The following is a 57,671-nucleotide window of genomic DNA, read 5'->3' on the forward strand; positions in this document are numbered from 1 at the left end:
CCCCCACCCGGCGCTTCGCGCCGACCTCCCCCGCAAGCGGGAGAGGTAAAGCGCGTCTGCGGCAAAACTCATCTAACCAAAAATCATCATGCTCTAGACCGCGCGGTGGCACACCGCCTCGACCTTGTTGCCGTCGGGATCGCGTAGGAAGGCGCCGTAGTAGGTGGCATGATAGTGGCGCAGGCCGGGTGGCCCGTCATCGGTGCCGCCGGCGGCGATGCCGGCGCGCCAGAACGCGTCCACCTCGCTTCGCGATTTTGCCTTGAAGCACCAGTGGCGGCTGGAGGCCTCGTCCGGCTTCGCGCCCCTGTAGATCGCGATGTACACGCGATCCGGATGCTCGGCGTCGGCCCGCTCGCCATAACCGAGCCAGCGGTCGCTGCGGCCGACCTTTACGACGCCTAGCGCCTGCATGATCGCGTCGTAGAAGCGCTCGGCGGCGGCGAGGTCGGAAACCGTGATGGAGACGTGGTCCAGCATCGATCAGGCCCTCGATGATGACGGAATTATCTCCACCGTCATTGCAATGACGTGCGGTTGGCGCGCTACGATGCCATCTTCAACCGTTCCAGCGCTTCCTGCAGCTTTGCCTTGCGCGCGACCGCCGCCTCGCGCTTTTCCTTTTCCTCTTCGACGATCTCCTCGGGCGCATTGGCCACGAATTTCTCGTTGCCGAGCTTGGCGTCGACGCGCTTGATGTCGGCGTCGGCCTTGACGATTTCCTTGTCGAGCCGGGCCTTTTCGGCCGACAGATCGATCACGCCCTTGAGCGGCAGAGCGACAACCTCGCCACGCACGAGCAACTGAACGGCGCCTTCCGGCGGGCGGTCGGCAAACGTGATCTCGGCCAGCCGCGCCAGCCGCTTGACGATGTCGTTCCAGCGCTGCGCGCGCTCCTTTGTCTCCTCGGACGCACCCGACAGCACCAACGGGATCAACGTAGCCGGCGCGATGTTCATTTCCGAACGTACCGAACGGATGGCGGTGACGAGATCGACCACCCAGCCGATTTCGGCCTCGGCGGCCGGATCGCTGAAATCGCCGGCATCGAGCGCGACCATGGCCGGCGCCATCACTGGATCGCCGGGCCCTGCCATCGCCATCGCGGCGATCTGCTCGGCGGTAACCGAACTGACCTTGCGCGGCCATTCCGCCAACACCAGCAGGCCGTCGCGCTTGGCCGTAACCGCCCAGAGCTCCTCGGTGATGAAGGGCATGAACGGATGCAGCAATTTGAGAATCTCATCGCGCGCCCAGGCGATCATGGCACGGGTCTCGGTTTTCGCCGCGCCCTCCTCGCCCATCAGCACCGGCTTTGCGAGTTCGAGATACCAGTCGCAATAGACGTTCCAGACGAAGCGATAGATCGCATTCGCCGCATCGTTGAAGCGATAGCCCTCGATCGCCTCGGTGACCTCCCGCGTGGCGCGCGAAGTCTCATGCGCGATCCAGCGGTTCAGCGTCTCCCTGGCATTCACAGGATCGAAGCCGTCCGGCTTCTCGCAACCGTTCATTTCGGCAAAGCGGCAGGCGTTCCAGAGCTTGGTCGCGAAATTGCGATTGGTTTCGACCAGTTGCGGCGAGAGCTTGATGTCGTGGTTAAGGGCCGCCCCGCGCGCCAGCGCAAAGCGCAGCGCGTCCGCGCCGAAATCGTCGATGACGCCGAGCGGATCGATGACGTTGCCTTTCGACTTCGACATCTTCGCGCCCTTCTCGTCGCGAACCAGGCGATGGATGTAGACCGTCGAGAACGGCGCGTCCTTCATGAAATGGATGCCCATCATCATCATCCGGGCGACCCAGAAGAAGATGATATCCCATCCCGTGACGAGTACATTGGTCGGGTAATAGCGCTTCACTTCCGGCGTTTCGTCGGGCCAGCCGAGCGTCGAGAACGGCCACAGCCCTGATGAAAACCAGGTGTCGAGCACGTCCTCGTCACGCGTGATGAAGCCCTCGCGCTTGGCGGGATCCTGCGCCATCTCGCGGCCCTGCTCCGGCGTGATGACTTCCTGCTCGACGTAGTAGCCGAGTGCTTTGCCGACGGCTTCGTCTTCGGTCTCGGCGACGAACACCTTGCCGTCAGGCCCGTACCAGGCCGGGATCTGGTGGCCCCACCAAAGCTGGCGCGAGATGCACCAGGGCTGGATGTTTTCCATCCATTCGAAATAGGTCTTTTCCCAGTTCTTCGGCACGAAGCTGGTCGCGCCCGAGCGCACGGCCGCGATCGCCGGCTGCGCCATTGTCTTGGCGTCGACATACCACTGGTCGGTCAGATAGGGCTCGATCACCACGCCGGAGCGGTCGCCATGCGGCACCATGTGCGTGTTCGGCTCGATCTTTTCCAGGAAGCCGAAATCTTCCAGCCGCGCCACGATCTTCTTGCGCGCGGCAAAGCGATTGACGTTGTGCAGCTCTTCCGCGAGCATCAGCGCGCCTTCCGGCAAGCTTCGCAGATAGTCCTCATTATCGACGAGGGCCATGCAGCCCTCGCGATCGAACACGTTGATCTGCGGCAGGCCGTGACGCTTGCCGACTTCGAAGTCGTTGAAGTCGTGCGCCGGCGTGATCTTGACCGCGCCTGAACCCTTTTCGGGATCGGCGTAGTCGTCGCCGATGATGGGGATGCGGCGGCCGACCAGCGGCAGGATCACATGCTGCCCGATCAGGTGCCCGATCCGCTCGTTCTCCGGATGAATCGCAACGGCGGTGTCGCCGAGCATCGTCTCGGGACGTGTCGTCGCCACGACGACAAAAGTCGAGGGATCGTCGGGACTGAATGTCTTGCCCTCGATCGGATAGCGCAGATACCAGAGACTTCCCTTGACCTCGACCTGCTGCACCTCGAGATCGGAGATCGCGGTGAGCAGTTTCGGGTCCCAGTTCACCAGCCGCTTGTCTTTGTAGATCAGGCCATCGCGGTAGAGCTCGACGAACACTTTCACGACCGCGCGCGACAGCCCCTCGTCCATCGTAAAACGTTCGCGCGACCAGTCGCAGGAGGCGCCGAGGCGCTTCAACTGATTGACGATGGTGTCGCCGCTCTCCGCCTTCCACTGCCAGACCCGCTCGAGGAATTTGGCGCGGCCGAGGTCGCGGCGACCCGGCTCCTGCCGTTCCATCAATTGCCGCTCGACCACCATCTGGGTCGCGATGCCGGCATGGTCGGTACCCGGCTGCCACAGCACGTCGCGGCCGCGCATGCGCTCGAAGCGGCAGAGAATGTCCTGCAACGTATTGTTCAGCGCGTGGCCCATGTGCAGCGAGCCCGTCACGTTGGGCGGCGGGATCACGATGGTGAACGGCGCGGCATCTTTCCGTTCCGGGCGGCCGGCCTTGAACGCGCCGCTTTCCTCCCAGATCCGTGACATACGGCTTTCGATATCGGCGGGCTGGTAGTTTTTTTCGATCATGGCACTGCAATTGGGGATGTCGGGGCGTTCTCGAGCAATCCGTCGCCGGTCCGCTTAGAGAATACGCATCAAAACAGCGTGGTAGCGCCCGGTTCTGATGTGATCGGCGCCGGGCCGGCCCCTAGAAAGCCGCCACAGCGCCTCAAGTCAACCTGACAACTTAAGTCCCGGGCAGCGAGAAGCCGCGATAACGCCGGTTTGACTGTCCGAATGGGATCGATCCGCTCGGAACTAGCGCCCGGTTCTGATTGAATCAGAACCGGGCGCTAGATTCTTGTTTTGACGCGTTTTCTTGACGCGAACCGGTTCCACTTCGCTGGAAAACGCTCTAGCGCCCGCGCGAAACCCGCTCGATTTCGGCCTTGACGATCCGCTCCACCAATCCCGGCAGATTGTCATCGAGCCAGGATTTCAGCATCGGCCGCAGCATTTCCTTGACCAGATCTTCCAGCGTCCGCGCGTTATTGCTCAGCACGGTATTGGCCAGCGAATTGAAGGCGGATTCGACCGCGGAGACGGTCGAGCGCGACAAGATCGGCTGCTGCGGTGCTTCGAACGGCGGCGGCTCGTGGGCTGGCTGCCGCCCCCTGTGGGACTCGCTGAACTCGATGTCGTCCTCCGGCTCGATCTTGTTGAAGGAGGCTTTCGGCGGCGCCGGATCCGGCAGCGCCATCTCGTCGGTGAGTTCGAACACGTCGGCTTCCGGCTGCGGCGCCGGCCTGATATCGGCCTCGGGCGTTGCCGCATCGAGGCTCGCCAGCATCGCGTCGATGTCGTCCTGGTTGTTGCTGGCGGCCGGTTCAGGAGCGGGCGCAGGCGGCGGCGGGGCCGGCGCGGGCTTCGGAGCAGCCGGCTTGGCGGCAATGGCCGACGGCGGGATGTCCTTCATCACCGGTTTCGGTGGCGGCGCCGCGGCGGCCTCCGGCTTGGCAGGGGCAGGCTTTGCCTCGTCGTCGGCAATGATGCGACGGATCGACGCCAGAATCTCCTCCATCGAGGGCTCTTGGACCTTTGCAGGCTGCGTCATCTCCGACTCCACATCGAAACCATTTTACACCAAAGCCAAGAGGGAATTGCCGGTTCCGGAAATGCAGGCCGGGATTTTCACCGCACAAGCCTGACTTGTCCCCAGATCAAGTCCGCCCGCGGCATCGCCGCGGGAGGTTTGCTCCCCTCAAAACACAACCCGACGCGCGTCCGCGAGATGCAAGGACGCGGGCCGCGAATCGCTCAGCTCGCCCCGGAAACGGTACGTCATGGCCACAAATGATTGCAAGCAAAGCGCCCGGCGCTTCAGGCGCCGGGCGACGATATTCGTCCTGTGTTGCGCGGAGTTGCGCCGGTATCAGCGGCCGTCGGGTGTACGAACGCCGGCCCAGCTATCGCGTACCTGATGATAGTGCACGCTCGGGTCATAAACCGTCGTGGGCAGGTTAAGCACCTGCGGCGACAGACGCCCGATCGTGTTCAGCACGGAGTATGACGCCACCACGCGGTCATGCTGCGCGGTGACGAGCGCGACGCGCGCATTCACCAGCGCCTGCTGGGCGTTCAGCACGTCGAGCGTGGTGCGCTGTCCGGCCTTGGCTTCCTCGCGCACGCCGTTCAGCGCGATTTCCGACGCCTGCACCTGCGCCTGGGCGGAGGCGACTTGCGCCTTGCCGGCGACGAGCTGCCCCCATGCCGTGACCACGTTGGCGCGGGTCTGGTCCCGGGTCTGATCGAGCACGAGACGCTGTTGCGCCGCCGTTTCCTTGGACTGCCGGATCAGCGAATATTCTCCGCCACCCTGATAGATCGGCACCGAGAGCTGCGTGGTCACGGATGCGCCGAACGAGCGGTACTGGATCAGGCTCTGCTCCCAGGACTGCTGCACCGCGGCCTGCAGTGTGACCGTCGGCAACAGCGCGCCTTCGGCTACCTTGACCTGGAGGTAGCTGACGTCGATGCCGAACATCGCCGCGGTGACGTTCGGATTTTGCGTCAGTCCGAGTTCGACGGCCGCCGGCAGCGTCGACGGCAGGAAGCGGTCGACCGGCGAGCCCGGCGCAAGCGCTTGCGGCTCGTTGCCGATGATGCGGCGGAAGTTCGAGCGCGTCGTCGTCAGATTGGCTTCCGCGGTCAGGAGCTGGGTCTTGCCGGCGGCAAGCTGCGCTTCCGACTGCGCCACGTCGGTGCGCGTGACTTCGCCGACATTGAAGCGGTCGCGCGTCTGTTTCAGAGTCTGCTCGAGCACGCGAACGTTGCTCTTCTGCACCTCGACGATCGCCGAATCGCGCAGATAGTCCATGTAGATCGTAGCGGCACTGAGCAACACGGTCTGCTCGAGTGCCCGCAGCGCTTCGCGCGCGCCGGAAACCTGGCTTTCTGCCGCTCTGGTCCTGTTCGCGGTCTGCTGGCCGTTGAATAGCGTCTGCGTGACGGTCCCGCCGATGCTGCGCGGCGGATTTGCGCCGACAATAGGGGTTCTCACGAGCCTGGTTTCGTCACCGCCCTGAGTGCTGAGCGTATCCGTATATTGGTAGCCCGCGCTTGCGGTGACCGAAACCCTGGGACGATAGCCCGACAGCGCCTGCGGCACGTTCTCGTCGGTGACGCGCACCTGCGCGCGCTGCGCGTTGAGCTGCGGATTGTTCTGATAGGCGCGCACCAGCGCAGCCTCGATTGTGTCGGCTAAGACGGGCGTCGGGCCCATGCACACTAATAGAAGGGCCGAAGCCGCGGCCCCGGCAAATGCCTTCACCCCACGCATCCCAAGCAATCCAATCATTTTTGAACGCCCGGCCCATGACCATGATCACACACGATCATTAACCGAACGTCGCTTCACTTGAAGTGAGTCCCGGCTCACCTTATTCCGCAGGTAGCCTGGACGGAACACCCCCGCAAGCAAACCCCGTCGAAACTCTTCACGTGGGGCAATCGGGCCACACTTCTGATTTCGAAGGGGATTTAGCTGGCCGCGGCGGGCAATTATTGGGCGTGGAAAGGGCTGAAAGGCTAGAAAACGAAGGCTAGAAAACGAACGCCGGAACAAGTTCCATGCCGGGCAGTACCGGGGCGACGGCATCGAACAGCGTCCGGTGACCGAAATCGCCGTGCGAACAGGTCACCATGGTGGCCCGCGCGGGCTGCGACTTCGCAAAAACGCCCACCAATCGGCCACCATTCTGCAATTGCCCGTAGAGCCGCTCCGGCACGATCTCAGTTGCGCCGTTCAGCACGATGACATCCCAGGGCGCGTTTGCCGGGTCTCCCTCGGTCGGCGCCGCGGTCCGAACCGTCACGTTTCCACAGCCATTGGCGGCCAGAATCGCCTGTGCCCTCGCCGCCAGCGCCGAATCGCTCTCCGTCGCGGTCACATGGGTAGCGAATCGGGCGATCACGGCGGCGGCGTAGCCGGTGGCGCAACCGACCACGAGGACGCGATCGGTCGCCCTGATCTCGGCGGCCTGCAGCATCTTGGCCAGCACTGCCGGCTTGATCAGGAAGCGCTTGGCCGAGCCCCCTTCGCTGACGTCGAGATCGAGATCCAGGTAGGCCAGCGCCTGCTTGTTTTCGGGAACGAACGCCTCACGCGGCACCACCAGCATGGCATCAAGAATTCGGATATCGGTCACGTCACTCGGACGCACCTGACCATCGACCATTTTCTGGCGCGCGGTCGCAAAACCGGACATAGGCGAAGACCCTGAAAGCATGCGGCGTTGCCGCCGCGGGAGCTGAAACCGGGCCATCTTTGGTACAAGCTCCGGCAAAACGCAACATGCAGGCGGCTGTTGCGAGCCACCGCCGATGCGGAAAAGCCGCTGCTGTCGCCTACTCTATCGGGACGGCTAATCGGGCGATCAGCCGCGCCACCTCATCCAGATGCCCGTCATCATGTTCTTCAACGGCTTGCGCGAGCCGAACCAGACATTCGTCGTCGCTCATGGCGGGAATGTCGCTCGGAACGATTGGAGGTGCCGCACGTGTCAGTTCGGTCACATTGGCTGGCATCGATCAGCTCCCGTGAAATCCGGCACCACGGAGGGTCCGGGCCGATTGAGTCGAATTGGTGGCCCGGTCTAGGGCCCGTATACAGACGCAATTGCCCTGCGCCCGGTTCCGTCCGCCGTCTGCCCGGAGGACGAAAGCGGAGACAAACCGTTGTAGTGCGGCGACTTTCCGGTCCTGCTTCACGCAAATGCGCAGCCTGTGATTTGGTCCTTTGCAAGCCCGAAAGGCTTTGTTATACGCTGCCCGCTCGCGAACCTTTGTTTCGCCTATTCCTCGGTAGCTCAGCGGTAGAGCATTCGACTGTTAATCGAATGGTCGCTGGTTCGAATCCAGCCCGGGGAGCCAGCGGCTTATTTTTCCGTATCCGCCTCCATCCCAAATACCCGACGGCCAGGCGCAGGCGGCGTTTGCGGCCTGCCGTCTCGGTCACGCAGCGGAACCATGATCCAGATCAAGATGGGCGCTCGACAGCCGCCCAAGGAATTCGCACAGTAAGTTGCTCAACCCGTTTTCTTCTGGGCTGGACGCTTCGCGGCTGGGGCGCGCCGCGCTGGTGTGTGCGGTCGGCGACCGCGATCCCCAGCCCCGCCGCCGCTTGCTGTTCGGTGATCTGGAGCATGTCACCAATGAAACGCTGTCGCGCTGCTTTCGCAATCGCCGCCAGCCTGTTCGCACCAGTTGCGCAGGCCAACGATGCCTTGGAAGCCAAGGTGCGGGCCTACGTTCCGGTCGTCTCCCTCGCCAAAGTATGTGACATCAGGATCAATGACGCCACGTTGGATGACCACCGCGCCATGCATGAAGCGGTGAAATCCGACCCGAACGCCAACAAACTTGCCTACCGCCTCCATTATGAAACGCAGACGGCCTACATCAAAGCCCGCGACGGAGGTCAACGGGCCACCTTCTGCAAGGACTTCATCGCAGCCAACAGCCAATACGCCAAGGCGCGCTTCACCGCCGTGGTCGAGGACCACATGAGCGACGTCAGCACTAGTGTGCAGAAAGCGATTGCCCACAACGTCTGCGGTGCGCCCCCCGTCAAGCTGTCCAAGGCCGACTGGAAACCGTACGCGCAAATCAAAAAGATACTTCAGATCGAGCAGAAGTTGGCCAAGGAAAAGGCCGAGACGAACGGCTGGAACGTCGCCGAGGAAACCACGGCGGTCACGGAACAGTTCTGCGCGGCGGTAAAAATCCGATGAGCATCACCGCCGCCAAAGTCCGAGCCCCGCTGATGCGTCTTTGCGCGGCCCCGGTGGTCCCGGGGCCGTGCAATCCAGTGCCTGCTGCCGATGTCCCCGCGCTCCCGTCAACCTGGGCAATGATGATCCTCGGCTTCGACCGCGTCGGGTGCATGGCCTATCGCGGCAGGCGGAGCGGAAGCGCGCTCACTGCTGCCTGATCTCACGCACTGAAACAACGCAAAAGCCGCCCCTGATCCGGGCGGCTTTTGTGTTCATCGACATCCGTGTCGCTCTACCTTGCCGCAATCGCGGCAATGAACAGCGCACAAGCCGCTGTCGATGCGACCGTCCGCACGTGGTTCCAGCGTGTCCAGTCCGTCAGGTAGCGCGCCCACAGCGAGGCGGCCTCCTGGCTTCCAGGATCAGCCGCGGCAAGCGCGTTATTCAGCGGCACGTTGAAGACCATCGTCACGACGAACATGCCGAGCACATAGATCACGCCGCCGGTCAGCATCGCCATCGCGCCGGGCTCGCTCCAACGCAACAGCGCGGTTACCACCAGCGCCGCACTCGCCGCCGTCGTTCCCAGGAAGATCGGTATGAACAGCGACTGCACGATCGTGACGTTGATCGCATTCATCGCCGCGATGCCGGAGGCCTGTCCGATCCGGCCGAGCGCCGTCATGATGAAGGTCGAAAACGCGAAATAAAGGCCGGCGAGCAGACCGCAACCGATGGCGCAAAACCACAGCAGGCCCGTGATCAACATCTGCAGCATGATCATGCCCTCCAGACACCGGTCGCGGCGGTTCGGCGGGTATACTCGGAAAAGTCCCGCGCCGGCCGCCCGAGCGCCTGCTCGACGCCGTGTGCGACAGCCGAATTGCGCCCATCCAGCACGACGGTGAACAGCTCCAACATCAGTTCGATGACGTCCTCCGGCATATGGGGCCGCATGCCGGCCGCAAAATCTTCCGCCGCGATCTGCCGGTATCGGACCGGGCGGCCAGCGGCACCGGCGATCTCGGCGACCGCTTGCGCGAACGTCAGCGCGCGCGGTCCCGTCACCTCGTAGGCCTTGCCGACATGGCGCCGATCCGTCAGCGCCGCGACCGCGACTTCGGCGATGTCGTCGGCATCGACAAACGGTTCAGGCACGGGGCCGGCCGGCAACGCGATTTCGCCGGCGAGCACGCCTTCAAGCAGATGACCCTCGGAAAAATTCTGATCGAACCAGCTTGCGCGCACGATGGTCCAGGGAACGCCGGATTGCTGCAGCGCCGCCTCCGCCCGCTGCGCGCCCGGCTCGCCGCGCCCCGACAGCAATACGACGCGCTCGAGCCCATTTTCGCGCGCCAGCCGGCCCACTTCCGCGATCGCATCAGCGGCACCTTCGACCGCAAGGTCCGGCTGATAGGTGACATAGGCCATCGATACGCCGGCAAACGCGGCCGGCCACGTCTCGGGCCGGGTCCAGTCGAACGGGACAGGTGTCGAACGCGACACCGGCCGTGTCGGGATGCCGCGCGCCTTCAGCAGTGCATCGACGCGCGCGCCGGTCTTGCCCGCGCCGCCGACGATCAGGATCGGGAGTTCTGACATGGATCACTCCTTTTGGAACTTAATACGAGAATATCTCGTATTTGCCAAACCCGATAAACTCTCGTATTCGTAACGTCAAGTCGCTTTTATGTGAGAGGACCGATGGCGAGGCGAAAAGCCGGACAGAAGGTGGTCGCAACGGCTGCGCCTGTGTTGGTGCGGCTGGTCCCGACCCAGCAGCGCAGCCGCAAGCGGTTCGAGAAAATCCTGCAATGCGCCGCAGAGCTGATGGCCGAGAAAGGCAGCGAAGCCTTCCGCATGAGCGACGTCGTCGAACGCAGCGGCGTGCCGTTCGGCTCGCTCTATCAATACTTTCCGGACAAGACGGCGATCATCGGCACGCTCGCGGAACGCTACAACGCGTACGGCCGCGATTGCGTGCTGCGCGATCTCGCCGTGGTCCAGACTACCCGCGATCTGTACCCGGCCCTGTGCCGCATTACCGACAGCTACTATCGGATGTTCATGGAAGTGCCGGTCATGCGCGACATCTGGCAGGCGACGCAGGCCGACCGGGCGCTGCAAAAGCTTGACGAGGAGGACGGCATCTATCTCGCCGGGCTGCTTGGCGACACCCTGCGGCGGATCGCACCCAATGTATCAGCGACTGCGCTGGCCTCGTTTTCCCAACTGATGATGACGCTGATCGCGGCGACCGTCCGCCATGCCATCACGCAGGACACAAAGGAGGCCGCCTGCATCCTCACTTTGTTCAAGCGGATGCTGCCGAAGAATCTAGCGGCGCTGGAGATGTGAGAACGTCGGCGGATGCCGTACCGCCCTGCCCTTACCGCTCGAACACCGCAGCGCAAGCCGGGCTCAGGCTCGCCTTCTGCCGGCGCAGGCATGCGGCGATCTCACGCGCGTTCGGGATCTCGCCGGCACAGAACCGGTAGAGTCGCGCGTGCAGGCCCTGCGCTGTTCAGGCGTGCCTTGCTGGGCATTGGCCGAACCAGTGGCCATCAGCGTAAGCAGGAAGCCGAGCGTCGAAGCCCGACGGGAACGACAGAGAAGAGCCGCACCTCGCGCAAACCTTGCCTTCATGACCCGCGTCTCCCTGGACCATGCCCGCTTTGACAAAAACAGGCGCCGTCCAGCCCAGTACGCGAACTGATTTTTGAAAAATGTGATTGTTCTCACACGCGCCGCTTGTGTGCGTGCCTAGTGTTCGCGCCGGAACTCAACACTTTAGTAACCAGCTTTGCCGCGGCCGGCCAATCGATAAAATTCGAACGGTCCGCTCAATCTGGGAACAAAATACATTTGAGATAATCGCCTCCGGAACCCGGAGAGCGCGATGAGCGAAGTTGAATACGATTTGCTGCTGGAAGCCGTGCAGACAGCAGTTGCGCCAGTCCCGGAGGATGATTTCGTGGTCCAGACCCAGGGCTTTTATCCGTCGCCGCGCGCCGCCAACGACAATGGAGCCTCTTGGCCGCTGGTTCCGTTCCCTGAGGGCTGGTATGCCGCCTGCTGATAGCGGCCGGTCTCCTGCGGCCTCTCATATAATCTAATCGGTCTAAGTCATTGATTATATGAATGGAGGCCACGACCAGAATTGAACTGGTGTACACGGTTTTGCAGACCGTTGCGTAACCACTCCGCCACGTGGCCCCATCGGGCGCACTCATATACGCCCCGCCTCGGATAGGCAACCAAGCAGCGCAATTCATGCCTGCGCTGGTTAGCAAACCGACACTGTTCGAAAAAGGCTGCCGCCTCAACCTCCGGACGGATCGCCTATCCGATTATTCCGCAGTCCCAGCTTGGCGGTCCTGGCGCGGATGCCCCCGACCGTCCGTTTCATTTCCAGCGCGATCGCCCTCGGGGGCTTGCCGCTGCCGATCAGCGAGCGCAGCAGCGCATCGTCTTCCGCCGTCCATTCGGCGCCGCTCAGTTGAAAGCGGTCTTCGCAGCCGGTTTCCTTGGCCGGTGCCGCAAACCGTTCCCAGCCCAGCGTCTCATGGAAAATGACGATAAAGGCGATCCAGAGAACGATAGCCCGCCCCTCGGACAGGGCGGCCGATTTGAGATGTTCCGCGCTGAACGTCGCCGGCCGCAAAGCGTCCAGCGCAAGCCAGATGTCTGAAGCGATCGAATTGACGAAATAGACGTACAGCGACACGAAGGGGCCGGCGGCCATGGCGCCGATGGCTGCGATCAGCCAAAGCGGCAGTTTTCCCTTGGCTCTTTTGCTCACCATTTGGGTGGCGAGGCCGGTCAGGCACCAGGGCACAATGGCGAGCGAGAGAACATAAAGCGTAGCCCCTGCGCCTCCCATGATGGCCGCATGCGGTCCGAGAACGACCGAAAGCATTGCCAGCACAATCGGAACGCCGCAGAAGAAAACGAGATCGATCAAGGCCTGTTTGGACAGGCGCCAATGCGCCACCAGTTCCATCGCGTTGCTCCGCTTGCATCCGACGCGCCAGTCATAGTGCGAGCGACGGAATGGAGCAACGTGTGTCCGCAACATCCAACCTGCCATCTGGCGCGGTCGGGCAACGTCAAACAAATAGATTGTGCGGACGCGGACGGCGTACCGCCGTCGCCGCGCCATCCAGACATCTTCGTTGGCTGGCCGCTATTCCGAATTGCGGCCGGGCTCACGCGCCTCTGTTTGGCGTGAATGCCCGGTTACGCGATTACAACAGCATGCTGATGGCCACGACGATGAACGGCGCGGCCACCAGCAAGACCGGCCACAGCCGGAACATCAGGCGACGAGACTACTACCTGCAATCTTCTTCTTGAGCGTCTCGCAGACGGTGCGGACTTCGGACGTCATCAGGGAACAATCCTCGATCTGCAGGAAGTAGCGCTTGCCTTCCTCGCGATAGTTAGCAGCCAATTCCTTGATCTCGGAAACCATGGCGTGAACGCCGGCCACCATCGCTTCACATCGTTTGGCGGCGTCGGTTAGTTCCGCACCGAGCGCTTCAATCTCCTTCACTGCCGCATCATATTCGCGGACCACAGCTTCGGCCGACAGTTTGCCGACCTGATTGACCCCTTCCTTGTGCTCGACATAGTCGGGCATCGGGCCTTTCGGCAGCGGGTGGTCATCGCTGTGGGGTAGTTCTCGGATAGCGGGCGCTCGCCGGGCATTGTAGATGAGAGTACCGATTTCCCCTTCGATTTCATCAGCGTCAAGCAATGGAGATCGAGTGAGAATTTCTGTGGTCAAAGACATCGACTTTGCTCCAAATGGTTACGCGGAGAGCGGAGAATTTAGCATCGTCAATGGGAATGTCATCCTTGTCCACAGGTCGCTATGTACCCTTGCAGACATTGGAACCGCCGCGTTGGTATCATGGTCATGACGGTTTACGGGGCAACGCTGCACAATTTGAGATACAGCAATCTCGTCGACGCAGCTCTTGCTTGGGTTAGCCGCGCTTACGACGGCGGTAATCCCGCTTCTTCGGCTTCGGTGCAAGTTCCGGCATCTCCGCCTGCACTTCCAGATACCTTGCCAGCATGCGATCGAAGCTGGCGTTGAGTGCCTCCGCGATCTCGGGCCGCTTCTCGAGCCCGGCGAGCAGCAGGCCGGCGGCCTCGATGGTGGATAGGCCGTCGCGGCGCGGCTCCTTGCGGAGTTTGCCGTAACGCGAGGGGCGCTTCGGGCCCAGAATGACCCGCTGGCATTTCAGCATCCACGCGTTGCGCCACCACAGCGCCTTGGCCTGGCTCCATGTGCCGTCCAGCAGCACGATGCCTTCGATGTCGGACAGGATGGCGCGCTGGTGCGGCTCGACCTCGCCCTTGCGGTTGATCGCCACAATCTCGGCATCGGTGTCGAGATCGCTGACCTTGGCCGAGCCGAGATAGAGCACCGCCCAGCGGGAAGGATCGTCGACCTTCCGTCCCAGCGCCTTGGAGAGGCTCGGCCAGGACAGGCCGATTTTGACGACCGCGTCCTTGAAGTGCATCGCCGTCAGCCGCGCGGTTCCGAGCGCCCTGTCCTGCTCCTGCGGATGCTGCAGGATCAGGAGCGAGATCTTGCTCTCGATCGGCTTGACGCTGTCGCAGATGCAGAGCGGCAGCGGCTTGCCGCAATGCGGACAGTCCGGAACGGCCTCCATCGCGGTTCCGGCCTCGGAATTGGATTGGTCTGACATCCGCCCGCTATACGCTTTCCGCAGGCGGTAATCCAACTATTCGGCAGGCGCGGCGATCGCCGCCGGCCGCGATCGCCGCCGCAGCCGGTCGATCAGGAGGTAGATCACCGGCGTCGTGTACAGCGTCAGGATCTGCGACACGACCAATCCGCCGATGATGGTGATGCCGAGCGGCCGGCGCAGCTCGGTGCCGGGGCCGGTGGCGATGACCAGCGGAATGCCGGCGAACAGCGCCGCCAGCGTCGTCATCAGGATCGGCCGGAAGCGGGCGCGGCAGGCCTCGAAGATCGCGTCAGCCGACGACAGGCCGCGGTGGCGCTCGGCATCGAGCGCGAAATCCACCATCATGATGCCGTTCTTCTTGACGATGCCGATCAACAGGATGATGCCAACAAAGGCGATCACGGTCAGCGGCGTATTGGTCACCTGCAGCGCCAGCAGCGCGCCGAGGCCTGCGGACGGCAGGGTCGAGATGATCGTGATCGGATGGGCCAGGCTCTCATAGAGCACGCCAAGCACGATATACATCGCCACCAATGCGCCGAGGATCAGAAGCGGCTGCCGCCCGCTGGTCCTGTCAAAGTCGCCGGCACTGCCGTCGAAGCTGCCGCGGATGCCCTCCGGCATGTGCAGTTCCTCGACCGCGCGCTGGATATTGGAGGTCGCGACCTCCAGCGGCACATCGGGCAGCAGGTTGAACGAAACCGTCGTCGAAGGAAACGATTGCGAGTGGTACACCGCAAGCGGCGACAGGCCGCGCTGGTAGCGCACCACGGCCGATAGCGGCACCTGGGCATCGTTGGCACCTGCCACATAAATCCGCTCCAGATTGGAAGGATCGCTCTGGAATTTCGGGTCGATTTCCAGCACCACCATGTACTGGTTGCGCTGGGTATAGATGATCGAAATCTGGCGCTGGGCGAAGGCGTTGTTCAGGGCGTTGTCGATGTCCTGGATGCTAACGCCGAGGCTCGAGGCGGTCTTGCGGTCGATCACCAGCGACAATTGCAGCCCGCCGGGGTCGCGGTCGCTGGAAATGTCGGTGATGCCCTCTACCGTCTCCATGCGCTTGGCGACCAGCGGCGCCCATTTCTGCAGGAGCTCGAGATTCGCGCTCGACAGCGTGTACTGGTAATCGGAATCGCTTTGCCGGCCACCGGTGCGGAGGTCCTGCGCCGCGAACATGAACAGGCGGATCCCAGCGACCCGATAGAGATTTTTGCGCAGGCGATCGATTACCTGCGCCGTCGACATGTCGGCCCGCTCCTCCGGCGGCTTCAGGCTGATGAACATGGTGCCGCGGTTGGAGCCGCCGCCGCCCGGACCGGCGGGCCCGCCGAGCGAAGAGCCAATGGCGGCGACTGCCGGATCGGCCATCACGATGTCGGCCAGTTGTTGCTGCAGCCCGAGCATTGCCTGGAACGAGGTATCGGGAGATGCGCGTGTCGCGCCAATGACAAGACCGCTGTCGTCGGTCGGGAAGTAGCCTTTCGGCGTCTTGATGTAGAGCACCACCGTCAGCGCAATGGTGGCAAAGAACACGAGCAGGGTCAGGAACGGGAAGCCGAGCACCGCCCGCAGCGTCCAGGTGTAGAAGGAAACGATGCGCGACAGCGTGCCCTCGACCAGCCGGTCGAACCAGGTCGCGCGATCGGAGGTCGCTTCCTTGATATAATGCGCGCAGATCATCGGCGTGATCGTGAGCGACACAACGGTCGACACCACGATGGCAAAGGTCAGCGTCAGCGAGAATTCGCGCAGCAGCCGGCCGACGATCCCGTCCATGAAAATCAGCGGCGTGAAGGCCGCGATCAGCGACAGGCTGATCGACAGCACGGTAAAGCCGATCTGCTTGGCGCCTTCGACCGCCGCCGGATACGGCGCCATGCCGTGTTCGAGGTTGCGGTACATGTTCTCGATCATGACGATGGCGTCGTCGACCACGAAGCCCACCGAGATCGCCAACGCCATCAGCGACAGATTGTCGATCGAGAATCCGGCGAGCCACATCCCGGCGCAGGTTCCGGCCAGGGCCAGCGGCACCGAAACGCCGGCCGCAATGGTCGGCGTCAACCGCCGCAGGAACGCGAACACCACCACCATGACGAGAAATGCCGTCGCCAGCAGCGTGTACTGCATGTCGAGCACGCTGGCGCGGATGGTGCCGGTGCGGTCGACGAGGGTCGAAATCTCCACGCCGCCGGGCAGCCACTGCTTCAGTTCCGGCAGCAGCGCCCTCACCCGATCGACAGTATCGATCACGTTGGCATCGCCCTGCTTGGTGATCTGGATCAGGACCGCCGGCTGCTTGTTGAACCAGGCGATCGAGCGGCTGTTGCGCACGGAATCCTCGACCTCGGCGACATCGGCGAGGCGGACGAAATTGCCGGCGGAGCTCTTGATGATGATGTCGCGGAATTCGGCCGCGGTGCGCATCTGCTTGTTGGTCGAGATCGTCTCGCTCTGGCGGCCGCCGTTGAAGATCCCGACCGGCCCGAGCGGATTGGCATTGATGATCGCGAGCCGCACGTCGTCGGTCGCGATCCCAGCATTCGACAGCGCAACCGGGTTGAGCGCAATCCGAACCGCCGGCTGGTCGGCGCCGGTGACGTTGACTTCGCCAACGCCCGGAACCTGCGAGATGCGCTGCGCAATCACGGTATCGGCGACGTCGTACATCGCACTCGTCGTCAGCGTCTTCGACGTCAGTGCCAGCACGAACACCGGGGCGGCCGCGGGATTGGCTTTGCGAAAGCGTGGCAACGACGGCAGGTCCGTCGGCAGATCCGCTAGTGACGCATTGATCGCGGCTTGCACGTCGCGCGCGGCGCGATCGATGTTGCGGCCGATCGAGAATTGCAATTGGATGCTGGTGGTGCCGAGCGAACTGGTTGAGGTGATCCGGTCAAGGCCCGCGATCTGGCCGAGCCGGCGTTCCAGCGGCGCGGCAACCGTCGCGGCCATCACGGAAGGATCGGCGCCGGGACGCGTGGCGGACACCCGGATCATCGGGAAATCGACATTGGGCACCGAGGAGACCGGCAGAAAAACATAGGCGACCATGCCGACCAGGAAGAGCCCGATCGCCAGCAGCGTGGTGCCCACCGGCCGCCGTATGAAGGGCTCCGAGATCGATGCCATCTACTGCATCCCCTCAGTGGCGCCGGCGACCGGCGGCCCGGTGGGCCCGGGGTCCGGCACCGCCTTCTGAATTTTCCGGTTGAGCCGGTCGAGTGCTAGGTAAATCACCGGTGTCGTATAGAGCGTCAGCAACTGGCTCAGCAGCAAGCCGCCGATGATGGAAATGCCGAGCGGAAAGCGCAATTCTGCGCCGGTGCCGCTTTCGATCGCCAGCGGCAGCGCGCCGAACAGCGCCGCCAGCGTCGTCATCATAATGGGGCGGAAGCGCAACAGGCAGGCCTGTACGATCGCCTCGGAAGGCGACATGCCCTGATGCCGTTCGGCTTCAAGCGCGAAGTCGATCATCATGATCGCGTTCTTCTTGACGATGCCCATCAACAGGATGATGCCAATTAGGCCGATCACCGACAGATCCTGCCCGAACAGCATCAGCGCCAGAATGGCGCCGACGCCGGCGGACGGCAGCGTCGAGAGAATGGTGATCGGGTGAATGTAGCTCTCATAGAGCACGCCAAGCACGATATAGATGGTAACGATCGCCGCCAGAATGAGCCATGGCTGGCCGGCGAGCGACTTGGAGAATTCGGCCGCGTCACCCGCATAGACACCGACGATGCTGCCGGGCATGCCGATTCTGGTCTCGATCTGCTTGGCCGCCTCGACGGCATCGCCCAACGCCTCGCCGGGGGCGAGGTTGAAACTGAGCGAGACCGCCGGAAACTGCGCCAGATGCGAGATCGCCAGCGGCGCGGTGGTGCGGGTCAGCGTCGCCACCGCCGACAGCGGCACCTGGGCGCCGGGCGCGCCGGCGGTCGTGCTCGCAGCTCCCGGGAGATAGAGTTTCGATAGGATCGACGGGTCGCGCTGGTACATCGGCATCGCCTCCAGCACCACGCGATACTGGTTGGCTTGGCCGTAGATCGTCGAAATCTGCCGCTGCGCAAAGGCATCGTTGAGGGTGTCGTTGACCGCCTGCAGGCTGACGCCGAGCTGGCCGGCGCGTTGACGATCGATGTTGAGCGCGGCGCGCAAGCCGCCCTCCTGCGCTTCCGACGAGACATCGCGGAACAGCGGATCCCGGCGCATCTCGGCAATGAGCTTCTGCGACCACAGCGAGACCTGCGCCGCATCGGTGCCGGTCAGCGTGTACTGGTACTGCGAGCGGCTCGACTGGGTCGAGATCTGCACGTCCTGCACAGGCTGGAAATAGATGGTCATGCCGGGAATTTTCGCTGTGCGCTGTTTGAGCCGGTCGACCACCACGGAAATATCATCGTGCCGCTCGCCACGCGGCCTAAGCGTCATCACCAGACGCCCGACATTGGTGGTCGGATTGACCGATCCGGCCCCGATCACGGAGACGACGCCGATCACGTCCGGATCGGCCTGGATCGCGGCCGCCGCCGTCGCCTGGCGGCTTTGCATCTCGGCAAAGGAAACGTCGGGACCGGCCTCGGTCACTGCGACGATCGAGGCGGTATCCTGCAGCGGCAGAAAGCCCTTCGGCGCAATCACGTACATGAAGAGCGTCGCGGCGATGGTGGCGAACGTCACCACAAGGGTCGCGCGCTGGCGCTGCAGCACCCACAGCAGCGTGCGATGGTAGAAAGCGACCATGCGGTCGATGAAGCGGCTGACGGCGGCAAGCCCCGGGACCGTCATCTCTTCCCCGACATGCTTCAATAGTCGCGAACACATCATCGGCGTCAGCGTCAGCGACACGATCGCCGACGTCACGACCGCAATCGTCAGCGTCAGCGCAAATTCGCGGAACATGCGCCCGACCAACCCGGACATGAACAAGAGCGGGATGAAGACCGCGATGAGCGACACCGTCAGCGAGATCACGGTAAAGCCGATTTCGCTGGCACCCTTCAGTGACGCCTCCATCACCGACTCGCCGTTCTCCATGTGGCGGACGATGTTCTCGATCATCACGATGGCGTCGTCGACCACGAATCCGGTGCCGATCGTCAGGGCCATCAGCGACAGATTGTCGAGGCTCAATCCGGAAAAATACATGATGCCGAAGCTTGTGATCAGCGACAGCGGCAGCGCCACCCCCGCGATCAGGGTCGCGCGCAGCGAGCGCAGGAACAGCAACACCACCAACGTGACCAGCACCACGGAAAGGACCAGCGTGAACTGGACGTCCCGCACCGAGGCGCGGATGGTGACGGTGCGGTCGGAGACGATGTTCAGATTGACGCCGGCCGGGATCGCGCGCTGCACCTTGGGTATTTCGTCGCGGATCTGCCTGACGACCTCGATGACGTTGGCGCCGGGTTGGCGCTGGATGTCGATGATCACAGCCGGCGTGCCCTGATACCAGCCGCCGGTGCGATCGTTCTCCAGCCCGTCGACGATGGTGGCGACGTCGCCGATCGTGACAGGTGAGCCATTGCGATAGGCGATGATGATGGGCTTGTAGGCCTCCGCTACCGCGATCTGGTCGTTGGCGGCAATGGTGTAGGCCTGCTGCGCACCGTCGAGCGATCCCTTCGGCCCTGAGACGTTGGCGCCCGCGATGGCGCTACGCAAATCTTCCATCGAGATGCCGTAGGCAGCGAGCCGCGCCAGATCGGCTTGCACCCGCACCGCAGGCTTGAGCCCGCCGAGGATCGCAACGCGCCCGACGCCGGAAATCTGGCTGAGCCGCTGTCCCAGGATCGTATCGGCGATATCGCTCATGGCGCGCAGCGAAATCGTCTCCGACGTCAGCGCCAGTGTCAGGACCGGCGCATCCGCCGGGTTTACCTTGGCGTAGGTCGGCGGATACGGCAGATTCCTTGGCAGGACACCTGCCGCTGCGTTGATGGCCGCCTGCACGTCCTGGGTGGCGCCGTCGATGTCGCGGTTAAGGTCGAACTGCAGCGAAATCTGGCTGACGCCGAACGAACTGGTCGACTGCATCGAGGACAGCGAGGGAATCTGCCCAAGCTGACGCTCCAGCGGCGCCGTGATGAGCGAGGCGACCACGTCGGGGCTGGCACCCGGCAGTTGCGTCGTCACCTGCACGGTCGGGAAATCGACCTGCGGCAGCGCCGATACCGGTAGCGCCCAGTAGCCGAGCGCGCCGCCGATCATCAGCGCGATCCCGAGTAGCGAGGTCGCGATCGGCCGGCGGATGAACGGTTCGGAGACGCTCATGGTTGCGTGCTCACTTTACAAATTAATGTCAGGCGTGCGGCGCATCGATCATGGCTGCGACTTCGCAGCGCCGCCGCGCGCTGGCTCGGCCGGTGCCGGGCCGGTTTGTCCCTTTTGATCGCCCTCGCCGCGCTCGCGCTTGCCGCGGCGCTCGTCATCGTTTGCTTGACCCTCCTTGCCCGAACCTGCCTTGGAGTCTCCCTTGGCATCGGGGCTGCGGCTGCGCTTGCGCGGCGCGAGGTCGGCGGTTGGCGCCCTGTCGTCGGTGCCAACCAAGACCTTGGCGCCGTCGGACAGATTGGCGAAGCCGGTGGTCACCACGCGGTCGGAGATCGAAAGCCCGCTCGCGATAACGGCATCATGTTCGTTCTGCTGCGTCACCACGACCGGCTTTGCGGTCGCGACATTGTCGGGGCCGATCACATAGCTGAATGTCCCAACCGGACCACGTTGCACCGCGGAGCTCGGCACCACGATTGCCTTCTCCAGCGTTTCGACCTTCAGCCGCACATTGACGAACTGTCCGGGCCAGAGCTGGAATTTGGAGTTGGGAAACTCCGCCTTCAGCTTCAGCGTGCCGGTGGTCGGATCGACCTGGTTGTCGATGCCTTTGAGCGTACCGGTGTCGATGACGGTCACGCCGTCATTGCCGAACACGTCCACCGCCAGCACGCCCTTGGCGGCGGCAGCGTTGACCCGCACGATCTGCTGCTGCGGCAGGCTGAACTGCACCGCGATCGGCTGCAGTTGGGTGATGATGACGAGGCCGGTGACGTCGGAGGCGCGGATGATGTTGCCCTGATCGACCTGGCGCAGGCCGGCACGCCCAGACAACGGCGCGATGACCTTGGTATAGCCGAGCATCGCCTTGGCATTGTCGATCGCGGCTTGATCGGCCTGCACTAGCGCTTCCTGCTGGGCGACCACGGCGCGCTGCGTATCGGCCTGCTGCTTGGAGCCGGCATTCGACGCGGCGAGCTGCTGATAGCGCGCCAGATCGAGCTTCTGGTTGGCGAGCAGCGCTTCGTCCTGCGCCTTCTTCGCCACCGCCTGGTCGTACTGTGCCTGGTAGATCACGGGATCGATTTCGGCCAGCACGTCGCCCTGCTTGACGTCCTGACCTTCGACGAAGTTCACCTTGATCAACTTGCCGTCGACCTGGGCGCGCACCGTCACCGTGTTCAGCGCGCGGACCGAGCCCACGGCATCGAGATAGACGGGCACATCCTGCGTGCGGGGCATAGCCGCCAGCACCGGCACCGGGAGATCGGGACGTGCGCCGGGCCCGCCACGGCCGGTCTGCTTCTGCTGAAAGGCGTTCCAGCCGAGGTAGCCGAGGCCGCCGAGGATCAACAGCGTGATCGAAAGCGACACCATCCGCCGGCCAATGCCGCGCACGACGCGCTTGCGCGCCGTCTTCGGGTCGTCCTTCACTTCCGGCTTAAAGAGCATTGACCGGCCTTTCCATCCTGGGCTCCCAGCCGCCCCCCAGCGCCTGATAGAGGCTGACGATTGCCAGCAGCCGGGCCAGTTGAGCCTGCGACAGCGCATCCTCGGCCTGGAACAATGTTAGCTGCGTATTTAGCACGACTACGATGTCGGCGGTCCCGGCCCGTAACTGCTGCTCGGACAATTCAAATGCCCGCCGCGACGACGCCACGACCTCGCGCTGCAGCCGCAGTCTCTCGGTGGTCTGGCGGATCGACATCAGGGCGTTATCGACATCGGCAAAGGCCTGCACCACCGTCTTGCGGTAGGTCTGCAGCAGTTCATCCTGCAGCGCCTTGGTGAGCTCGAAATTGCCGAGAATCCTGCCGCCGTCGAAGATCGGTTGGGTCAGGCTGCCGACCATGCTGAAGAACGCGGCTTGCGGCTGAAACAGCGCCGTCAACGCCGAGCTTTGATAACCGCCCTGCCCCGTCAGTTGAATGCTCGGAAAGAACTGCGCGCGGGCGCTGCCGACATTAGCAGTGGCCGAGGCAAGCTGCGCTTCCTGCCGGCGGATGTCAGGGCGCTGCGTCAGCAACTCGGAAGGCAGGCCCGGTGTGACACGTGGCGCGGCAATCCGATTGAGGGTTCCGCCGGTGACACGCACGGATTCTGGCGGACGCGACACCAAAGTCGCCAGCGCGTTGATGTTCTGGTCGAGCGTCTGCCGCAGCGGCGGCACCAGCGCGCGCTGGTTGGCCACCACGCTTTCCTGTTGCGCGACGTCGAGGTCGGTACCGGTGCCGGCTCTGAAGCGCTCCTTGATCGCGTTCAGGATGCGCTCGGCGCTCGCGATGTTTCGCTGTGCGGTACGAATCCGATCCTGCGCGGCGAGCACTTGGAAATAGGCATTGGCAACCGTCGTCAGCGTGGTCAGCGCGATGACGTCGCGGTCAAAGCGGCGGGCAACCGCAGTCTCCTCCGCCGCCTGGGCGGCGTCGCGGTTCTTGCCCCAGAAATCCAATTCGTAGCTGGCGCTGAGCGAGGCCGAGTAATTGACCACCTCACGGCCGCCAATGGACAGGCCGCTGGCGCTCGAACCGGAGGTGCGGGAATAGCTCTCCGATCCGGTGCCGCTGAGAGTTGGCAGCAGCGCCGCGCCCGCGATTCGTGCCTGCGCATCGGCCTGCTTGAACCGCGCGCTGGCGGCCGCAATATCTAGATTGACGGTCTGCGCCTCTTCCATCAGGCCCGTCAGCTCCCGCGAACGAAATCCGCGCCACCAGTCGAGCGTCGGCGGCGCATCCGCGGCCTTCGAAAGCCGCGCCGCCTTGTAGCCTTCGGGGATGTCGAGCGCAGGGTCGGGAAGGTCCTTGGTCAGGATGCAGCCCGCGGAGCTGGCGACGAGGCCAAGCACGGCAAGCGATCGCGCCAGCCGCTTGCCGCCCGGAATGAGAACAGGCCAACCTTCGATCGCAGCAGTTGCAATTCGCTGGGTCACACCCGTTCTCCACCGGGCAAATCCCGGCCCGGCGCAATATGAGCGCTTCTCCTGTTGGGCTGCGATACGTTCACAGGGGGTGATGCTTCCGTTGGAACCGAACTCCGATATTAGCCTTGCGATCAGCACGCGGACAGCCCCGCGCAGCCTCTCGCCGATCATGCGTTCAGGTGCGTAAAACGGGCGACAATGAGCTCACTTCCCTTTGTTTTGTAGGGCTTGGAACGATATCGGGCTGCCGCAGGACCGCCGAATTCTTACGAAGATTTCATGGGGTTTTTCCCCTGTTCTGACGCCCGATACCGGGTCGTCGCACAGCGGAGCCCCCGGCCTGTGGCCGAATTGAAACTCCAGGAACAGCCGAATCTCGCGCATCGACCGGACACCGTTTCCACGAGACTCGGCCATCGCTTCGGCTATCGCGTGACGAGCCTGCTGGATCGATCTGGACGTGGCCGACTCTGCGTCAACCGCGGCTCCACAGTTTCCAGGAGGCATGCGGGCCGATTCCACGGCAGGCCGCGGCCTTCAATACCGGCTTGGCGAGCGGAAAAATCACCGTTTATACTTCGCCGGCGTTGTCCACCCGTGCCAAGCATTGAAGCAGGGTCGATCGGCCATGCGAAGCCCGGTAAACCGCAATTCGATGGATCGCACATGCCCGAGTTGATTTCGGTCACATCGGAAACTGTAGACGCGACGTTTCCGGAATTGCCCCGCATGGCCCGGCTGGCGCTCGGCTTTGGTTCAAAGCTGCAACGCGGCACGCTCGACGTGACGCTGGCCGACGGCCGCGTGGTCCGGTTGGGCGGCAACGCGCCGGGTCCAGCCGCCGTGATGAAGATTTACGATTACGGCTTTGCCTCGCGGCTCTTGCGCGGCGGCGACATCGGCATCGCGGAAGCCTATCTGTGCGGTGAGTGGGACACGCCCGATCTCACGCAATTTCTCTATCTGTTCTGCGTCAACCAGGACTGGATGCAGACCATGCTGGTCGGCAATCCGCTGACGCGCACCTTCCAAGCCGTCAGGCATTGGCTCAACCGCAACACAAAGCGGCAGGCTCGCCGCAACATCTATGCGCATTACGACATCGGCAACGCCTTCTATTCGGCGTGGCTCGATCCCAGCATGACCTATTCGTCGGCGCTGTTCGAGGACGACACGCCCGATCTGACGGCCGCGCAGCACAACAAATACCGGCGGCTCGCCGAGGCCATCGATCTGCGGCCGGGCCAGAAGCTGTTGGAGATCGGCTGCGGCTGGGGCGGCTTTGCCGAATACGCCGCCAAGACGTTCGGCGCCAAGGTCGTAGGCCTCACCATCAGCAAAGAACAGCGCGAGTTCGCACAGGCGCGCATTCAGAACGCCGGACTCAGCGATAGGGTCGAGATCAAGCTGCAGGACTACCGCGACGAGCGCGACCGCTATGACCGGATCGTCTCGATCGAGATGATCGAGGCGGTTGGCGAGCAATTCTGGCCGAAATATTTTTCACAGTTGCGCGACCGCCTGCTGCCGGGTGGCCTCGCCGGTATCCAGGCCATCACCATCCAGGACAGCCTGTTCCAGGCCTATCGCCGCGAAGTCGACTTCATCCAGCGCTACGTCTTTCCGGGCGGCATGCTGCCGTCGCCGCAGATCCTGAAAACACTCGGCGAACGCTTCGGCGTTCCCGTCATCCGCGAACGTATCTTTGGGCAAGATTATGCCAAGACACTTGCGATCTGGCGAAGCAATTTCCGCGCGGCCTGGCCGAACCTGACGCCGTCGGGTTTCGACGATCGCTTCCGGCGGCTGTGGGAATATTACCTCGCCTATTGCGAGGCCGGTTTCCTGTCCGGAAATATCGACGTGCGCCAGGTGGTGTTTGCGAAATCGGGCTGATCGCCCTGCCCCAACGCTGGCTTGTGCGGCTGGCGGCCCTCCTTTAGGGTCGTCGCCTAACGATTAGGCAAACAAACCGGCGATTTCAAAGACATGGCCTTCAACAACGACGTCATCGAAGCGATCGGCAACACGCCCCTCATCAAGCTGAAGCACGCTTCCGAAGCGACCGGCTGCACCATTCTCGGCAAGGCCGAATTCATGAATCCCGGCCAGTCGGTCAAGGACCGCGCCGGCAAATGGATGATCCTCGAAGCCGAAAAGCGCGGCGATCTCAAGCCGGGCGGGCTCGTGGTGGAATCAACCGCCGGCAATACCGGCATCGGGCTCGCCGTGGTCGCGAGCGCCCGCGGCTACCGCACGCTAATCCTGATCCCGGAAACGCAGAGCCAGGAAAAGAAGGACATGCTGCGGCTGTGCGGCGCCGAGCTCGTCGAGGTGCCGCAACTGCCCTATGCCAATCCCAACAACTACCAGCATGTCGGGCGGCGGCTCGCCGACCAGCTTCGCAAGACCGAGCCGAACGGCGTCTTGTTTGCTGACCAGTGGAACAACCTCGACAACGCCAAGGCGCACTACGAATCCACCGGACCCGAGATCTGGGAGCAGACCGGCGGCAAGGTCGACGGCTTTATCTGCTCGGTCGGCACCGGCGGCACGCTCGCGGGCGTCAGCCGCTTTCTGAAGGAGAAGAACAAGGACATCGTGACCGCCTGTGCCGATCCGCACGGCTTTGCGATGTACGAGCTGTTCAAGCATGGCACCGCCAAATCGACGCCGGGCGACTCGATCACCGAAGGCATCGGGCTCGGCCGCGTCACGCCCATCATCGAGACCGCTGTTGTCGACGATGCTTTCCTAGTTTCGGACGAGGAAGCCGTAACGGTGATCTACGAATTGCTCGAGCAGGAAGGCCTGTGCCTCGGCGGCTCCACCGGTATTAACGTCGCTGGCGCGATCCGATTGGCAAAGCAGCTCGGCCCCGGCAAAACCATCCTCACCGTGCTGGCCGATTCCGGCGGCCGCTATCAGTCGAAGCTGTTCAATCCGGCATTCATGCGCTCGAAGAACCTGCCGGTGCCGGCATGGCTGGAGAGGCACACCAAGATCGACGTGCCGTTCGAGAAGGTTTAGACCAGCATCGTCATTCCGGGGCGATGCGCAGCATCGAACTATGGGGCGCGCTTGCGCCCCTGAGAATCTCGAGGTTCCGGATTCGCGCTTCGCGCGCCCCGGAACGACAGCCGCTAATGCCGCAATATCTGGCTCAGGAACAGCTTCGTCCGCGCGTGCTGCGGGTTGGCGAAGAATTCATGCGGCGTGTTTGACTCGATTACCTGGCCCGCGTCCATGAAGACCACGCGGTTGGCGACTTCGCGGGCAAATCCCATTTCGTGGGTGACTACCAGCATGGTCATGCCTTCCTTGGCGAGATCGACCATGGTGTCGAGCACTTCCTTGACCATTTCCGGGTCGAGCGCCGAAGTCGGCTCGTCGAACAGCATCACCTTCGGGTTCATGGTCAGCGCGCGGGCAATGGCGACGCGCTGCTGCTGACCGCCCGACATCTGGCCGGGATATTTGTTGGCCTGATGCGGGATCTTGACCCGCTCCAGGAATTTCATCGCGGTCGCCTCGGCGTCCTTTTTCGGAATATTGCGTACCCAGATCGGCGCCAGTGTGCAGTTCTCAAGCACGGTCAGGTGCGGAAACAGGTTAAAGCTCTGGAACACCATGCCGACCTCGCGGCGGACTTCATCCACCCGCCTTAGGTTCGGACCGAGTTCGATGCCCTCGACCACGATCTGGCCTTCCTGGAATTCCTCCAACGCGTTGATGCAGCGGATCAGCGTCGACTTGCCCGAGCCTGAGGGGCCGCAGATCACGATGCGCTCGCCCTTGGCGACATCGAGGTTGATGTCGCGCAGCACGTGAAAATCGCCGTACCATTTGTTGAGTGCGTTGATGCCAACGATCGAGTTTGCGGTCATGGTGATGTACTCAGTTGCGACGATGGGCGTTCAGCCGGTTCTCGACGAACAGCGAGTAACGCGACATCCCGAAGCAGAAGACGAAATAGATCAGTCCGGTAAAGGCAAAGCCGGTGAACAGCGTCGTCGGCGTCGACCAGACCGGATCGCTGAAGGAAGCCCTGAGCTGCCCCAGGAGATCGAACAGCGCGACGATCGAGACCAGCGAGGTATCCTTGAACAGCGCGATGAAGCTGTTGACGAGGCCGGGGATGACGTGGCGCAGCGCCTGCGGCATCACGATCAGCGCCGTGGTCTTGGCCCAGGAGAGGCCAAGCGCGCTCGCCGCCTCCGCCTGTCCGCGCGGAATCGCCGCCAGGCCCCCGCGGATGACTTCAGCCTGGTAGGCGCCGGCGAACAGCGCAATGCCGATCAAGGCGCGCATCAGCCCGTCGATAGTGAAGCCGGTCGGGACGAACAGCGGCAACATGTATGTCGCGAAGAACAGCACGGTTATCAGCGGAACGCCGCGCCAGAACTCGATGAAGGCAATCGAGAAAATCCGGATCAGCGGAATGGTCGAGCGCCGCCCCAGCGCGAGCGCTATGCCGACGGGCATCGAGGCGACGATGCCGGTAACGGATACCACCAGCGTCACCAGTAGGCCGCCCCACAACCGCGTGTCGACCTCCGGAAGTCCACCGTTATCGAGCCCCATCACCGCGATCACCAGCGCGATGGCGACAAAGACCCCAAGGCAGGTGATGAGCGGACGCCAGCCGGAGCGCAAGCCGCCGCCGAGCCAGAACAGCAGCGCCGAAACGATCACCGTGGTCGCGGCGAGATCGGCCCAGACCGGCTGGCCGGAGGCCTGGATCTGGTCGCGCAGCCAGGTCAGCGGCAGCAGCACCCAGCCAACCACCGTGCTCACCAGCACGATCAGCTTGCCGATGACCCACAACAGCGGTCCGATGATGGCCGTCGCCTCGCCGGAGGCCACCAGCTTCCTGCCGCCGTCGCCGATACTGTCGTTGAAGCCAGAGAGAAGCCCGGCCGTCCAGCTCACGCCGAAGCCGCCGATCCCGCCGCCGCGCAGCAGGAAGAAGCCAATGACGGGAAACGCCAGGAAGAACAGGATGGCGTTCGGCCCCTTGGCCGGCAAACGCGGAATCAGCAGCGGCACCAAAAGGATCGCGGCAAGAATGAAGGTCAAATTGACCCGCCAGCGTTCCGGCTCCGGATAGAATCCGTAGATGAATTGCGAGAACTTGGCCTGAATGAAGGGCCAGCAGGCGCCAACCACATCGCCGGGATTTTTCGGGAGGCAGGCGGTGCGGTCCTTGCCGATCCAGACCGCATCGATGAACGCGAATTTCAGCGCGGGCACCAGGATGACCCACAGCAACAACACGCTGACGATGGTAATCAGGATGTTGGTCGGCGAATTGAACAGACGCGTGCGCAGGAAGCCGACGAACCCGGTGGTCTTCACCGGCGCGGCCCGCTCGGGCACGAGGTCTTGGCGGACGAAAATGGATGAAGTCGTGTCGCTCATCCGCCCATGCTCCGGCTGATCCGCCACCCATAGAAACTCATGATTGCGCTGGTGACCAGCGAGATCAGGAGATAGACGCCCATGGTGATACCGATGATTTCGATCGCCTGCCCGGTCTGGCTCAGCGTGGTTCCGGCGAACACCGAGACCAGATCGGGATAGCCGATCGCGACCGCCAGCGAGGAGTTCTTTGTCAGGTTGAGATACTGGTTGGTGAGCGGCGGCAGGATCACGCGCATCGCCTGCGGGATCACGATCAGCCGCAGCACCGAACCGCGCTGCAGCCCGAGCGAGGAGCCGGCTTCCATCTGGCCCTTATGCACGGAGAGAATGCCCGCGCGCACGATCTCGGCGATGAAGGCTGCCGTGTAGGTCGACAGCGCCAGCGTCAACGCGACGAATTCCGGTATCAGCCGCGAGCCGCCGGCGAAGTTGAAGCCCCTGAGCACGGGCACCTCAAACGTGACAGGCACGCCGAAAATCAGCACGCTGAGCAGCGGCAGGCCGATCACCATGCCGAGCGCATAGGGCCAGACCTTGATCACCGTGCCGCTCTGGAAGAGCTGACGGCGTGCGTATCGCCACAATGCGATCGCTGCGACGATCGCAACCAGCACGGCGACGACGAAAGGCTCGAAGCCGGCCTGACCGATCGGCTTCGGAATAACCAGCCCGCGATTGCTGAGAAAGAAACTGTCGAAGACCGAGATGCTCTGCCGCGGATTAGGCAAAGCGGCGAGCACCGCGAGATACCAGAACAGGATCTGGAACAGCAGCGGCAGGTTGCGGATCAGTTCGACATAGCCGCCCGAGATTCGCGCCAGTAGCCAGTTCGGCGACAGCCGGCCGAGGGCAACCAGGAAGCCGATCAGGGTGGCGAAGAAAATGCCGATCACCGAGACCAGCAACGTGTTGAGCAGGCCAACCACAAAGACGCGCGTGTAGGGATCGGACCCCGAATAGGGGATCAGGCTCTGGCTGACGTCAAAGCCGGCATTGTTGGCAAGGAAGCCGAAGCCCGCGGTGATCCGCTGCGCCTGCAGATTGGCGCGGGCATTGGCGACGATCTCGTAGGAGATCCATGCGAGCGCGGCGACGAACAGCAGTTGCAGGACGAAGCCGCTCCAGCCAGCACGGCCGCCGAGCGCGCGCTGCAGCCTGGGAAGTAGCTGCGATGGTGGTTTTCGGGGTTCGATGGCCATCGCCGCAGCCCCTCTCGCTGGCGCTTAGCGGATCGGCGGGGCGTACTGGATACCGCCCTTGCTCCAGAGTTGGTTGAGGCCGCGGGCAATACCGAGCTTGGAGCCGGAACCGACATTGCGCTCGAAGGACTCGCCGTAATTGCCGACCGCCTTCACGATCCGCACCATCCAGTCCTTGGTCAGGCCGAGTTGCTCGCCCAGATTGCCGTCGGTGCCGACGGCGCGCTTGACCTCAGGTTTGTCGGACTTGGCCATCTCGTCCACATTCTTCTGCGTCAAGCCAAGCTCTTCGGCGCCGACCATCGCATAAAGCGTCCATTTCACGATATCGAACCATTGATCGTCGCCATGGCGGACCATCGGCCCGAGCGGTTCTTTCGAGATCACCTCGGGCAGCACGACGTGCTCGGCCGGGTTGGCGACCTTCAGGCGTTCGGCATAGAGCTGGGAGACGTCGGACGTGAACACGTCGCACCGGCCGGACTCATAAGCCTTGACGGTCTCGTCGGCAGTCGCGAACGCGATCACCTCGTATTTCATGTTGTTGCCCTTGAAGTAGTCGGCGAGGTTCTGCTCGGTGGTGGTGCCGGTCTGCACGCAAACCGACGCACTGTTGAGCTCCAGCGCCGAATTCACCTTCAGCGACTTCTTCACCAGGAAACCTTGGCCGTCATAATAGGTGACGCCGGTGAAGTTGGCGCCCAGCGAGGTATCGCGCGACAGCGTCCAGGTGGTGTTACGGGACAGCACGTCGATCTCGCCCGACTGCAGCGCGGTGAAACGGTCCTTGGCCGAGAGCGGCACGAACTTGATCTTGGTCGCGTCGTTGAAAATGGCAGCCGCGATCGCCCGGCAAATGTCGACGTCGAGCCCGGTCCAGTTACCCTTGTCGTCCGGCGTCGAGAAGCCCGGCAGGCCCTGGCTGACCCCACAGGACAGCATGCCCCGGTCCTTGATCGTCTTGAGGGTTTGCGCCGAGGCGGCCTGGGCCGAGAGGCCGACGGCAAGGGCAAGGGTAACAACCAGAGATATGCGTTTCATGGGTTAGGCCTTTCAAGGGGACGTCCGGAGATCGTTTTAGGCAACGCCTGACGTTGTGGGGCCAACCCGCTGATCCCTCGCTGAAAAGCGTCGTCCCGACCGTGCATTTAGCGTGCCAATCCGGTCAGGCGGTGGATCTGATATCGCGGCAGGCCCCTCAACTTGCAGCGACTGTTCGTTGGCGCGCATCTCAGAACGACTGGCGTGCCGGGTCAAGGGGTTGACTGCCCTCTTCTGTCTCTTGTTATTAACGCACCCGGCCTCGACCCGCCGCTCGCCGGTGTTTTCGCGATCAAGTTGTGGCTGCGGCATAACGTCTTGGATAATGCAAACGCATGAGCTTTTCGCACGACGGTCCGTCCAACCCGCAAAAGCCCGAAACCAGACTGGTCACGGCGGGCCGCGACACCAAGGGACAAAGGGGGTTCGTCAATCCGGCGGTGTACCACGGGTCGACCGTGCTCTACCCGACCGCCGAGGACCTGCACGCCCACCGCGCCGAATTCTCATACGGGCGTCACGGGAGCCCGACCACACTGGCGCTGCAGGACGTGCTGATATCGCTGGAAGGGCCGCAATGCGCCGGTGTCGGCCTGGCGCCGTCGGGCCTTGCCGCAATCACCACCGCCCTGCTGTCGGTCTTGAAGGCCGGTGATCATCTGCTGGTGACCGATAACGTCTATCGGCCGTCGCGCAACTTCTGCAACGGCATGCTGACCCGTTACGGCGTCGAGGTCGGCTATTTCGACCCGCTGGTCGGCGCCGGGATCGAGAAACTGTTCAAACCGAACACCAGGGCGGTGCTGGTCGAGGCGCCGGGCTCGCAATCGTTTGAAATGAGCGACATCCCTGTCATCGCTGAAGTCGCGCATGCAAGGGACGCGCTCGTCATCGACGACAACACCTGGGCGACGCCACTGTTTCACCGCTCGCTCGACCAGGGCGTCGACATCAGCATGCAGGCCGCTACCAAATATATCGGCGGCCATTCCGACATCATGTTCGGCACGATTTCGGCGAATGCAAAAGCCTGGCCGCTGCTCACCGAGGGTATCCGCCTGCTCGGCGTCTGCGCCGGACCTGACGACGTATTCCTGGCGCTGCGCGGTACCCGCACGCTGTCGGTGCGGCTCGCGCAGCATTATCGCTCGGGCCTGGAAATGGCGCGCTGGCTCGCCGGCCGCCCCGAAGTCCTGCAGGTCTTGCATCCGGCGCTCGAAAGCCATCCCGGCCACGCGATCTGGAAGCGCGACTTCACCGGCGCCTCCGGCCTGTTCAGCATCGTGCTGAAGCCGGTGCCGCAGAAGGCGGTCGATGCCCTGCTCGATGCGGTCAGGCTGTTTGGCATGGGCTATTCGTGGGGCGGCTTCGAAAGCCTCATCATCCCGTTCGACTGCGATCCCTACCGCACGGCGACCAAATGGTCTCCCGGCGGGCCGACGCTGCGGCTCCACATCGGCCTGGAGAATGTCGACGACCTCAAGGCCGATCTCGAGCGCGGCTTTGCGGCGTTGAGGGCTGCCGTTTAGCGCGTTTTCCAGCGAAGTGGACACCGGTTCGCGTCAAGAAAACGCGTCAAACAAGAATCGAGCCCGGTTCTGATTCAATCAGAACCGAAAAGGCTCTAGGTGGTGTGGACTCTAAGGATTCGCCTTTAGGAGCAAATCAGATTCATAGGGGACTCCGCTGCCAACGCTTTTCACGCGAGCAATTCGTGGGGCAAATGAGCTATGGAATGGTGCTGACCGTTATTGTCGTGACTGGTCGCGTGTTCCGCCAAAGCAGCTGAGCCCATCTTAAGGATTGCCGCCAGCTCGGCGCCATGAACGAGGAGAACGGGCGTATCGTTAAGCGCTTCTAGCTCAACGGCCGCGGAGGGGCTGGAACGGGGAGCCTGATCTTTGAAGTGGAATGCCAGTTCGTGGCCAGCGCCGCCGGCCCCGCACGCGGGTTCGGCCGGCTGGGGGGTGGCCGCTGATGCGTTCGCAGAGGCAGAGTGCGAAGCGTGCGGCGAGTTGCCATGGCCGCCACCGTTACCCCGTGTCACGCTAGGTTCGACGGCCTCGGCCACTTCCATAGTGCTTGCGGATGCCCAGTGTGAAGAGTGCGAGTTGTGGCCGACGCCGTTGCCCGATGTGACGTCCGGTTCGGTTAATTCGCCGGCCGCCAACGCCTTTGCAGAGGCCGAGGGCAAAGCGTGCGGCGAGTTGCCGTGGCCGCCAGCCTTACCCGGTGCGACGCCAGATTCGACCGGCTCGACCGCTTCCATAGTGCTCGCGGATGCCGAGTGTGAAGAGTGCGAGTTGTTGTGGCCCACGCCGTTGCCCGATGCGACGTCCGGTTCGGTTAATTCGCCGGCCGCCAACGCCTTTGCAGAGGCCGAGTGTGAAGCATGCTGCGAGTTACCGTGGCCGCCACCCTTACCCGGTGCGACGCCAGATTCGACGGGCTCGGCCGCTTCCATAGTGCTTGCGGATGCCGAGTGTGAAGAGTGCGAATTGTTGTGACCGACGCCGTTGCCCGATGCAACGCCCGGTTCGGTTGATTCGCCGGCCGCCAATGCCTTTGCAGAGGCCGAAGGCGAAGCGTGCGGCGAGTTGCCATGGCCGCCACTGTTACCCCGTGTCACGCCAGATTCGACGGGCTCTGCGACTGCTACCGGGGCGGCGCTTTGCATCCCAAACTCGAGAATTTCAAACCCGATAGCTGCGGATGCCTTGCCATTCCCGGTTGCTATAGCCCCGTTGTTCGTGTGGACCGGCTCCTTCTTGAAAGTGAGATTTTCCTCGGTCAGGACCGTCGCCTGGTTATGAGCAAGCTCGATTGATGATACGTGAACCGCATCATCGTCGCTCTCCTCGGTTGCATAAGTTGGATCGTCGCCGAAATTGGTGAGCCTACTCGAAACGTTGGAACCGACCCGGTCTCGCCCGAAATGGAATCTCAAGCCGTCGTCGGCAGGCATGGCCCAGATATCAGCCGTTACGAGCTCGCTCTCGCTCGCAGCCGTAGCCAGCTCGGTGCCCGCCGTGAGAACGGTCCCATCGCTCGCAGTCGCCACTAGCAGCGCAGGATCGATTCCTTCCAAAACCGCTGCGACAGCCGCCGCTTCCTGCTCGTAGACGAAATCCGACTCGGCAACGGACACAACTCCCTGCAAATGGATTTCCAGCAGGCCCGGATCGCCGATATCAAGGCTGCGATCCGTCGGATTCACATAGATGATCGTTTCATTGCTCGCGGGGTTGTAGATCCAGGCGAGGGTATGCGGCGGCACGGACTTGCTTGCTGACGTCAGGTGCAGGAACGCCAGAGCGCCGAAAGCCGCCAGGTTGATCTTGTCCTCCCCCGATGTGAAATCGATGATGGTGTCATAGACAAAGATGTCATCATCCTTGCTGCCCGTCAGCTGGTCACCGTCATATCCGTCGATGATGGTATCGCTACCGTTGTTGCCGTTGATGGTGTCGCTGCCGGATACTCCGTAGATCGTGTCGTCTCCACCACCCCTAATCGTATCGTTCCCTGAGCCTCCGTAGATAACGTCCACTAAGCCGGTGCCGTTGAGGGTGTCGTCACCGGCGACGCCATGGATTATGCGGGCCGCGTTACCTTCTCCTGCGACGCCGTCGTCTCCAAACGCGAGCGGCAGGTGGGAGTCGTGGACAACTGGCCCCGAAGCCAGGTTGTCAACATCGTTGGGGTTTACATGGCTGGCGTCATGAATAGTGATCGTCGCCACTTCTGCGGCGCCATCCAGAGTGGCGACCGTGGATGTGTCGATCAGCGTTTCGCCCGGGTCGAGCACCTGCACTGCGGCATGGGAGTTGTCGAGCGTGCAGATCCCCACGGCGGCGGCCGTCATGCTGAAGGTGCCATAGCCTCCATGACTCTTTATCGGAGGCGAGGCAAACTCCAGCGGTGGGAGCTGCTGCTGCGCGGTGGAGCCGCCGGTCTGGTTAATCGCTTGCAGCAGCGGCGAAACGAAACGATAGGGCGTGCCGGATCCAATCGGGCCGTAGCCTTTCGGGAAGTTGGAGAGGACGGCCTGCTCAGCCGCGTGCAGATCTTCCATTCTCGCCGCCAAGTGCGAGATTTGGTTCACCTTAGTTGGGGAGCCCCTCTGGGTGAGCACGACCGTGTCAGCGGGATCTGCAGCGATGACGTGCCCGAGGATCGATTTCTTCCAGAGCTCAAGTACGGAGTGCTCAAGATCCTTGTAGGTGGTGCTGTCCTCATCCAGGAAGGTGTTGTTCGCGTCCGACGGCTTGATGTGGCTCAAGATTGCGAACGCCAGCGCGGCGAGCGAGAGCGCGCCGGAGCCAGTGGATCGTTGTAACAACGCGATCGTAGCGAGCACGGTTCTATTACTGATCTCAAGCTTATGAAATATGTTGTAGAGGTGTACTTTGACTGTGCCTGGCGAAACGTTCAGCTGGCGCGCAATCTCCTTGTTCGACAGACCTTCGGCCACCAGTCGTATGATTTCGCGCTCGCGACACGTGAGCACCCTCATCATTCTTTCGATTTTGGCGCCGTCTACTTCCTTCCCGTTTGGCGAGAGCTCCTGGGACGATTTCGGTCGCGCACTGGTGCCCTCCGTCATCAGCCTCAGGGAACGCAGAATGGTGTCGGGGTTTGCGTAGTTCGAAATTGCACTGCAAGCGCCGGCCGCGATTGCCGCGGTGAGATCGTCATCTCCTTCGGGTTCGGCAAAGAACACCAGCCGAGTGGGAAGATCCTCGGCTTTCGCAATGGCGAGTATCTCGGACACCGTCAGGTCAGGCAACGTATTAGCAATGAGCGCGACGTCGGGTGCCAAATTCCGAATCGCATCGAGGCAGCTTTTTCCGCGGCTACACGACGCAACAATCTCGAAGTCGTGCTGTGCTGCGAATAGGGACCTCAACCCCTGCAGAACGATCGGTTGCCGATCTGCGATCACCAGCCGGATGCAGTGCGTGAATGTTCCTTTGTCCGCGGACACATCTAACATGGGCTTGACCTCGCCTGCCCAGCGCGGTGCCTTAGTCCTCTTGCTACCCCAACACCAAATCTAAACTGTCTGGCGTCGGCAGCCCGGGTTGCCCGCCGCAGTATCTGAACCGGATAACTCATTCCCCGAGGGGAAGGCGAGAAAGCTGCCATCGGTTTGCGTCTTGGTGCGCTGCGAGATGCGTCCAACCCACTTAGAACTCTCAAATATCATGCGTTCAGCATGAACCTTTTTTGTATCCCACTGCAAGCCCGAGTTCTAGCTTGATTGGACTGGACGCGAAAATGGCTGATTGTGCAGTGTCGCAGTTGTATCCGGCAAGCTTGGTTGTAGTGCACTGGTGTTGAACATTTCTCGCTTTGCCGTATCTTACGTTTTATGGATCGCGAGCAAGAAGAATTGGCAATCCATGAAAAGTTGGCGCGCTGTAGACAGCTTGCCAAAGAGTACGTTAGTGAACCAACGGCAGCTCACCTTCGGAATTAGAGGCAGAGTTACTGGCTCAGCTTCGCCGACTAGAGGAGCAGTGAGGCCGGCCCTGTTTCAGCCTCTTCTTCACGGCGCCGCCCCGGACACCTGTCAGTCGACATCGATAGCAGCAGGGCGAGTTTCCGACCAAGCTCATCAAGTTGGTCCGGCAGCTAGCGCCCTTCTCGCTTGGCTTCCCTCGAGGATCGCAATGATCCTACAGTGCAGATAGCAGAGATCTTCCAGACCGATTACTGATTACTGTAAGCGTGTTGCGTTAGTTCCAGCCTCGGAACTAAAATGCCGCAAGCGACGTAAGCAATCCAAGCCCCACCCTCTGAACAGAGCATCGTGCAGAAAAATGCGAGGCCGAAGCACTGCTTGGGTCGACACCGGGGCCGAAGAAGAGGCTCTGCTGGAAAAGATCAGACAGCTAGAGACTGCTGCTCGCATAATCGAGTGGCTATCATCGCTGGGCCTGTACCCTACGGAACTGGGGGCCGGCAGACCAGCCTCCGGGCTGGGATTGTCTGGGAAGACGACCGGAGGCCGCCGTAGTACGCCGGCGTGAGAGTTCGTTCCTAAATTGTCCGCGTAGTTCTACGAAGACCCCAGGTCTCGGCAGATGCTCTCACCCGTCGACGCGGGCGAGCCGAGGTTCTGCTCCCTGATCCGGCCGCACGTCGGCGCCGCGATGGCCGCAAACCGAGCAGACGAATAGGGCCTCCAGATCGGACAGCCGCAGGCTCTCGGGCCAGCAGTCAGCGTCTATCACAACCGAATGCGAGCACTTGTAGTCGCCGCAGAACACATGCAGCCGGCGAGCGCCGGACTGCCGCATTTGCCCAAGGGTGATCGTCTGCTCAAGTAGCATGCACGAAATTCTGCCAAGAGTCACAGCCAGTCTGAATATGGCATCCGCCATAGATTGACTGAGTGGCACGGTCCGGCGGGGCTCATCCGGAAGGTGGACCGGGCCACCTACCAGAGAGTCAAGCAGCGGCCCCGGAGCTCTCCGACTGCTCCGAGGCTGCCACCTGCCTCGACCATCGCCAATCCTCGTCCGCCGAACTTGCGATTCAGGACCCTAGGCCGGCGCTTCACGCAGCCCGATTTCGCAACCCGGCCGCGCCCGCCATCTCAGCCGCGAGCAATAAGGCCGCGCGGCTGGCGCCAACCGAGGCGACGCCTTGGCCGGCGATGTCATAGGCCGTGCCATGCGCCGGCGTACAGATCGGAAACGGGAAGCCGCCGAGCATTGTCACCCCGCGATCGAGGCCCATCAGCTTCATCGCGATCTGGCCCTGGTCGTGGTACATCGTCAGCACCGCATCGAAGGCGCCGTTCTTGGCGCGCAGGAAAACCGTATCGGCCGGAAACGGCCCTTCCGCCGCTATTCCTTCGGCCCGGCCGGCCATAACAGCAGGTTCGATCACATCGATCTCCTCGCGGCCGAAATTGCCGCCGTCACCGGCATGCGGGTTGAGGCCTGCCACCGCGATACGGGGCTCGGCAAAGCCGGCCTGTCGCATGCAGGCATCGGTCAGTTTCAGCGCGCGATGAATACGTTCGACGGAGAGGCGCGAGGCCACGTCCTTGAGCGCGATGTGCGAGGTGACGCGGGCATTCCAGAGCCTGTCGAGCACGTTGAATTCGCTGGCTGGCGTTTTCAGGCCGGCGACCTCGGTGGAGAACGCGATCTCGTCATCATACTCTGCGCGCGCGAGCCGCATCGCCTTCTTGTTGAACGGCGTGAAGCAGACGGCGTCGGCCTGCCCGTCGCGCGCCAGCGTGAGCGCGCGACGATAATTCTCCAGCGCGAAAGCACCACCGGCCTGGCTCGCGACACCACGTTCGATGGTCACCGGATCGAGATGACCAAGGTCCATAAAAGCGGCGTCACTGCCGATTGTTCGCGGGTCCACAGATGGCGCGACATTTGGCAGGTTCGTCGTGACGCCGGCCACGCGCGCGCCTTCGTTGAAAACGCGGCGGTCTCCGATCACGATCAGGCGTGCGCGGGAAAGGATTTCATCGAGGCAGGCGAGTTTTGCGGTCAACTCCGGGCTGATACCGGCGGGGTCTCCCATCGCCAGCGCGATCACCGGCTTGCCGGGGCTATGCAGCTTCATATGATCCTCACCTTTTCATCAGCGGCTTCGTCCGGCTTTCGCAGCAGACGCACGACCTGCAGGGCGAGCGGAAGCAGCAGCAACGCCATTCCGGCCAAAACGAGGGTCGTCACCAGCCGGTTTGCAAAGAATATCCCGAGCGATCCCTTCGACATCAGCATGGCCTGCCGGAACGCGTCCTCAGCCTTGTCGCCGATCACGATCGCAAGCACCAACGGAGCCAACGGATAATGCAACTTCTTGAAGAGATAGCCGACGACACCGAAGCCGAGCATCAAGACGACGTCGAGATAGGAGTTCGAGACCGAATAGGCGCCCACCACGCAGATGATGACGATCAGGGGGGCGATGACGGCGAAGGGAATGCGCATCAGGGCGGCGAACACGGGAACGGTGAGCAGCACGAGCGCAACCGCAACGATGTTGCCGACATACATTGAGGCGATCAGCCCCCAGACGAAATCCTTCTGGTCGACGAACAGCATCGGTCCGGGATTCAATCCCCAGATCATCAGTCCGCCCATCATGACAGCAGCCGTAGCCGAGCCGGGAATGCCGAGTGAGAGCATCGGCAATAGCGCGCTGGTGCCGGCGGCGTGGTCGGCCGTCTCGGGCGCGACGATGCCCTCGGCCTCGCCGGTGCCGAAACGCGCGCCATTGCGCGAGAAGCGCTTGGCGATACCGTAGCTCATGAAGGAAGCCGCGGTCGGACCGCCTGGCGTGATCCCCATCCAGCAGCCGATGGCGGCGCTGCGTAGCAACGCAATGCCGTGCTGCGGCAGACGGCCGAGCGCCCGGAAGACTTCCCTCCAATCCACCCTCGACGAGACCGCGCGGGCCTGAAACTCCTCCTCCACCGCAATCAGCAACTCGCCGATACCGAACAGCCCCATCACGGCAACGACGAAGCTGACGCCCTTCACCAGCTCGTCGATACCCATGGTGAGCCGCACGCTGCCCGAGACCGTATCGATGCCGATCGCGGCGATGGCAAAGCCGATCGCGAGTGCCACCACCGTCTTGATCGGCGCCGCACCGCCCATGCCGACGAAACTGGCGAAGGCGAGGAAATAGACCGCGAAGTATTCGGGCGGTCCGAAGGCGAGCGCCACCTGTGCCACCCACGAAGCCAGAAACGTAATCAGAATCACGCCGACAAGCGCGCCGAACGCCGCCGAGCCGAAAGCGGTGGCCAGCGCCGTTGTCGGCCTGCCATCGCGCGCCATCGGATAGCCGTCGAAGGTGGTGGCGACCGACGAAGGTTCGCCCGGGATATTGAACAGAATCGACGTCACCGAGCCGCCGAACAACGCGCCCCAATACATGCTCGAGAGCAGGATGATCGCCGACACCGGCTGCATGCCAAAGGTCAGCGGCAGCAATAGCGACACTCCGTTTGGCGCACCAAGGCCGGGCAAAACGCCGACGAGAATGCCGAGCAGAACGCCGATCACCATCAGCGTCAGGTGCGGAACGGTGATCGCGATGGTGAAACCGTGCAGCAGCGATTGAAGGTTTTCCATCGCCCGTCCCTTCAGAAACCGAACGCGGCGGCGAGCGCGCCGTGCGGCAGCGACACCTGGAACATGCGCTCGAACACGACGTAAAGCGCAAGCGGCGTAGCCGCGGCGATGACAAGCGCGCGCAAGACCGATTGCCGTTTCGGCAACGCCAGGACCGCAAAAACGTAGCCCGCCGAGGCGAGATACATTCCAACCATTGGAATGACGGCGACGAAAATCGCGGCTGGAACGAACAAGCCCGCGAGGCGGCGCAACTCGGATGGCGTGATGGCTGTCCTGACCATTGCGAGGGTGCCGCGCCCCATGGCGCCCTGCCCCATGGTGTAAAGGCTGCCGAGTACGATGATGATGCCGGTCAGGAACGGAAACGTACCGGCATCGACGCCGGCGCTCGACCAGCCGATGCCGTTGTCGATGCTAGAAACAACGACAACGACGCCAAAGAATCCAGTCAGCGCCGCGGCGACTATCTCGAGCGCGCGTCGTGATATCATCGGTCCGGCCCTACTTCACCAGCCAGCCCTGTTCGCCCGCGACCTGCTTTACATGTTCGAGGTCCTGCTTGATGAAGTTGTCGAGCGCAGCGCCGGTCAGGAAGGTATCAACCTGCGAGGTCTTTTCGATGTAATCCTTCCATTCCGGCGTCGCCTGCACCTTCTTCAATAGATCGACGTAGAACGCCGCCTGCTCCGGGCTGACCTTGCCGGGCAGCCACACCGTGCGCGGCTGCTCATATTGCGAAATCGCAAGCCCTTGCTCGACACAGGTCGGCACGTCGCTCCAGCCTTCTGACGTCGTGACCTTCGGCCCCTGCGGCAACCGCTTCGGGCTGAACGCGCAAAGCGGACGCTGGGTGCTGCCGCGCCATTGCCCAAGACTCTCGGAGGGATTGTTGACGTGGGCATCGATGTGGCCGCCGGCCAGTTGCACGGCAGCCTCAGCGCCGCTCTTGAATGGGATGTAGGTGAATTTGACGCGCGCCGCCTTCTCGATCATCCGCGTCAGCACCTCGTCGGTGTCCTTGGACTGCGCGCCGCCCATCTTGAACTCGGTCGCGGCCGCCGCCTTGAGAAAGTCGCCCGCCGTCTTGTAGGGCGCGTCCTGTTTCACCCACAGCAGGAATTCGTCCTGCGCCATCGCGGCGATCGGGGTGAGATCGGTGTAGTTGAAGGCGACTTTGGAAACGAGCGGTTGCTGCCACGCGTTCGAGGTACCGAAGATTACCTTGTAGGGATCGCCGGCGGACGCCTTGCCGTAGACATAGCCTTCCGCCCCGCTGCCGCCGCCCTTGTTGACGACCACGATCGGCTGGTCGGTCAGCTTGTATTTGGTAACGATGCTCTGGACGGCGCGCGCAAGATTGTCGGTGCCGCCGCCCGGTCCCGCGGTAGCGACGAATTCGATCGGCTTCTGCGGCTGCCAGGCCGCGGTGGCCGGGAGCGCGCCCGCGAGCATGAAAGCCGTCGTGGACAGCAGCAGTTTTGACGTGATCTTCATGGTTTCCTCCCCGTAGGCATTTCTTGTTGTCGTTCGTATTTTCGTTTTCTCGTCAGGCGACTTGCTCCTTGCGGCCGGCCGAGGCGGCAACGATCGCACCCTCCCGCTCGAACGCGTCGATCTGCGCCTGATCAAAACCATGTTCGCGCAGCACCTCGCGCGTATGCTCTCCATAAACAGGCGCGCCCGAACGCACCTTTCCGGGCGTCGCCGAGAATTTGACCGGCAGCCCGATCGTCTTCACCGGTCCGAGCGTCGAATGTTCGACCTCAACCACCATCTCGCGCGCGAGCGTCTGCGGATCGCTCAACGCTTCCAGCATGTCGTGCACGGGGCCGCAGGGCACGCCCTTCTCGTCAAGTGCCGCCAGCCAATGCGCCCGCGTCTGTTTGCGGAAACGCCCGCTCAATTCGGCTTCGAGCTCCTTCAGATTCGCCATGCGGTCGGAGCCGTTGACGAAGCGCGGGTCGTAAGCCAGCTCCAGCGCGCCAAGCGCTTCAAGCATCAATAGCCAGTGCTTCTTGTTGGCGCCGCCTACCACGAGCCAGCCATCGGATGCCTCGAACGCCTGATACGGTGCGTTGAGCGGATGGGCCGAGCCCATGGCGCGCGGCGCCATGTTGCTGGCGAGCGCAATGGTCGACTGCCAATAGGTCTGAACCAGCGCCGCCTCGTAGAGCGAGGTCTCCACCCATTGCCCTTCACCGGTCTTGAGCCGGTGCGAATAGGCGGCAAGGATGCCCATGCTGGCGAGGAGTCCAGCCGTGATATCGGACAGCGGCGGGCCGCATTTCACCGGCGGACCATCCGGCCGTTCGCCCGTGAAACTCATGATGCCGCTCATCGCCTGGGCGACCAGATCGAAGCCCCGGCGATGCTTGTACGGGCCGGTTCGGCCGAAACCGGAGAGCGAGCAATAGATCAGCGCCGGAAAATCCCGATGCAGCTCCTCATAGCCGAAGCCTAACCGTTCCATCGCGCCCGGCGCGAAATTCTCGACCAGCACGTCGGCGTCAGCGATCAGCCGCCGCAGCACTTCCTTGCCGCCTGCGGTCTTCAGGTCGAGCACGATGCCCCGCTTGTTGCGGTTCATCATCAGGAAGGAGGCCGCCTCGTCGCCGATCTTCGGTGGCACCGAGTGCCGCGTGTCGTCGCCATTTGGCCATTTCTCGATCTTGATGACATCGGCGCCCATGTCGGCCAGCATCAGCGTGCAGGTCGGTCCCGCCATCACATGGGTGAGATCGATGACCTTGAGGCCGACAAGCGGCCCCGAACGCGGCGTCGTGTCGTTTTGAAGGGACATGCGGGCTCCTATTGGCCGCGCCATTGCGGCGCACGCTTGGTGAGAAACGCGTCGAGCCCTTCACGGAAATCCTGGCTGGTGTAGCACATCAGGATGAGGTCCTCGCCCTCCTCGCGCGTCAGCCGTTTCTGCAGCCGGGCGACTGCCTGCTTGGTCGCGCTCAGCGTGAGCGGCGCGTTGCCGGCAACGAGCCGTGCGATCTCGTCGGCGCGCCTGTCGAGCGCGGCCAGATCATCGACGATCTCGTTGAGCAGGCCCACCGAGGCCGCCTCCTCGGCTTCGACAAGCCGTGCCGTGAAGATCAGATCCTTGACGCGCGCCGGGCCGATCAACGCGGTGATGCGGCTGACATTCGACATCGACAGGCAGTTGCCGAGCGTGCGCGCGATCGGAAACCCCATCCGCGTGCTTCTTGTGCCGATGCGGAGGTCACAGCATGCCGCTATTCCCGCGCCGCCGCCGGTGCAGGCGCCATTAATAGCGGCAATGGTCGGCACCCGGCATGTTTCGAGGATGCCGAGCACGCGGTCGATGCGGTTCTCGTAGTCGAGCCCATCCTGCGGCGCCTTGAAGGCCCGGAACTGGTTGATGTCGGTGCCCGCTGCAAACGCCTTGTCGCCGGCGCCCCGCAGCAGCAGCACCTTGATCGCGCGGTCGCGGTTGGCGCGCTCGCAGATCTCGGCCAGCCGCTCGTACATCGCGAAGGTGAAGGCGTTGCGCGCCTGCGGTCTGTTGAAGGTTACCCGGCCGATACCGTCATCGAGGGCAAACAGGAGGTCATCCTCCCCTACAGTCGCGTCCTGATCCATGCCGCCGGCCCTTTCTTAATCGACCTTAACCAATTCTGAATGCAAAAAGGTGGTTTATCAAGCTGTAACCAGCCGAACTCCGATGATATAATCTATTTTTGCATTCAAATTGGGTCCTTACGGGATGCTTCATGAGGAAGTCGTAGGCCGCGTCCGCGCCATGTTGCTCGATGGCGAGATCCCGCCGGGCGCGCGGATTCCCGAGCGCGACCTCTGTGAAAAGCTGCAGATCTCGCGCACGCCGCTGCGCGAAGCCCTCAAGGTGCTCGCCGCCGAGGGCCTGGTTCAATTGCTGCCGAACCGCGGCTCGCGCGCGGCCAGGCTGACCGACAAGGACATGCGCGACCTGTTCGAGGTGTGCCAGGGGCTCGAAGCGCTGGCCGGCGAACTCGCCTGCGAGCGCATCACCGATGCCGAGGTCGCCGAGATCGCCGCCGTCCACGCCGCGATGGTGCGGCACTACGGCGATCGCGACCTTCTCCAATACTACCGCTGCAACCGCACCATCCACGAGGCGATCATCGCCGCGGCCGGCAACCCGGTGCTGTCGGGCCTATATGAATCCGTCACGGCCCGCATTCGGCGTGCGCGCTACGTCACGCCGATGACACCGCGGCGCTGGGCGCTGGCCGTGCAGGAGCACGAAGCGATCCTCAATGCACTCCAACGCCGCGACGGCGTGGGGCTGTCGCATATCTTGCGCGCGCATCTGCGCCACAAGCGCGAGGAAGTCTTGCAGGCCGGCTTCGCGGAGACCGAGCCGCAAGATGAGGCTCGCGCGTCGTAGCAGCGTCTGGCCTGACGCGGATTCGCATCCGAAGCGCCCATCCATCTCTACCCGCATTCGGCCGTTGCTACGCCCACGCCGAGACGACCCCGGTGTTTTGCGGAGCGGTTTTCCCAAAACGATAACTACCCGTTCACCATGACGGCGAATCCCGCCGTGCGATCGACCAAATAATTCAACCCTCAAGTTCCCTTATACCTTTGATGCCTAGTCATACCTCCGGGGATGGCTGCCATTGCCGTGCAGTTGGGGCCTCCCTGCGTAAGAGTAGTAAAGCGTATGAACATCGCACGTGTCGTCGTTCTGACCATCGCATTGAGTGCCGGCGGCGTTGCCGCCTATCTCGCCCGTGGCACCGAAGAACAACCCCGCCCGGCGGCCGAACCGGTCGCACAGTTGCCGACGGTGGAAATCCTGGTCACGAAGTCCGACATCGGGCTCGGCCAGCCAGTCAAGGCCGAGGATCTGCAATGGCAGGCCTGGCCGGCCGCGACCGCCGGCAGCAATCTGATCAACCGCGCCAGCAAGGCCGAAGCTATCAACGAAATCGCCGGCTCGATCGCGCGCAGCCCGTTTTTCGCTGGTGAGCCGATCCGCGAACAGAAACTGGTCAAGGCCAATGGCTCCGGCTTCATGGCAGCCATCCTTCCGACCGGCTCGCGGGCGCTCTCAACCGAGATCTCGCCGGAAACCGGCGCCGGCGGCTTCATCCTGCCCAACGACCGTGTCGACGTCATCCTCTCCAAGCGTGACAAGAATCCGGACGGCAAGGGAGCCGACGTCGTCATATCGGAAATCATTCTCTCCAACATCCGCGTGCTGGCGATCGATCAGGCGCCGAAGGAAAAAGAGGGCAGCAACTCCCTCGTCGGCCGCACCGCCACACTCGAACTAAAGCCCGAGCAGGCCGAGACGCTGGCGCGCGCGCGCCAGACCGGCACGCTATCGCTCGCGTTGCGCAGCATCACCGACGCGGCGGCCGAAGGCCGCTCCGAGGAACAGGCTCAAAAACGAAGCGAGAGCGTCAACGTGGTTCGCTACGGGATCGCCAATCAAACGACGGCACAGAAGTGACCGAAAGGACGCCCGATATGAAGTTTGGGGAAAATCAGTCAGCGATGCGAACCGTGGCGGTGCGCACCCTGTTATTGTCGGCTGTCGCCGCGCTGACGCTCGGGCCGCTGCTGCCCGTGGTCGCAGCCGAGTCCGACAAGGATCCGGTGACGACGTCTGCCATCGGCCCGGTCAAGATGCGCTTCCTATCGCTGGGCATCGGCAAGTCGGTTGTCGTCGACCTGCCGCGCGATGTGAAGGATGTGCTGGTCGCCGACCCAAAGATCGCCAACGCCGTCATTCGCTCCCCGCAACGCGCCTATATCATCGGCGGCGCCGTCGGCCAGACCAACGTGGTGTTTTTCGACGGTGACGGCCAGCAGATCGCCTCCTACGACATCGCAGTCAAGCGTGATCTCAACGGTGTGCGCGCCGCGCTGCGGCAGTCGTTGCCGGGGATTCAGATCGAGGGCGTCGGCGACAGCGTGCTGCTGACCGGCTCGGTTTCGAGCCCAGTCGAAGCCCAGCAGGCTGGCGAGATCGCCGCCCGGCTGGTCGGCGGATCCGAGAAAGTCGTCAACTCGATCGTCGTTCGCGGCCGCGACCAGGTGATGTTGAAGGTCACTGTCGCGGAAGTCCGGCGGGATGTCGTCAAACAGATGGGTGTCGATCTCAGCGCCCAATTGAATGTCGGCAATACGACTGTGAATTTCAACAATACCAATCCCTTCACTGCAAACAACGCGGCCCTCGTCCCCGGCAATGGCCTGGGCATAGCAGCCGGCACGATGCCGTCGGTCCAGGCGGTGCTTCGCGCGATGGAAAAGGCCGGTGTCGTGAAGACGCTCGCCGAACCCAATCTGACAGCGATATCAGGCGAATCCGCAACGTTTATCTCGGGCGGTGAATTTCCCATTCCAACCGGCGTGAGCTGCCAAACAACAACGGATGGTGGCATCGGAAATTGCGTCCGGACCGTCAGCTTCAAGAAGTTCGGCATCTCGCTCAACTTCACGCCGGTCGTACTGTCCGAGGGACGGATCAGCCTGCGGGTGATGACGGAAGTCTCGGAAGTCTCGACCGAGAACTCTCTGAGCGGCGGCGCAGGTGGGACAACCATTCCCTCGATCAAGACCCGCCGCGCCGAGACGACGCTGGAAATACCCTCCGGCGGTTCGATAGCGATGGCCGGCCTGATCCAGGAGCAAACCAAGCAGGCCATCAACGGGCTGCCGGGGCTCGATCAATTGCCGGTGCTGGGCGCGCTGTTCCGTAGCCAGGACTTCGTCAACAACCAGACCGAGCTGATGGTCATCGTGACGCCCTACGTCGTGCGCGCGGTCGCGCAGAAGGAGCTGTCGCGGCCCGACGATGGGTTTGCGCCGGCATCCGACTCCCAATCCACGCTGCTCGGGCGTATCAACCGGATCTACGGCGTCGCCGCTCGCATCGATCCCGTCAGTGACGTCCAGGGCAATTTCGGCTTCATCATCGATTGAGACCGCAGAACTGTTCACCGAGTGGGGACGAGGACAGAACGATGACAACGAAAATTCCGCTCCATCGCGTCAAGGCTTTGGGCATTCTTGGTGCCCTCCTCGGCCTTTCGGCGGCGCTCGGGGCCTGCACGCCGCAGACCGCGGAAATCGTGACCGCCAGCGTATCAGATGATTACCGCCACCGTCATCCGATCGCCGTGACCGAAGCCAACCACTCGATCGTCGTGTTCGTGGGTCATGCCCGCGGCGGCCTCTCCGGGCCGCAGCGCACCGACGTCATGGGCCTGGCGCGGACCTGGGCGCGCGAAGGCACTGGCGCGATCATTGCGGACGTCCCGATCGATACGCCCAATGCCCGCGCGGCTGCGGCGACGTTTCGGGAAATCCAGTCGGTGCTAATGGCGGGCGGCGTGCCCTCGCGCGCCATCACGCTGCATCACTACCGTCCCGACGATATCAGGACCTTGCCGACGATCAGGCTGAGCTATCCGAAGATCAAGGCGGTGGCCGGTCCGTGCGGCCTGTGGCCGCAAGACCTCGGCCCGAACATCGACAACGTCGCCTACAACGAAAACCGCCAATACCATAATTTTGGCTGCGCCACCCAGCGCAACCTGGCGGCGATGATCGACAATCCGGCGGACCTCGAGCAGCCGCGTCCAGAGACCGCCGCCTACACGCCGCGGCGCAGTATCGCCTTTGACAAATATCGCAAGGGCGTTGCGACCGAGACCACCTACCCCGAAGCCGACAAGGCCAAACTCAGCGATACAGGCAAATGATCAGCCGCGTCTTTCAAAACTCCGACGATCAACTGGACGACACGCCGGCGCAGCCCGAGGAATATATCTCGCCGGCGCCGCGCGTATCGGTACAGGCCTTTTGCGCCAGTGTGGCGATCGCAACCGCGGTGCGCGCGGCGAGCGAAGACCGTCGTCTCGGCAAGGCGCACCTGTCGGTTCACATGGGCGGCATTGCCGCCGCCATCGACGCCTACCACACGGCGCCGACGCCGAACGTGATCTTGCTGGAGACCGAACCCGGCAGCGATATCCTCGAAGGGCTCGATGAACTCGCGACCGTCTGCGACGCGGGAACGCGCGTCGTCGTGATCGGCAGCGCCAACGATGTCACGCCCTATCGCGAACTGGTGCGGCGCGGCGTCAGCGACTACGTTACCGGACCGATCGAACCCATCGACGTCGTGCGCGCAATATGCGGCCTGTACGCGGCCTCCGAGGCCGTGGCCGTCGGCCGCATCGTCGCCGTCGTCGGCGCCAAGGGTGGCGTCGGTGCATCCACCGTCGCGCATAACGTGGCCTGGACGATTGCGCGCGATCTTGCGCTCGATTCGGTCGTGATCGATCTCGACCTTGCCTTCGGCACCGCCGGCCTCGATTACAATCAGGATCCGGTTCAGGGCATTGCCAATGCCGTCTTCCAGCAGGAACGGCCGGACTCCGCCTTCATGGAGCGTCTGCTGGCGAAATGCGCCGATCGCCTCAACCTGTTGGCGGCGCCGGCAACCCTGGACCAGGTCTACGATTTCGGCGCCGACGCATTCGATGCGATCTTCGATACGATGCGCATGACGACTCCCTGCATCGTGCTCGACGTTCCCCACCAATGGTCGGCATGGACCAAGCGCACGCTGGTCGGCGCGGACGACATTCTGATCGTCGCCGAGCCTGACCTCGCCAATATGCGCAACGCCAAGAACATGCTGAACGTGCTGAAGGCGGCACGGCCCAACGACCGCCCGCCGCTTTATTGCCTGAACCAGGTTGGCATGCATAAGCGTCCGGAGATCTCCACGCGCGAATTCGCCAAGGCAATCGAGAGCCAGCCGATCGCGGCCATTCCGTTCGATTCGAAGATGTTCGGCACCGCCGCCAACAACGGCCAGATGATCGCGCAGATCGCCGCCAAGCATCGCACCACCCAGATGTTCCTGCAGATCGCGCAGCGCATGACGGGCCATGCCGTGACCAAGCGGTCGCGGACTTCGTTCCTGGCACCGATCATCAAGAAGCTGCAGGGCGCGACGGCCCGCAGGGCCGCGAGCAAGGGATAACGGCGCAGCGGCGTTGGCCGCTGACGCTGATCAGAACAGGTAGAGTGCTAGCCTAGTCGATGCGTCGGGCGGAGGCGATCGGCATCTTGTCGGCCTCGGCCCGCGCGTTCTCCTTGTCCTTTCGCGCCAGCATCCGCTTCAATTGCGCAATGTTGGCTGCCGCCTCGGCGGGCGGCAGGTCGGCCTTGACGATCTTTTCTGCCTCGGCAAAACGACCCTGCAGGCCGACCGCCAGTGCAAGATTGGCGCGCACGCGCGGATCGGTCCCGGCCAGGCTGTGGGCGCGGCGCAGCGTCTCCTCGGCCCTGGCCAGATCCTTCGAAAGCACGTAGGACAGTCCGAGATTGGACAGCACCGACGGATGGTCGGGCACGATTTTCAGCGCGCTCGCATAGTATTGCCGCGCCTCCTCGTATCGGCCGAGTTGATCCAGAGTTGCTCCCTGCGCCGACAGCAGCCGCCAATCGGGATCGTCGGGGCTGTGGGCGCGGCCGAGCACGTCGAAAGCCTGCTGGAAATTGCCGTTATCCGCCAGCGCGCGGCCGTAGGCTGCGAGCAACAGCTTATTGCCCGGATGGGCGATGGAGGCCTGTTCGAGCACCGCAACCGCCTGCGACCGCTGCCCTGTCGCGCGAAGCGCCTTACCATATTTCAGCGCCGCGTCGGCATCCTTCGGATTGGCGCGATAGCGTTCTTGGTAAAGTTGGATATCGCGGCGCGGATCGGTGGCGTGGTCAGTGTCGGCCTTCTCGCCGATCGAACCGGTAATGTCTGACAGTCCCGAGGTCTGGCAGCCGCCAAGCCCCAACGCCAGGATCAGGGTCGACGTGCACGCAAGGAGCCGCGTGACGTGGGGCGGATGGGACAATTTCTGGAGCATGTAGCGGGACTCACGGCGGCGACTGTCCCAGAAGTGTTCACAGCTTAACCCTAAGTTCCGGTTAAGCTGGGCCGCTTTTGCGGTAATTGGCGACCTTTGCGGCCGGCTGCCGCCGGGCATGCGCGTGCCGGTCCGCTCCCGGGCCGACCGCACCAGCGGGGCGATGGCCTAGTCGAGGAATTGCGCGCCGAGTTCGCAACCGATCCGCCAGGCCAGCTTGCACTGACGCGGCCTTCCCTCCGAAAAGATCACCGTGAATTCGGGAGGAATTTCGGGATATTCGGCGATGATCTTCACGCCCCCATCCGACATGTCCGTAATCATGCAGTCGCGCGGCAATCCGCCGGTCGCAAACTGTATTTTCGCAAAGTTTCTGCACGCACGTCGTTCGCTTCTGCGGCGATTCGCTAACATGTCTACCCTGGCCTTGCTGGAGTGATTCACCCGAAGGTGCCCTCAGCTTTACCGAAGAATTGTTGGAATTGACCTAGCGCAACGGCTCGCAATGTAACTGATACGTTCGAATTCCGTTTACCGAATCCGGAGCCAAGACCTTCGAACCAAGGCCTTCGAGCACCGGCAAGCCACGATCGAGCAGCGTCCGTGCAATGCAATTTTCGGCAAATTAAAGGGTTGATCGCGACGCGGCGCCGAGCCGCTGACGGTCAGCGATCGAACGTCTTCGAGGCAGTGGCACGGTTCTTCACGATCAGCATGATGTTTCTGATGTAGATGATCGTGGCCAGCGACTGGCCGATGATGATCACGGGCTCGCGCTTGGCGATGCCGTAGATCAGCGTCATCATGCCGCCTCCCATCGAGAAGAGCCAGAACGCCATCGGCACCACGCTCTGTCCGGCCCGTTCGCTCGATATCCACTGCACCAGGAATCGCGCGGTGAACAGCAATTGCGCGATCAGCCCAAACGCCAGCCAGAAATCGAACTTGGCGACGAACACGTCGTAGAGATAGTCGCCGAGCGCCTGGCCAAATTGAATCAGCATCAGCGAACCTCGATCGCAACGGGCGTCGACTTCTTGCGCCGGATCAGCCACCACACGCCGGCGAGATCCATGATCCCGATCCACAACCGGTCAAAGAAGCCGTAATTGGACACGCCGGATTGGCGCGGGCGGTCGATCACGTCGACGTAAGCGATGTCGAAACCTTCGCGGCGCACCAGCGCCGGCAGGAACCGATGCAGCCCGTCGAAATAGGGCATCGACAGGAACACTTCGCGCGGGAACGCCTTGAGCCCGCAACCGGTATCGCGGGTACCGTCGCGCAGGATCGCGTTGCGCACGCCGTTGGCGATCCGCGACTGCAGTTTCTTGAAGCCGGTGTCCTTGCGCCCGACGCGTTGGCCTGCCGCGAGGCCGACGCGACCGTCGCCTTTTTCGACGGCCGCGATCAGGTCCGGCAGGAACGCCGGATTGTTCTGTCCGTCGCCGTCGAGCGTCGCCACGATGGCGCCGCGCGCGGCCCGCACGCCGCTGCGCACCGCTGCCGATTGCCCGGACGAGGCGGCGTGCTTCAGTTGCCGAAGCTGCGGATATTGTTTCATCATCGCCGCCAGCCGCTCGGCGGTCGCATCCGTCGAACCATCGTTGACGTAGATGATCTCGTAGGCCCAGCGGGTGCCGAGCGCGCTGACCATTTCCGCCATCAGCGGCACGACGTTGTCCGCCTCGTTGCGTACCGGTACGACGATTGAAACGGCGACCGCATCTCTGTCGGCAGGTATCAAATCGGCACTCGTCTGGTTGGTTTGGAAGGACCCGGAACCGGGCGTATCGGGCCGTCTGGCGGCGTCCGCTTTTATGGGGCGAAAGCGCCCCGGGCAACCCTTTTGAGGCGCCCGGACGAGGGCCCGGCAAGGGACACGATGCTGCCGTCGCGCTGGATCGCAAATCCGAGCCGGCGGGCCGCAAACCAGTATCGCACGAACATTGCACCGACGATGCCGATCAGTGCCCCGGCAACCACGTCACTCGGATGGTGGGCGACCAGCACCAGACGGGTCGCCGCAATGATGAGGGCATAGACGGCCATCGCAAAGCGAGCCTTCGGCCAGATGACGGACACGGCGAAAGCGAGTGCAAAGGCGGTCGTGGCATGGCCGGAAGGAAAGCTGTAGTAGGCCGGGTTGCCCGCGAAGTGCGAGAAGTGGAAGGCATTGGCCTCGCCGCCGACAAATGGCCGACCGCGACCGATGCTGTATTTCAGCACCTCGGTGACCACACTGGACACGGCGACGGCGCAGAAGATGAACTGCAGCCGTGTTCCGAGACCGAGCAGCAGTGACCGTCTGATGCCATGCAAGGCCGGTGCGGCGATCGCGACCGCGATCAGCAATCCTCCCAGCCCCGCCAACACATATTCGTCCTTGCCGAAATCGGTGAGAATGCGGACCCACCACAGCGAGGGCGTACCGCGCTTTGGCATCTGGGTGATTTCCCATGCGTCGATCGCAAACATCAGCACCACGATCGCCGCGCCGAGACCTGCCGAGATCCACAAGGCGTGACGCGCCGCGCGGCGAGCCGCTTCGGCTCGCCGCGAATGCGACGGCGACCGTACGAGCTGCGCCAATGACAGCCACGTCAGCGTGGAGAAACGCGCGAGATAGTTTTTGGAATCGTCGACAGAAGGGCTCGCAGCCATCTTACTCCGTGCCTTCCGAGCGAAAGATGGCGATCGAGATCGCCTTGCCCTGCGAGATGTTATAGCCCTCGATCCGCGTCGCCACGTTGTAGCGCAGCCCGATCGCTTCGGCGCGCTGGACGAAGGCGCGTTCGGTGCGCGATTCCACCAGCGCGAAGCGGCAACTGCCCTGCCCGAGGAAATCGGCCGCGCCGGATCCGTCGGTGAGCAGCGTACCGGTACCGGTCATGAAGACGAGGCTCGGCTCGTGGAAGCCCGCGGCTGCCGCCTTCGGCCCGACGCAGACCACGTTGCGAAGGGCGCGCGCAATCTCGGCGCTTGGAAACATGGCGGTCAGCGATGGCATGACGATGCCGTAGATTCCGACCGCCAGAAACATCGCCGCGACAATGGCATTCAGCAGCGAGCGCTCGGCGCGGCTGTCCTCGAACATCCACCACGCGATCAGGCCGAAGATCATCGCTGCCGCCAGGAAGGGCCAGGCCGGAAATGCCGGGTAGTGCGTCAGCTTGATGGCGCCGATGACGGCGATCACGGATGCCCCGGCCGGAATGACAAACCACCAGGCCGCGCCGCGCATCAGCCAGGACCGCGACAGCACGCGGCGCTCCAGCGCGCCGGCGGTGAGGATCGCAATCGCCGGATAGAGCGGCAGCACGTAATGCGGCAGCTTGGTCAGCACCAGTTCGAACACGATCCATGACGGAACCAGCCACGCCAACAGATATTGCGCGCCGGGCTCCCGCCGCGCGCGCCATACCGCTGGAGCCGCCATTCCCGCCAGCGCCGCGCCCGGCCAGAACGTGACCCAGAACAGCAGCAGATAGAGGCCGGGCGGCGCGCCATGGGATTCCTGCGCGCCGAGCTTGCTCAGCATGTCGCCGCCGAGCGAATTGGAGAAAAAGGCCTCGCCCGCGCGCCAGAAGATCGCAACGAACCAGGGCAGCACCAGCACCAGCGTCCACATCAGCCCCCAGACCGGGCGCAGCCGCCAAAGCCATGCCGCCGAGCGATCGAGGATCGCGAGCGCCAGGATGGTCAAGCCGACGAACATCAGGATCAGCGGTCCCTTGAGCAGGATGCCGCCGGCCAGCGCCGTCCAGAAGATCGCCGGCGGGGCCCAGGGCGGACGCGCCGGATCCTCGCCCCGCTGCCAGGACAGATACACCCGCGCCATTGCCCCCATCGCGGCGACAACGGTCAACAGCAGCATCGCGTCGGTTTTGGCTAGCCTTGCTTCGGCGCCGAGCAGGACGGAACTGCACATCATCAGTGCTGCCAGCGCGGCCCCGCGCCGCGTGACAAAGGCGAGCGCCGCCCAGTAGGTCAGGAGAACCGCGCCGATGGCCCCGATCAGGGAGGGAATCCGGTAAAGCCAGATGCGCAACTGCGCGCGCGGCAGGCCGATCGATGAGGCGGTTTCGACCACGGCGGCCTGTAGCCAGTAGATGCCGACCGGCTTCTTGTAGCGGACGTCGTCCTGGAAGCGGATGTCGACGAAATCGCCGCTCTCGACCATCTGCTTGGTCGCCTGCGCAAAGCGCGCCTCGTCGCGGTCGATCGGCGGAATGTTGAAGAATCCGGGCAGGAAAAGCACGATACCGCAGAGCACCAGAAACGCGATCGCGCGAAAATGGTTCGCGGTGGCATAGTCGAACACAACGGCCAGCCTGCGACCGGAATGTGCAGGTTTTACAGGCTGTTGGCCCGATCCGAAGCGTGGGGGGTGCAAGGTTTCCACCATGCTGTTCGCATACGATGAAACCGCAGTGCAAACAACACCGCAAGTCCCCCTAAGTCGTGGTCAACAGAGCGTTTTTCCTTACTGTACCCGGATGACCACGGTATCGGCGGCGCCGGTCGCATCGATCACGGTCAGCCGGGCAAAGCCCGGTCCGGGCGGATCGACCAGGTGCTGGCGACGGCTGTCGATCTCGCCGACTGAAGCGCCGTTTATCATGATGGTCAGCGGCAGCATGCCGCCGGCGACCTTGACCGGCATCGCGGCGGCCTGCCCATCGCTTGAACGGTCGACATCGATGCGCGAACCGTTCAGGGGAAACTGGATGCGCGGCGCAGAATCGCTGCCAGTCCGGATCAGTTCGCCGACCGGACGGAACCGCCGCAACGGCAATGGCAGCTTGGCGTTGCTGGCGATCAGCGCGCCCTTCGGCGGCTTCGGCAGCGCCGCCGGGATCTTTCCGGTGCGCGCAAAGGCGTCGAACAGGATCGGCGCGGCGGCGGTGCGGCCGACCAGGCCCGGCACCGGCGCGCCGTCGGGGCGCCCGACCCACACGCCGATCGTGATGCGGCCATCGAAACCGACCGACCACGCGTCGCGATAGCCGTAGCTGGTGCCGGTCTTGAACGCGATTTTATTGTGCACGCCGTTTTCCGGCGGCGGCGTGCCGAGCAATACATTCCCGACGTGCCACGCGGCAGCCTGGTCCATCAGCCGCAGCGGTTCGCGATCATCCTTCGCCAGCACGATCTCGCGCAGCGGCCGCGCCGCGCCCAGCCGCGCTAGCCCGGCGTAGAGCTGAGCCAGGTCCTGCAAGGTAACGCCGACGCCGCCAAGGCCCATCGCAAGGCCCGGCGCTTCGTCCTTCGGCAGCACGAGATTGCCGCCGGCCTGTTTCAGCCGCGACGACAGCCGGTTGGAGCCGACGCGGTCGAGCAGCGCGATCGCCGGCACGTTCAGCGAGAGTTGCAACGCCTTACGCACCGGCACGGTGCCCTGGAACATCATGTCGAAATTTTCTGGCGCATAGGAGCCGAAGCGGATCGGGCGGTCGTCGATCAGGCTTTCGGGGTGCACAAAGCCATCCTCGAACGCGAGCCCGTAGATGAACGGTTTTAGCGTCGATCCGGGCGAGCGCACGGCGCGGGTAATGTCGACCTGTCCGGCGCGGCGCTCGTCGAAATAATCCGCCGAGCCCACACGCGCCAGCACGTCGCCGGTTTCGTTGTCGACCGCGATGATGGCGACGGAAATATTCGGCCCCTGCACCACGGCACGGTCGCGTGCCAAGGCCTCCAGCGTTTTCTGCAAGCCGGAATCCAGTGTGAGCTTGATCACCGGCGTATCTTTCACCGTCGCCATCGCGGCATCGGAGGAATGCGGCGCCAGGATCGGCATCGGCTTGCGCAGCCGCGGCACCGCCGCCGCCTTGGCCTGCGCCGCGTCCTCTTGCGACACCACGCCGTCCTCGACCATCCGTGCCAGCACGCGGTCGCGCGCGGTGTGGGCGGCTTCCGGATGACGGTCGAGCCGGCGGCGTTCCGGCGATTGCGGCAGCGCGACCAGCAATGCGGCTTCAGCGAGTGAAAGCCGCTTCGGCTCCTTGCCGAAATAGGCAATGGATGCGGCGCGGATGCCTTCGAGATTGCCGCCGAACGGCGCCAGCGCCAGATAGAGATCGAGGATTTCGTCCTTGCTCAGTTGCCGCTCGAGCTGGACCGCGCGCACCATCTGGCGCAGCTTTGCGTAGACCGAGCGCTCGCGCCGCGGCTCCATCAGCCGCGCGAGCTGCATCGTAATCGTCGAGCCGCCGGAGACGATATGGCCGCGCATTACAAGCTGCAGCGCGGCCCGCCCTAGCGCCAGCGGATCGACGCCGCCATGTGACCAGAACCGGCGGTCTTCATACGCGAGTAGCACCCTGAGATATCCGGGATCGACCGCGGTCTTTGCGTCCACCGGCAACCGCCAACGTCCGTCGGCCATCGCATAGGCGCGCAGCAGCTTGCCGTTGCGATCGACGATGGTGGTGGAGACTTTGCGCGCCTCTTCCAGCGGCAACGGACCCAGCGAGTAGACCCAACCGGCAAAGGCGGTCGTGACGACAACGAGGATAAAGGCCAGCGTTACGGCAATCCGGAAAAAGCGGCGAGGTCCAATACCACCGTCATGGCCGGGCTTGCCCGGGCATGATGATTGAGATTGTGGTGACACTGCGTCGCTCATTTCGCCGGACGCACCTCGACCGAGCCGGTGCCGGTACGGCCGTAGCGCGAGGGGTTGTACATGTCCTCGACATAGGCCTGCGGCAGCACGTATTTGCCGGGCGACACCGCACGCACGATGTAGGCCACCGTGAACACCGACTGGTCGTCGCTGGCACGGTCGATCGCCGCGGTGAAGCGGTCGTCGCGGAACTCGGTATGCTCGGGCTCCTCGCCGTCCTCGATCCAGTCCAGCGTGCCGGAGTCACCGGACGACACCAGGCGCGGGTTGTCGATCTCGAGACCGGCCGGCAGATAGTCGGCCACCATGATGTGCCCGTGTTCCGGCTTGGCCTCAGTGATCTTCAGCACCACCGCAAAACGATCGTTCTGCTTGGCCTTGGTGACGTCGGCGGGCTTGCCGTCAAGCGTGAAGTAATTGCGCTCGATCTTGAAGCCGTTGGAAGCCGCCGGCTCCGGCGTAACCGGCGAGCCCGAGACCGAGACTACCGCCTGCAGCGGCGCATCGCCGGTGTTGGTGATCTTGACCGGCTTACCGGCCACCGCCTCGGCCTTGTAGCTGCGATAGACGGCGGCCTTGACCGGCGATCCGTCGATATCGAGCGCCAGCGTTTCCTTCGACAGCGCCCGCGCGGCCAGCACCATCCACGCATTCTCCTGCGTGGATGTGTAGGGCGTCAGCCCGCGCGCCGCTTCGACCCGCTGAACGGCCTGTGTCAGTGTCGCCCGCGGCGCGTTGCCTTCGCTGGCGAGCGAGACCAGCGCCGCTGCGTCGCGCAGTGCCGAGCCATAATCGACGCGGCCGAACTCGATTACCGGT

General features: G+C 63.2%; 46 protein-coding genes, 2 tRNA genes and 1 pseudogene (1 of these 49 running past the window's edge). 13 read left to right on the plus strand and 36 right to left on the minus strand.

All coding sequences use genetic code 11. From position 1 onward, the window contains the following. Positions 1–93: 93 nt before the first annotated feature. The 6 genes from KJQ96_RS29925 to KJQ96_RS29950 form a co-directional block, all read right to left on the minus strand. A complete protein-coding gene (locus KJQ96_RS29925) occupies positions 94–480 on the minus strand; it encodes a VOC family protein (protein WP_213289954.1) in 387 nt (128 codons plus the stop codon). 65 nt (positions 481–545) lie between these two features. Continuing rightward, positions 546–3,413, minus strand: coding sequence for a valine--tRNA ligase (locus tag KJQ96_RS29930; RefSeq protein ID WP_213289955.1), 2,868 nt, complete (start codon positions 3,411–3,413; stop codon positions 546–548). A gap of 328 nt (positions 3,414–3,741) precedes the next feature. Continuing rightward, positions 3,742–4,440 carry a PopZ family protein gene (locus KJQ96_RS29935; protein ID WP_213289956.1) on the minus strand — a complete coding sequence of 233 codons (699 nt, stop codon included), beginning with the start codon at positions 4,438–4,440 and terminating at the stop codon, positions 3,742–3,744. Positions 4,441–4,758: 318 nt separating this feature from the next. Next, positions 4,759–6,165: a TolC family outer membrane protein gene (locus KJQ96_RS29940; RefSeq protein WP_213290023.1), complete on the minus strand. Its 1,407-nt coding sequence runs from the start codon at positions 6,163–6,165 to the stop codon at positions 4,759–4,761. A 262-nt stretch (positions 6,166–6,427) separates the two neighbouring features. Next, on the minus strand, positions 6,428–7,093 hold the full coding sequence (locus KJQ96_RS29945) for a protein-L-isoaspartate O-methyltransferase (RefSeq protein WP_213289957.1): 666 nt from the start codon (positions 7,091–7,093) through the stop codon (positions 6,428–6,430). Positions 7,094–7,232: 139 nt separating this feature from the next. After that, entirely contained in the window at positions 7,233–7,412 is a 180-nt protein-coding gene (locus KJQ96_RS29950; RefSeq protein WP_213289958.1) for a hypothetical protein, read from the minus strand. Between the two features lie 270 nt (positions 7,413–7,682). On the opposite strand from KJQ96_RS29950, the gene KJQ96_RS29955 reads away from it, so the two are divergent. The 3 genes and pseudogenes from KJQ96_RS29955 to KJQ96_RS42165 all read left to right on the plus strand — a co-directional run. Further along, positions 7,683–7,757, plus strand: a tRNA-Asn gene (locus tag KJQ96_RS29955). Positions 7,758–8,038: 281 nt separating this feature from the next. Further along, the gene (locus tag KJQ96_RS29960) at positions 8,039–8,617 is read left to right on the plus strand and encodes a hypothetical protein (protein WP_213289959.1); all 579 of its coding nucleotides are present in this window, start codon (positions 8,039–8,041) and stop codon (positions 8,615–8,617) included. A gap of 104 nt (positions 8,618–8,721) precedes the next feature. Then, positions 8,722–8,817: pseudogene (locus KJQ96_RS42165) on the plus strand (choice-of-anchor K domain-containing PEP-CTERM protein); the annotation flags it as partial. A 74-nt stretch (positions 8,818–8,891) separates the two neighbouring features. On the opposite strand, the gene KJQ96_RS29965 reads toward KJQ96_RS42165, so the two are convergent. Together KJQ96_RS29965 and KJQ96_RS29970 are read right to left on the minus strand one after the other, a co-directional pair. Then, complete coding sequence (locus tag KJQ96_RS29965; RefSeq protein WP_213289960.1) at positions 8,892–9,377, minus strand: DUF1772 domain-containing protein; 486 nt, start codon at positions 9,375–9,377, stop codon at positions 8,892–8,894. 2 nt (positions 9,378–9,379) lie between these two features. After that, positions 9,380–10,201 carry an NmrA family NAD(P)-binding protein gene (locus tag KJQ96_RS29970; protein ID WP_213289961.1) on the minus strand — a complete coding sequence of 274 codons (822 nt, stop codon included), beginning with the start codon at positions 10,199–10,201 and terminating at the stop codon, positions 9,380–9,382. A gap of 102 nt (positions 10,202–10,303) precedes the next feature. On the opposite strand from KJQ96_RS29970, the gene KJQ96_RS29975 reads away from it, so the two are divergent. Both KJQ96_RS29975 and KJQ96_RS29980 read left to right on the plus strand, forming a co-directional pair. Further along, complete coding sequence (locus tag KJQ96_RS29975) at positions 10,304–10,957, plus strand: TetR/AcrR family transcriptional regulator (RefSeq protein ID WP_213289962.1); 654 nt, start codon at positions 10,304–10,306, stop codon at positions 10,955–10,957. A 541-nt stretch (positions 10,958–11,498) separates the two neighbouring features. Next, positions 11,499–11,678: a hypothetical protein gene (locus KJQ96_RS29980; RefSeq protein ID WP_213289963.1), complete on the plus strand. Its 180-nt coding sequence runs from the start codon at positions 11,499–11,501 to the stop codon at positions 11,676–11,678. Between the two features lie 63 nt (positions 11,679–11,741). Here KJQ96_RS29980 and KJQ96_RS29985 read toward each other — a convergent pair. The 8 genes from KJQ96_RS29985 to KJQ96_RS30020 form a co-directional block, all read right to left on the minus strand. Then, positions 11,742–11,815, minus strand: a tRNA-Cys gene (locus KJQ96_RS29985). Between the two features lie 106 nt (positions 11,816–11,921). Continuing rightward, positions 11,922–12,602: a hypothetical protein gene (locus KJQ96_RS29990; RefSeq protein WP_213289964.1), complete on the minus strand. Its 681-nt coding sequence runs from the start codon at positions 12,600–12,602 to the stop codon at positions 11,922–11,924. Between the two features lie 315 nt (positions 12,603–12,917). Next, entirely contained in the window at positions 12,918–13,394 is a 477-nt protein-coding gene (locus KJQ96_RS29995) for a hypothetical protein (RefSeq protein WP_213289965.1), read from the minus strand. Between the two features lie 196 nt (positions 13,395–13,590). After that, entirely contained in the window at positions 13,591–14,322 is a 732-nt protein-coding gene (locus KJQ96_RS30000) for a tRNA-uridine aminocarboxypropyltransferase (RefSeq protein WP_213289966.1), read from the minus strand. Between the two features lie 36 nt (positions 14,323–14,358). After that, positions 14,359–17,463 carry an efflux RND transporter permease subunit gene (locus KJQ96_RS30005; protein ID WP_213289967.1) on the minus strand — a complete coding sequence of 1,035 codons (3,105 nt, stop codon included), beginning with the start codon at positions 17,461–17,463 and terminating at the stop codon, positions 14,359–14,361. Beyond that, the gene (locus KJQ96_RS30010) at positions 17,464–20,613 is read right to left on the minus strand and encodes an efflux RND transporter permease subunit (protein ID WP_213289968.1); all 3,150 of its coding nucleotides are present in this window, start codon (positions 20,611–20,613) and stop codon (positions 17,464–17,466) included. 48 nt (positions 20,614–20,661) lie between these two features. After that, entirely contained in the window at positions 20,662–22,065 is a 1,404-nt protein-coding gene (locus KJQ96_RS30015; protein WP_213289969.1) for an efflux RND transporter periplasmic adaptor subunit, read from the minus strand. Beyond that, on the minus strand, positions 22,055–23,515 hold the full coding sequence (locus KJQ96_RS30020; protein WP_309142485.1) for an efflux transporter outer membrane subunit: 1,461 nt from the start codon (positions 23,513–23,515) through the stop codon (positions 22,055–22,057). Before KJQ96_RS30020 ends, KJQ96_RS30015 begins: the two co-directional genes overlap by 11 nt. A gap of 684 nt (positions 23,516–24,199) precedes the next feature. On the opposite strand from KJQ96_RS30020, the gene KJQ96_RS30025 reads away from it, so the two are divergent. Further along, a complete protein-coding gene (locus KJQ96_RS30025; protein WP_213289970.1) occupies positions 24,200–25,429 on the plus strand; it encodes a cyclopropane-fatty-acyl-phospholipid synthase family protein in 1,230 nt (409 codons plus the stop codon). Positions 25,430–25,522: 93 nt separating this feature from the next. Then, positions 25,523–26,563 (plus strand): cysteine synthase A, encoded by a 1,041-nt coding sequence (locus tag KJQ96_RS30030; RefSeq protein ID WP_213289971.1) that lies wholly within the window; start codon positions 25,523–25,525, stop codon positions 26,561–26,563. 113 nt (positions 26,564–26,676) lie between these two features. Here the strand turns inward: KJQ96_RS30030 and KJQ96_RS30035 are convergent, their stop codons facing one another. From KJQ96_RS30035 to KJQ96_RS30050, 4 genes are read right to left on the minus strand one after another with little or no spacing between them, the layout of a single operon-like run. Next, a complete protein-coding gene (locus tag KJQ96_RS30035; RefSeq protein WP_057844192.1) occupies positions 26,677–27,420 on the minus strand; it encodes an amino acid ABC transporter ATP-binding protein in 744 nt (247 codons plus the stop codon). A gap of 10 nt (positions 27,421–27,430) precedes the next feature. Beyond that, positions 27,431–28,954: an amino acid ABC transporter permease gene (locus KJQ96_RS30040; protein WP_213289972.1), complete on the minus strand. Its 1,524-nt coding sequence runs from the start codon at positions 28,952–28,954 to the stop codon at positions 27,431–27,433. Beyond that, positions 28,951–30,156 carry an amino acid ABC transporter permease gene (locus tag KJQ96_RS30045; RefSeq protein WP_213289973.1) on the minus strand — a complete coding sequence of 402 codons (1,206 nt, stop codon included), beginning with the start codon at positions 30,154–30,156 and terminating at the stop codon, positions 28,951–28,953. The genes KJQ96_RS30040 and KJQ96_RS30045 overlap by 4 nt, the downstream gene beginning before the upstream one ends. 24 nt (positions 30,157–30,180) lie before the next feature. Next, positions 30,181–31,197, minus strand: coding sequence for an amino acid ABC transporter substrate-binding protein (locus KJQ96_RS30050; RefSeq protein WP_213289974.1), 1,017 nt, complete (start codon positions 31,195–31,197; stop codon positions 30,181–30,183). A gap of 335 nt (positions 31,198–31,532) precedes the next feature. On the opposite strand from KJQ96_RS30050, the gene metC reads away from it, so the two are divergent. Continuing rightward, positions 31,533–32,726, plus strand: coding sequence for a cystathionine beta-lyase (metC, locus tag KJQ96_RS30055; protein ID WP_213289975.1), 1,194 nt, complete (start codon positions 31,533–31,535; stop codon positions 32,724–32,726). A 170-nt stretch (positions 32,727–32,896) separates the two neighbouring features. On the opposite strand, the gene KJQ96_RS30060 is transcribed toward metC, so the two are convergent. From KJQ96_RS30060 to KJQ96_RS30095, 8 genes are all read right to left on the minus strand, one after another. Beyond that, on the minus strand, positions 32,897–36,193 hold the full coding sequence (locus KJQ96_RS30060; RefSeq protein WP_213289976.1) for a LuxR C-terminal-related transcriptional regulator: 3,297 nt from the start codon (positions 36,191–36,193) through the stop codon (positions 32,897–32,899). A gap of 1,099 nt (positions 36,194–37,292) precedes the next feature. Beyond that, positions 37,293–37,535, minus strand: coding sequence for a hypothetical protein (locus tag KJQ96_RS30065; protein ID WP_213289977.1), 243 nt, complete (start codon positions 37,533–37,535; stop codon positions 37,293–37,295). 226 nt (positions 37,536–37,761) lie between these two features. Beyond that, positions 37,762–38,793, minus strand: a complete 1,032-nt coding sequence (locus tag KJQ96_RS30070; RefSeq protein WP_213289978.1) for a 4-hydroxythreonine-4-phosphate dehydrogenase PdxA — start codon at positions 38,791–38,793, stop codon at positions 37,762–37,764. Continuing rightward, positions 38,790–40,316 (minus strand): tripartite tricarboxylate transporter permease, encoded by a 1,527-nt coding sequence (locus KJQ96_RS30075; RefSeq protein WP_213289979.1) that lies wholly within the window; start codon positions 40,314–40,316, stop codon positions 38,790–38,792. Before KJQ96_RS30075 ends, KJQ96_RS30070 begins: the two co-directional genes overlap by 4 nt. 11 nt (positions 40,317–40,327) lie before the next feature. Next, a complete protein-coding gene (locus KJQ96_RS30080; RefSeq protein WP_213289980.1) occupies positions 40,328–40,810 on the minus strand; it encodes a tripartite tricarboxylate transporter TctB family protein in 483 nt (160 codons plus the stop codon). 10 nt (positions 40,811–40,820) lie between these two features. Next, positions 40,821–41,813, minus strand: a complete 993-nt coding sequence (locus KJQ96_RS30085) for a tripartite tricarboxylate transporter substrate binding protein (RefSeq protein ID WP_213289981.1) — start codon at positions 41,811–41,813, stop codon at positions 40,821–40,823. Between the two features lie 52 nt (positions 41,814–41,865). Continuing rightward, complete coding sequence (locus tag KJQ96_RS30090) at positions 41,866–43,119, minus strand: CaiB/BaiF CoA-transferase family protein (RefSeq protein ID WP_213289982.1); 1,254 nt, start codon at positions 43,117–43,119, stop codon at positions 41,866–41,868. An 8-nt stretch (positions 43,120–43,127) separates the two neighbouring features. After that, a complete protein-coding gene (locus KJQ96_RS30095) occupies positions 43,128–43,928 on the minus strand; it encodes an enoyl-CoA hydratase/isomerase family protein (protein WP_213289983.1) in 801 nt (266 codons plus the stop codon). Positions 43,929–44,052: 124 nt separating this feature from the next. Between KJQ96_RS30095 and KJQ96_RS30100 the strand changes: the two genes are divergently transcribed. The 5 genes from KJQ96_RS30100 to KJQ96_RS30120 all read left to right on the plus strand — a co-directional run bounded on the left by KJQ96_RS30100 (position 44,053) and on the right by KJQ96_RS30120 (position 49,341). Further along, the gene (locus KJQ96_RS30100) at positions 44,053–44,715 is read left to right on the plus strand and encodes a GntR family transcriptional regulator (RefSeq protein WP_213289985.1); all 663 of its coding nucleotides are present in this window, start codon (positions 44,053–44,055) and stop codon (positions 44,713–44,715) included. A gap of 279 nt (positions 44,716–44,994) precedes the next feature. Then, positions 44,995–45,789, plus strand: coding sequence for a Flp pilus assembly protein CpaB (gene cpaB, locus KJQ96_RS30105; protein ID WP_213289986.1), 795 nt, complete (start codon positions 44,995–44,997; stop codon positions 45,787–45,789). Between the two features lie 17 nt (positions 45,790–45,806). Further along, positions 45,807–47,267, plus strand: coding sequence for a type II and III secretion system protein family protein (locus KJQ96_RS30110; protein ID WP_249734690.1), 1,461 nt, complete (start codon positions 45,807–45,809; stop codon positions 47,265–47,267). A 41-nt stretch (positions 47,268–47,308) separates the two neighbouring features. Continuing rightward, positions 47,309–48,049 carry a CpaD family pilus assembly protein gene (locus tag KJQ96_RS30115; protein ID WP_213289988.1) on the plus strand — a complete coding sequence of 247 codons (741 nt, stop codon included), beginning with the start codon at positions 47,309–47,311 and terminating at the stop codon, positions 48,047–48,049. After that, on the plus strand, positions 48,046–49,341 hold the full coding sequence (locus KJQ96_RS30120; protein ID WP_213289989.1) for an AAA family ATPase: 1,296 nt from the start codon (positions 48,046–48,048) through the stop codon (positions 49,339–49,341). The genes KJQ96_RS30115 and KJQ96_RS30120 overlap by 4 nt, the downstream gene beginning before the upstream one ends. A gap of 52 nt (positions 49,342–49,393) precedes the next feature. Here KJQ96_RS30120 and KJQ96_RS30125 read toward each other — a convergent pair whose 3' ends face one another. From KJQ96_RS30125 to KJQ96_RS30160, 8 genes are all read right to left on the minus strand, one after another. After that, complete coding sequence (locus KJQ96_RS30125) at positions 49,394–50,221, minus strand: tetratricopeptide repeat protein (RefSeq protein WP_213289990.1); 828 nt, start codon at positions 50,219–50,221, stop codon at positions 49,394–49,396. A gap of 168 nt (positions 50,222–50,389) precedes the next feature. Beyond that, positions 50,390–50,635 (minus strand): PilZ domain-containing protein, encoded by a 246-nt coding sequence (locus KJQ96_RS41820; RefSeq protein WP_028346170.1) that lies wholly within the window; start codon positions 50,633–50,635, stop codon positions 50,390–50,392. Positions 50,636–50,886: 251 nt separating this feature from the next. Further along, positions 50,887–51,225: a lipid-A-disaccharide synthase N-terminal domain-containing protein gene (locus KJQ96_RS30135; protein WP_213289991.1), complete on the minus strand. Its 339-nt coding sequence runs from the start codon at positions 51,223–51,225 to the stop codon at positions 50,887–50,889. After that, positions 51,225–51,965: a glycosyltransferase family 2 protein gene (locus KJQ96_RS30140; RefSeq protein ID WP_213290027.1), complete on the minus strand. Its 741-nt coding sequence runs from the start codon at positions 51,963–51,965 to the stop codon at positions 51,225–51,227. The genes KJQ96_RS30135 and KJQ96_RS30140 overlap by 1 nt, the downstream gene beginning before the upstream one ends. A gap of 74 nt (positions 51,966–52,039) precedes the next feature. After that, positions 52,040–52,885, minus strand: a complete 846-nt coding sequence (locus tag KJQ96_RS30145; RefSeq protein WP_213289992.1) for a phosphatase PAP2 family protein — start codon at positions 52,883–52,885, stop codon at positions 52,040–52,042. 1 nt (position 52,886) lies between these two features. Then, the gene (locus KJQ96_RS30150; RefSeq protein ID WP_213289993.1) at positions 52,887–54,629 is read right to left on the minus strand and encodes a glycosyltransferase family 39 protein; all 1,743 of its coding nucleotides are present in this window, start codon (positions 54,627–54,629) and stop codon (positions 52,887–52,889) included. Between the two features lie 78 nt (positions 54,630–54,707). Further along, positions 54,708–56,852: a penicillin-binding protein 1C gene (gene pbpC, locus KJQ96_RS30155; RefSeq protein WP_213289994.1), complete on the minus strand. Its 2,145-nt coding sequence runs from the start codon at positions 56,850–56,852 to the stop codon at positions 54,708–54,710. Continuing rightward, a protein-coding gene (locus KJQ96_RS30160) for an alpha-2-macroglobulin (RefSeq protein ID WP_213289995.1) crosses the window boundary here: on the minus strand, positions 56,849–57,671 show its 3' portion. It continues 4,391 nt past the right edge of the window; only the last 823 of its 5,214 coding nucleotides appear in the window; its start codon lies beyond the right edge, outside the window; it ends in the stop codon at positions 56,849–56,851. The genes pbpC and KJQ96_RS30160 overlap by 4 nt, the downstream gene beginning before the upstream one ends.

The sequence above is a fragment of the Bradyrhizobium sp. sGM-13 genome, from assembly GCF_018398875.1.
Taxonomy (GTDB): Bacteria; Pseudomonadota; Alphaproteobacteria; order Rhizobiales; family Xanthobacteraceae; genus Bradyrhizobium.

Bases quoted from the DNA above. Each gene is read 5' to 3' on its own strand.
- KJQ96_RS30100 (WP_213289985.1), top strand. From the start codon at position 44,053: ATGCTTCATGAGGAAGTCGTAGGCCGCGTCCGCGCCATGTTGCTCGAT.
- KJQ96_RS30070 (WP_213289978.1), bottom strand. From the start codon at position 38,793: ATGAAGCTGCATAGCCCCGGCAAGCCGGTGATCGCGCTGGCGATGGGA.
- KJQ96_RS30005 (WP_213289967.1), bottom strand. From the start codon at position 17,463: ATGGCATCGATCTCGGAGCCCTTCATACGGCGGCCGGTGGGCACCACG.
- KJQ96_RS29925 (WP_213289954.1), bottom strand. From the start codon at position 480: ATGCTGGACCACGTCTCCATCACGGTTTCCGACCTCGCCGCCGCCGAG.
- KJQ96_RS29950 (WP_213289958.1), bottom strand. From the start codon at position 7,412: ATGCCAGCCAATGTGACCGAACTGACACGTGCGGCACCTCCAATCGTT.
- KJQ96_RS29980 (WP_213289963.1), top strand. From the start codon at position 11,499: ATGAGCGAAGTTGAATACGATTTGCTGCTGGAAGCCGTGCAGACAGCA.
- KJQ96_RS30120 (WP_213289989.1), top strand. From the start codon at position 48,046: ATGATCAGCCGCGTCTTTCAAAACTCCGACGATCAACTGGACGACACG.
- KJQ96_RS29935 (WP_213289956.1), bottom strand. From the start codon at position 4,440: ATGACGCAGCCTGCAAAGGTCCAAGAGCCCTCGATGGAGGAGATTCTG.
- metC (WP_213289975.1), top strand. From the start codon at position 31,533: ATGAGCTTTTCGCACGACGGTCCGTCCAACCCGCAAAAGCCCGAAACC.
- KJQ96_RS30115 (WP_213289988.1), top strand. From the start codon at position 47,309: ATGACAACGAAAATTCCGCTCCATCGCGTCAAGGCTTTGGGCATTCTT.
- KJQ96_RS30125 (WP_213289990.1), bottom strand. From the start codon at position 50,221: ATGCTCCAGAAATTGTCCCATCCGCCCCACGTCACGCGGCTCCTTGCG.
- KJQ96_RS29990 (WP_213289964.1), bottom strand. From the start codon at position 12,602: ATGGAACTGGTGGCGCATTGGCGCCTGTCCAAACAGGCCTTGATCGAT.
- KJQ96_RS30000 (WP_213289966.1), bottom strand. From the start codon at position 14,322: ATGTCAGACCAATCCAATTCCGAGGCCGGAACCGCGATGGAGGCCGTT.
- KJQ96_RS29930 (WP_213289955.1), bottom strand. From the start codon at position 3,413: ATGATCGAAAAAAACTACCAGCCCGCCGATATCGAAAGCCGTATGTCA.
- KJQ96_RS30150 (WP_213289993.1), bottom strand. From the start codon at position 54,629: ATGGTGGAAACCTTGCACCCCCCACGCTTCGGATCGGGCCAACAGCCT.
- KJQ96_RS30015 (WP_213289969.1), bottom strand. From the start codon at position 22,065: ATGCTCTTTAAGCCGGAAGTGAAGGACGACCCGAAGACGGCGCGCAAG.
- KJQ96_RS30065 (WP_213289977.1), bottom strand. From the start codon at position 37,535: ATGCTACTTGAGCAGACGATCACCCTTGGGCAAATGCGGCAGTCCGGC.
- KJQ96_RS30080 (WP_213289980.1), bottom strand. From the start codon at position 40,810: ATGATATCACGACGCGCGCTCGAGATAGTCGCCGCGGCGCTGACTGGA.
- KJQ96_RS29940 (WP_213290023.1), bottom strand. From the start codon at position 6,165: ATGCGTGGGGTGAAGGCATTTGCCGGGGCCGCGGCTTCGGCCCTTCTA.
- KJQ96_RS30045 (WP_213289973.1), bottom strand. From the start codon at position 30,156: ATGGCCATCGAACCCCGAAAACCACCATCGCAGCTACTTCCCAGGCTG.
- KJQ96_RS30145 (WP_213289992.1), bottom strand. From the start codon at position 52,885: ATGGCTGCGAGCCCTTCTGTCGACGATTCCAAAAACTATCTCGCGCGT.
- KJQ96_RS30050 (WP_213289974.1), bottom strand. From the start codon at position 31,197: ATGAAACGCATATCTCTGGTTGTTACCCTTGCCCTTGCCGTCGGCCTC.
- cpaB (WP_213289986.1), top strand. From the start codon at position 44,995: ATGAACATCGCACGTGTCGTCGTTCTGACCATCGCATTGAGTGCCGGC.
- KJQ96_RS29960 (WP_213289959.1), top strand. From the start codon at position 8,039: ATGAAACGCTGTCGCGCTGCTTTCGCAATCGCCGCCAGCCTGTTCGCA.
- KJQ96_RS29965 (WP_213289960.1), bottom strand. From the start codon at position 9,377: ATGCTGCAGATGTTGATCACGGGCCTGCTGTGGTTTTGCGCCATCGGT.
- KJQ96_RS30095 (WP_213289983.1), bottom strand. From the start codon at position 43,928: ATGGATCAGGACGCGACTGTAGGGGAGGATGACCTCCTGTTTGCCCTC.
- KJQ96_RS30025 (WP_213289970.1), top strand. From the start codon at position 24,200: ATGCCCGAGTTGATTTCGGTCACATCGGAAACTGTAGACGCGACGTTT.
- KJQ96_RS30040 (WP_213289972.1), bottom strand. From the start codon at position 28,954: ATGAGCGACACGACTTCATCCATTTTCGTCCGCCAAGACCTCGTGCCC.
- KJQ96_RS29995 (WP_213289965.1), bottom strand. From the start codon at position 13,394: ATGTCTTTGACCACAGAAATTCTCACTCGATCTCCATTGCTTGACGCT.
- KJQ96_RS30035 (WP_057844192.1), bottom strand. From the start codon at position 27,420: ATGACCGCAAACTCGATCGTTGGCATCAACGCACTCAACAAATGGTAC.
- KJQ96_RS30010 (WP_213289968.1), bottom strand. From the start codon at position 20,613: ATGAGCGTCTCCGAACCGTTCATCCGCCGGCCGATCGCGACCTCGCTA.
- KJQ96_RS29945 (WP_213289957.1), bottom strand. From the start codon at position 7,093: ATGTCCGGTTTTGCGACCGCGCGCCAGAAAATGGTCGATGGTCAGGTG.
- KJQ96_RS41820 (WP_028346170.1), bottom strand. From the start codon at position 50,635: ATGTTAGCGAATCGCCGCAGAAGCGAACGACGTGCGTGCAGAAACTTT.
- KJQ96_RS30030 (WP_213289971.1), top strand. From the start codon at position 25,523: ATGGCCTTCAACAACGACGTCATCGAAGCGATCGGCAACACGCCCCTC.
- KJQ96_RS30135 (WP_213289991.1), bottom strand. From the start codon at position 51,225: ATGCTGATTCAATTTGGCCAGGCGCTCGGCGACTATCTCTACGACGTG.
- KJQ96_RS29975 (WP_213289962.1), top strand. From the start codon at position 10,304: ATGGCGAGGCGAAAAGCCGGACAGAAGGTGGTCGCAACGGCTGCGCCT.
- KJQ96_RS29970 (WP_213289961.1), bottom strand. From the start codon at position 10,201: ATGTCAGAACTCCCGATCCTGATCGTCGGCGGCGCGGGCAAGACCGGC.
- KJQ96_RS30110 (WP_249734690.1), top strand. From the start codon at position 45,807: ATGAAGTTTGGGGAAAATCAGTCAGCGATGCGAACCGTGGCGGTGCGC.
- KJQ96_RS30075 (WP_213289979.1), bottom strand. From the start codon at position 40,316: ATGGAAAACCTTCAATCGCTGCTGCACGGTTTCACCATCGCGATCACC.
- KJQ96_RS30090 (WP_213289982.1), bottom strand. From the start codon at position 43,119: ATGTCCCTTCAAAACGACACGACGCCGCGTTCGGGGCCGCTTGTCGGC.
- pbpC (WP_213289994.1), bottom strand. From the start codon at position 56,852: ATGAGCGACGCAGTGTCACCACAATCTCAATCATCATGCCCGGGCAAG.
- KJQ96_RS30060 (WP_213289976.1), bottom strand. From the start codon at position 36,193: ATGTTAGATGTGTCCGCGGACAAAGGAACATTCACGCACTGCATCCGG.
- KJQ96_RS30085 (WP_213289981.1), bottom strand. From the start codon at position 41,813: ATGAAGATCACGTCAAAACTGCTGCTGTCCACGACGGCTTTCATGCTC.